This window comes from Caballeronia sp. TF1N1 (genome assembly GCF_022878925.1).
In the GTDB taxonomy this organism is placed as follows: domain Bacteria; phylum Pseudomonadota; class Gammaproteobacteria; order Burkholderiales; family Burkholderiaceae; genus Caballeronia.
Window position 1 is genome coordinate 287016 of record NZ_CP084628.1, and the last position, 57671, is coordinate 344686.

51 protein-coding genes (2 of these 51 cut by a window edge) are annotated in these 57671 nt (G+C 61.3%); 29 read left to right on the forward strand and 22 right to left on the reverse strand.

Annotated elements, in window-relative coordinates; genetic code table 11:
- The 14 genes from flgC to LDZ28_RS22185 form a co-directional block, all read left to right on the forward strand.
- Positions 1 to 283, forward strand: the 3' portion of a protein-coding gene (flgC, locus tag LDZ28_RS22120) for a flagellar basal body rod protein FlgC (protein WP_244830711.1). 167 nt of this gene lie to the left of the window's left edge; the window shows 283 of its 450 coding nt (coding positions 168-450); its start codon lies beyond the left edge, outside the window; its stop codon occupies positions 281 to 283.
- A complete protein-coding gene (locus LDZ28_RS22125) occupies positions 280 to 579 on the forward strand; it encodes a flagellar hook-basal body complex protein FliE (RefSeq protein ID WP_244830712.1) in 300 nt (99 codons plus the stop codon). Before flgC ends, LDZ28_RS22125 begins: the two co-directional genes overlap by 4 nt.
- Position 580: 1 nt before the next feature.
- Positions 581 to 2020 (forward strand): flagellar basal-body MS-ring/collar protein FliF, encoded by a 1440-nt coding sequence (gene fliF, locus LDZ28_RS22130; protein WP_244830713.1) that lies wholly within the window; start codon positions 581 to 583, stop codon positions 2018 to 2020.
- Entirely contained in the window at positions 2013 to 2567 is a 555-nt protein-coding gene (locus LDZ28_RS22135) for a hypothetical protein (RefSeq protein WP_244830715.1), read from the forward strand. The genes fliF and LDZ28_RS22135 overlap by 8 nt, the downstream gene beginning before the upstream one ends.
- Positions 2555 to 3253, forward strand: coding sequence for a hypothetical protein (locus tag LDZ28_RS22140; protein ID WP_244830716.1), 699 nt, complete (start codon positions 2555 to 2557; stop codon positions 3251 to 3253). Before LDZ28_RS22135 ends, LDZ28_RS22140 begins: the two co-directional genes overlap by 13 nt.
- A 41-nt stretch (positions 3254 to 3294) precedes the next feature.
- Positions 3295 to 4578, forward strand: a complete 1284-nt coding sequence (locus tag LDZ28_RS22145; protein ID WP_244830718.1) for a FliI/YscN family ATPase — start codon at positions 3295 to 3297, stop codon at positions 4576 to 4578.
- An 86-nt stretch (positions 4579 to 4664) separates the two neighbouring features.
- Positions 4665 to 5027 (forward strand): hypothetical protein, encoded by a 363-nt coding sequence (locus LDZ28_RS22150; protein ID WP_244830719.1) that lies wholly within the window; start codon positions 4665 to 4667, stop codon positions 5025 to 5027.
- A gap of 825 nt (positions 5028 to 5852) precedes the next feature.
- Positions 5853 to 6230, forward strand: a complete 378-nt coding sequence (gene fliN, locus LDZ28_RS22155) for a flagellar motor switch protein FliN (protein ID WP_244830721.1) — start codon at positions 5853 to 5855, stop codon at positions 6228 to 6230.
- Positions 6208 to 6606 (forward strand): flagellar biosynthetic protein FliO, encoded by a 399-nt coding sequence (locus LDZ28_RS22160; RefSeq protein ID WP_244830723.1) that lies wholly within the window; start codon positions 6208 to 6210, stop codon positions 6604 to 6606. The genes fliN and LDZ28_RS22160 overlap by 23 nt, the downstream gene beginning before the upstream one ends.
- Positions 6603 to 7391: a flagellar type III secretion system pore protein FliP gene (gene fliP / locus LDZ28_RS22165; protein WP_244830725.1), complete on the forward strand. Its 789-nt coding sequence runs from the start codon at positions 6603 to 6605 to the stop codon at positions 7389 to 7391. The genes LDZ28_RS22160 and fliP overlap by 4 nt, the downstream gene beginning before the upstream one ends.
- Positions 7388 to 8155, forward strand: coding sequence for a sigma-70 family RNA polymerase sigma factor (locus LDZ28_RS22170; RefSeq protein WP_244830727.1), 768 nt, complete (start codon positions 7388 to 7390; stop codon positions 8153 to 8155). The genes fliP and LDZ28_RS22170 overlap by 4 nt, the downstream gene beginning before the upstream one ends.
- Before the next feature lie 2 nt (positions 8156 to 8157).
- Positions 8158 to 8721 carry a lipopolysaccharide assembly protein LapB gene (locus LDZ28_RS22175; protein ID WP_244830728.1) on the forward strand — a complete coding sequence of 188 codons (564 nt, stop codon included), beginning with the start codon at positions 8158 to 8160 and terminating at the stop codon, positions 8719 to 8721.
- Positions 8722 to 8727: 6 nt separating this feature from the next.
- Positions 8728 to 9108 (forward strand): hypothetical protein, encoded by a 381-nt coding sequence (locus LDZ28_RS22180; RefSeq protein WP_244830729.1) that lies wholly within the window; start codon positions 8728 to 8730, stop codon positions 9106 to 9108.
- Positions 9109 to 9413: 305 nt separating this feature from the next.
- The gene (locus LDZ28_RS22185) at positions 9414 to 10139 is read left to right on the forward strand and encodes a class II aldolase and adducin N-terminal domain-containing protein (protein ID WP_244830730.1); all 726 of its coding nucleotides are present in this window, start codon (positions 9414 to 9416) and stop codon (positions 10137 to 10139) included.
- A gap of 66 nt (positions 10140 to 10205) precedes the next feature.
- On the opposite strand, the gene LDZ28_RS22190 is transcribed toward LDZ28_RS22185, so the two are convergent.
- Complete coding sequence (locus LDZ28_RS22190) at positions 10206 to 11198, reverse strand: D-2-hydroxyacid dehydrogenase family protein (protein WP_244830997.1); 993 nt, start codon at positions 11196 to 11198, stop codon at positions 10206 to 10208.
- A 46-nt stretch (positions 11199 to 11244) separates the two neighbouring features.
- Positions 11245 to 12606, reverse strand: coding sequence for an MFS transporter (locus LDZ28_RS22195; RefSeq protein ID WP_244830737.1), 1362 nt, complete (start codon positions 12604 to 12606; stop codon positions 11245 to 11247).
- 302 nt (positions 12607 to 12908) lie between these two features.
- Here LDZ28_RS22195 and LDZ28_RS22200 point away from each other — a divergent pair, with 302 nt between their 5' ends.
- Positions 12909 to 13673 (forward strand): alpha/beta fold hydrolase, encoded by a 765-nt coding sequence (locus tag LDZ28_RS22200; protein ID WP_244830738.1) that lies wholly within the window; start codon positions 12909 to 12911, stop codon positions 13671 to 13673.
- A 22-nt stretch (positions 13674 to 13695) separates the two neighbouring features.
- Here LDZ28_RS22200 and LDZ28_RS22205 read toward each other — a convergent pair whose 3' ends face one another.
- The 6 genes from LDZ28_RS22205 to LDZ28_RS22230 are packed head-to-tail and all read right to left on the reverse strand — an operon-like array spanning position 13696 to position 21849.
- The gene (locus tag LDZ28_RS22205; RefSeq protein ID WP_244830740.1) at positions 13696 to 14634 is read right to left on the reverse strand and encodes a hydroxymethylglutaryl-CoA lyase; all 939 of its coding nucleotides are present in this window, start codon (positions 14632 to 14634) and stop codon (positions 13696 to 13698) included.
- Positions 14635 to 14649: 15 nt separating this feature from the next.
- Positions 14650 to 16011: an MFS transporter gene (locus LDZ28_RS22210; protein ID WP_244830742.1), complete on the reverse strand. Its 1362-nt coding sequence runs from the start codon at positions 16009 to 16011 to the stop codon at positions 14650 to 14652.
- A gap of 52 nt (positions 16012 to 16063) precedes the next feature.
- Complete coding sequence (locus LDZ28_RS22215) at positions 16064 to 16876, reverse strand: enoyl-CoA hydratase-related protein (protein WP_244830744.1); 813 nt, start codon at positions 16874 to 16876, stop codon at positions 16064 to 16066.
- Positions 16873 to 18042 carry a CaiB/BaiF CoA-transferase family protein gene (locus tag LDZ28_RS22220; RefSeq protein ID WP_244830746.1) on the reverse strand — a complete coding sequence of 390 codons (1170 nt, stop codon included), beginning with the start codon at positions 18040 to 18042 and terminating at the stop codon, positions 16873 to 16875. Before LDZ28_RS22220 ends, LDZ28_RS22215 begins: the two co-directional genes overlap by 4 nt.
- The gene (locus LDZ28_RS22225; protein WP_244830748.1) at positions 18039 to 19787 is read right to left on the reverse strand and encodes a hydantoinase B/oxoprolinase family protein; all 1749 of its coding nucleotides are present in this window, start codon (positions 19785 to 19787) and stop codon (positions 18039 to 18041) included. Before LDZ28_RS22225 ends, LDZ28_RS22220 begins: the two co-directional genes overlap by 4 nt.
- A gap of 16 nt (positions 19788 to 19803) precedes the next feature.
- A complete protein-coding gene (locus tag LDZ28_RS22230) occupies positions 19804 to 21849 on the reverse strand; it encodes a hydantoinase/oxoprolinase family protein (RefSeq protein ID WP_244830751.1) in 2046 nt (681 codons plus the stop codon).
- 192 nt (positions 21850 to 22041) lie between these two features.
- Between LDZ28_RS22230 and LDZ28_RS22235 the strand changes: the two genes are divergently transcribed.
- The gene (locus LDZ28_RS22235) at positions 22042 to 22980 is read left to right on the forward strand and encodes a LysR family transcriptional regulator (RefSeq protein WP_244830752.1); all 939 of its coding nucleotides are present in this window, start codon (positions 22042 to 22044) and stop codon (positions 22978 to 22980) included.
- Positions 22981 to 23079: 99 nt separating this feature from the next.
- Here the strand turns inward: LDZ28_RS22235 and LDZ28_RS22240 are convergent, their stop codons facing one another.
- Both LDZ28_RS22240 and LDZ28_RS22245 read right to left on the reverse strand, forming a co-directional pair.
- The gene (locus tag LDZ28_RS22240; RefSeq protein ID WP_244830753.1) at positions 23080 to 23781 is read right to left on the reverse strand and encodes a dienelactone hydrolase family protein; all 702 of its coding nucleotides are present in this window, start codon (positions 23779 to 23781) and stop codon (positions 23080 to 23082) included.
- 84 nt (positions 23782 to 23865) lie between these two features.
- Positions 23866 to 25356, reverse strand: a complete 1491-nt coding sequence (locus LDZ28_RS22245) for a mechanosensitive ion channel domain-containing protein (protein WP_244830760.1) — start codon at positions 25354 to 25356, stop codon at positions 23866 to 23868.
- Positions 25357 to 25487: 131 nt separating this feature from the next.
- On the opposite strand from LDZ28_RS22245, the gene LDZ28_RS22250 reads away from it, so the two are divergent.
- Both LDZ28_RS22250 and LDZ28_RS22255 read left to right on the forward strand, forming a co-directional pair.
- Positions 25488 to 26927, forward strand: a complete 1440-nt coding sequence (locus tag LDZ28_RS22250) for a TldD/PmbA family protein (RefSeq protein ID WP_244830761.1) — start codon at positions 25488 to 25490, stop codon at positions 26925 to 26927.
- Positions 26924 to 28246, forward strand: a complete 1323-nt coding sequence (locus LDZ28_RS22255; protein ID WP_244830763.1) for a TldD/PmbA family protein — start codon at positions 26924 to 26926, stop codon at positions 28244 to 28246. The genes LDZ28_RS22250 and LDZ28_RS22255 overlap by 4 nt, the downstream gene beginning before the upstream one ends.
- A gap of 14 nt (positions 28247 to 28260) precedes the next feature.
- Here LDZ28_RS22255 and LDZ28_RS22260 read toward each other — a convergent pair whose 3' ends face one another.
- Positions 28261 to 29388: a YbdK family carboxylate-amine ligase gene (locus LDZ28_RS22260; RefSeq protein ID WP_244830764.1), complete on the reverse strand. Its 1128-nt coding sequence runs from the start codon at positions 29386 to 29388 to the stop codon at positions 28261 to 28263.
- 216 nt (positions 29389 to 29604) lie between these two features.
- Here LDZ28_RS22260 and LDZ28_RS22265 point away from each other — a divergent pair, with 216 nt between their 5' ends.
- Positions 29605 to 29979, forward strand: a complete 375-nt coding sequence (locus LDZ28_RS22265; RefSeq protein WP_244830998.1) for a DUF4148 domain-containing protein — start codon at positions 29605 to 29607, stop codon at positions 29977 to 29979.
- A gap of 271 nt (positions 29980 to 30250) precedes the next feature.
- Here LDZ28_RS22265 and LDZ28_RS22270 read toward each other — a convergent pair whose 3' ends face one another.
- From LDZ28_RS22270 to rtcA, 3 genes are all read right to left on the reverse strand, one after another.
- Entirely contained in the window at positions 30251 to 30901 is a 651-nt protein-coding gene (locus LDZ28_RS22270; RefSeq protein ID WP_244830765.1) for a hypothetical protein, read from the reverse strand.
- Between the two features lie 223 nt (positions 30902 to 31124).
- Positions 31125 to 32894 (reverse strand): bifunctional alpha/beta hydrolase/class I SAM-dependent methyltransferase, encoded by a 1770-nt coding sequence (locus tag LDZ28_RS22275; RefSeq protein WP_244830766.1) that lies wholly within the window; start codon positions 32892 to 32894, stop codon positions 31125 to 31127.
- A gap of 263 nt (positions 32895 to 33157) precedes the next feature.
- On the reverse strand, positions 33158 to 34183 hold the full coding sequence (gene rtcA, locus LDZ28_RS22280) for an RNA 3'-terminal phosphate cyclase (RefSeq protein WP_244830767.1): 1026 nt from the start codon (positions 34181 to 34183) through the stop codon (positions 33158 to 33160).
- A 254-nt stretch (positions 34184 to 34437) separates the two neighbouring features.
- Here rtcA and LDZ28_RS22285 point away from each other — a divergent pair, with 254 nt between their 5' ends.
- Positions 34438 to 36423, forward strand: a complete 1986-nt coding sequence (locus LDZ28_RS22285; RefSeq protein WP_244830768.1) for an MFS transporter — start codon at positions 34438 to 34440, stop codon at positions 36421 to 36423.
- A gap of 3 nt (positions 36424 to 36426) precedes the next feature.
- Here LDZ28_RS22285 and LDZ28_RS22290 read toward each other — a convergent pair whose 3' ends face one another.
- Positions 36427 to 37578 carry a peptidyl-alpha-hydroxyglycine alpha-amidating lyase family protein gene (locus LDZ28_RS22290; RefSeq protein ID WP_244830769.1) on the reverse strand — a complete coding sequence of 384 codons (1152 nt, stop codon included), beginning with the start codon at positions 37576 to 37578 and terminating at the stop codon, positions 36427 to 36429.
- Positions 37579 to 37733: 155 nt separating this feature from the next.
- Here LDZ28_RS22290 and LDZ28_RS22295 point away from each other — a divergent pair, with 155 nt between their 5' ends.
- On the forward strand, positions 37734 to 38153 hold the full coding sequence (locus tag LDZ28_RS22295) for a hypothetical protein (protein WP_244830770.1): 420 nt from the start codon (positions 37734 to 37736) through the stop codon (positions 38151 to 38153).
- Here the strand turns inward: LDZ28_RS22295 and LDZ28_RS22300 are convergent.
- Positions 38148 to 39116, reverse strand: a complete 969-nt coding sequence (locus LDZ28_RS22300; protein WP_244830771.1) for a D-2-hydroxyacid dehydrogenase family protein — start codon at positions 39114 to 39116, stop codon at positions 38148 to 38150. The genes LDZ28_RS22295 and LDZ28_RS22300 overlap by 6 nt on opposite strands.
- Before the next feature lie 157 nt (positions 39117 to 39273).
- On the opposite strand from LDZ28_RS22300, the gene LDZ28_RS22305 reads away from it, so the two are divergent.
- Positions 39274 to 40131: a hypothetical protein gene (locus LDZ28_RS22305; protein WP_244830772.1), complete on the forward strand. Its 858-nt coding sequence runs from the start codon at positions 39274 to 39276 to the stop codon at positions 40129 to 40131.
- Between the two features lie 136 nt (positions 40132 to 40267).
- A complete protein-coding gene (locus LDZ28_RS22310; protein ID WP_244830774.1) occupies positions 40268 to 41623 on the forward strand; it encodes a TAXI family TRAP transporter solute-binding subunit in 1356 nt (451 codons plus the stop codon).
- 58 nt (positions 41624 to 41681) lie between these two features.
- On the opposite strand, the gene LDZ28_RS22315 is transcribed toward LDZ28_RS22310, so the two are convergent.
- Complete coding sequence (locus tag LDZ28_RS22315) at positions 41682 to 42659, reverse strand: aldo/keto reductase (RefSeq protein WP_244830776.1); 978 nt, start codon at positions 42657 to 42659, stop codon at positions 41682 to 41684.
- A 247-nt stretch (positions 42660 to 42906) separates the two neighbouring features.
- Between LDZ28_RS22315 and LDZ28_RS22320 the strand changes: the two genes are divergently transcribed.
- Positions 42907 to 43872: a LysR family transcriptional regulator gene (locus tag LDZ28_RS22320; RefSeq protein WP_244830777.1), complete on the forward strand. Its 966-nt coding sequence runs from the start codon at positions 42907 to 42909 to the stop codon at positions 43870 to 43872.
- 120 nt (positions 43873 to 43992) lie between these two features.
- A complete protein-coding gene (locus LDZ28_RS22325) occupies positions 43993 to 44847 on the forward strand; it encodes an oxidoreductase (protein ID WP_244830779.1) in 855 nt (284 codons plus the stop codon).
- 56 nt (positions 44848 to 44903) lie between these two features.
- Here LDZ28_RS22325 and LDZ28_RS22330 read toward each other — a convergent pair whose 3' ends face one another.
- Genes LDZ28_RS22330 through LDZ28_RS22340 form a run of 3 tightly spaced genes read right to left on the reverse strand, consistent with a single transcriptional unit; the run spans position 44904 to position 51957 of the window.
- Positions 44904 to 45806 (reverse strand): transglutaminase family protein, encoded by a 903-nt coding sequence (locus LDZ28_RS22330; RefSeq protein WP_244830780.1) that lies wholly within the window; start codon positions 45804 to 45806, stop codon positions 44904 to 44906.
- Positions 45803 to 48436 (reverse strand): circularly permuted type 2 ATP-grasp protein, encoded by a 2634-nt coding sequence (locus LDZ28_RS22335; RefSeq protein WP_244830782.1) that lies wholly within the window; start codon positions 48434 to 48436, stop codon positions 45803 to 45805. The genes LDZ28_RS22330 and LDZ28_RS22335 overlap by 4 nt, the downstream gene beginning before the upstream one ends.
- Positions 48437 to 48465: 29 nt before the next feature.
- A complete protein-coding gene (locus tag LDZ28_RS22340) occupies positions 48466 to 51957 on the reverse strand; it encodes a DUF2126 domain-containing protein (protein WP_244830784.1) in 3492 nt (1163 codons plus the stop codon).
- 190 nt (positions 51958 to 52147) lie between these two features.
- Between LDZ28_RS22340 and LDZ28_RS22345 the strand changes: the two genes are divergently transcribed.
- On the forward strand, positions 52148 to 53209 hold the full coding sequence (locus LDZ28_RS22345; RefSeq protein ID WP_244830786.1) for a putative zinc-binding metallopeptidase: 1062 nt from the start codon (positions 52148 to 52150) through the stop codon (positions 53207 to 53209).
- A gap of 8 nt (positions 53210 to 53217) precedes the next feature.
- Here the strand turns inward: LDZ28_RS22345 and LDZ28_RS22350 are convergent, their stop codons facing one another.
- Together LDZ28_RS22350 and LDZ28_RS22355 are read right to left on the reverse strand one after the other, a co-directional pair.
- Complete coding sequence (locus tag LDZ28_RS22350; RefSeq protein WP_244830787.1) at positions 53218 to 54255, reverse strand: alpha-E domain-containing protein; 1038 nt, start codon at positions 54253 to 54255, stop codon at positions 53218 to 53220.
- A gap of 56 nt (positions 54256 to 54311) precedes the next feature.
- Complete coding sequence (locus LDZ28_RS22355; RefSeq protein ID WP_244830788.1) at positions 54312 to 55784, reverse strand: circularly permuted type 2 ATP-grasp protein; 1473 nt, start codon at positions 55782 to 55784, stop codon at positions 54312 to 54314.
- A 421-nt stretch (positions 55785 to 56205) separates the two neighbouring features.
- Between LDZ28_RS22355 and LDZ28_RS22360 the strand changes: the two genes are divergently transcribed.
- From LDZ28_RS22360 to mctP, 3 genes are all read left to right on the forward strand, one after another.
- The gene (locus LDZ28_RS22360) at positions 56206 to 56913 is read left to right on the forward strand and encodes a YceH family protein (RefSeq protein ID WP_244830789.1); all 708 of its coding nucleotides are present in this window, start codon (positions 56206 to 56208) and stop codon (positions 56911 to 56913) included.
- Between the two features lie 282 nt (positions 56914 to 57195).
- Positions 57196 to 57402, forward strand: coding sequence for a DUF3311 domain-containing protein (locus tag LDZ28_RS22365; RefSeq protein ID WP_370652249.1), 207 nt, complete (start codon positions 57196 to 57198; stop codon positions 57400 to 57402).
- Positions 57399 to 57671, forward strand: the 5' portion of a protein-coding gene (gene mctP, locus LDZ28_RS22370) for a monocarboxylate uptake permease MctP (RefSeq protein ID WP_244830790.1). It continues 1209 nt past the right edge of the window; 273 of the gene's 1482 nt are visible here — the first part of the coding sequence; its start codon is at positions 57399 to 57401; the stop codon falls past the right edge of the window. Before LDZ28_RS22365 ends, mctP begins: the two co-directional genes overlap by 4 nt.

Sequence of the window (57671 nt, forward strand, 5' to 3'; positions counted from 1 at the left end):
CTCGCTGGCATTTTCAAGCGAGCTTTCGCATGCTGCGCTAGCGAATCTCAGCGGCGCGCAGACGCTGTCAGTCGAACCGGTCGATGCCGCGCCTCGTCTCGTCCATGACCCCGCGCACCCCCATGCCGATGCGAAGGGCTTCGTCCGCTATCCCGGGATCGATCACGCCGGTGAAATGGCGTTGATGGTGCAAACGCTGCGCGTTTATGAAGCGAACACGGTGATGTTCAACGCAGGGAGATCGATGTACATGCGCGCGCTCGAACTGGGGAATAAGGGATGAACATTGAAAGCATCGGATTTTCGGGCATGCCGGAGTCCCCGGCGGTGCAATGGCCGGCCGGTTCGTCGGCTGCCAATCAGGACTTCGGCACGATGCTGGCGAGCGGCGTGGTCAACGTCGACCGCGCCGTGCAGACAGCGCAAGACGCCGTTACCCGCTTCGCTATCGGAGACGATACTCCGCCTCACCAGGTGATGCTGGCACTCGAAGATGCGCGCTTGCAGTTGCAGTTCGCCCTGCAGGTCCGCTCGAAGCTGGTCGAGGGTTATCAGGAACTAATGCGGATGCAGATCTAGCATGAACTCAACCTCCTCGCGCCTGTTGGAGCGCTTCACCGACGCGTCGTTCATGCGCCGCTGCGCACTTGTCGCCGGTCTGCTGTTGATCATCGCCTTCGTGGCGTTGTCGGCATGGCTGCTCGTGCGGCCATCATACGAGGTGATGTTCAGCGATCTAAAGCGTCAGGACGCGGCCGTCATCGCTACCGAACTCGAAAAGCAAAAAATTCCCTTCCGCTACGACGAGGAACACGCGGCCATTCTCGTGCCGAGTGGCGACACGCGCGCCACGCGCCTCAAACTCATGAGTCGCGATCTGCGTTTGCAAGGCGTCGTGGGCCTTGAGCTTTTCAATAACTCGGATCTCGGTCTCACCGAATTCGCGCAGAAGGTCAATTATCAGCGCGCATTGCAAGGCGAACTCGCGCGCACCATCATGACGCTCGATGAGATCGATCTTGCGCGGGTCCACATCACCTTGCCCGAATCATCGGTCTTTCATCGCGATAATGCCCGGCCCAAGGCGTCCGTTGCCCTTTTCATGCGCGACGGCCAGACGCTCGGCGTCAATGCGATTCGCGGCATCCAGCGTCTCGTCGCGGCGGCGGTCCCCGAACTGACTCCCGCCGATGTTTCGATACTCGACGCGAGCGGCGCACCTGCCAGCGCTACCAGCAGCGAAGTCGACGATCAAGCACTGCTATTGAAGCAAGCCATCGAACAAAATTATGAACGCAAGATCGCGGCGCTGATCGCAGCCGTGACCGGCCCAGGACATGCATCGGTGAGCGTGGAGGCATCGATCAATACCGATCAGGTGCGCTCGACGCACGAATCGACGATAAGCCGGCCGGGTTCATCCGATTCAAGCTCGAATGTACCGCTTCCTTCTTCGCGCGCCATGCCCGACGCCGGCAAGCCGCCGTTGCCCGCGCCGCAGTCACCGGCCTTGCGCGAAGACGCCCGGACGGTGCACGAGACCGAACAGATCGTGCGAACGCCGGGCGCGGTGCGTCGTTTGTCCGTCGGCATCGTGTACGACCGTGCCTTGCCACAGGAACAGATGCAGCGCCTGACAAGCGTCATCTCGACCGCGATAGGACTCGATGCGTCGCGCGGCGACGTCCTCTCCACGTTCGTTCGCGACGCGCAAGTTGGCGCTTCCACGACCGACCAGGATATACGAACCCTGCAAAACGCGAAGCAGGCCGAGAGCATTCAACCGGAGGAAGCAGCGGCTTCGGCTCCCGTGCATGCGGGCCAGCCGGGCTGGCTGAATGCATCGCTCGGACTGCCCGCCGTTGCAATGACCCTCGTCTTGCTTGGAGCGCTATTGATCCACGCTCGCTCGCGGGTCAATGCGTCGAATCGCTCGAAGCGGCTTACCGCTTCGGAACGCGATCGACACGTGGCACGCCTTCGCCAACTGCTCGCCGTCGAGGAGTCCACGCATGAGTAAGCGGCAACGCGACCTGCGCCGGGCCATGGCGGATTTGCTGTCGAATCCGATCGAAGACGTCGAGGCAATCTGGAATGCGCTTTCTCCGGACGAGCGCGAGCGACTCAAACCCATGATGGCATCGGCCTCGGGACTGCATCGGGAAGTAAACATGACCTGGGCCGCAGGCACCGGAGATCATGCTAAGTCCAAGACATCGAATACGAGCGACGATGACATCGCGCGCCTCGTGCATCGAATGCAAACAATGCCGGACATGCTTGCGCGAAGTCTCCTTTGCAGCCTCGATCCAAAATCTGCGAAGGCCGTCGTTGGCTGCTTGCCGGAGAACCGTCGCCGGGATCTCGAGAATCGGGAGGACGCGCGGTTGTTGACCGCACACGCTCGCGCAGCCTGGATCGAAGCTTGCCTGCAAGGCGTGGCGCAGGCCGACATCGATCAGCCCTCTCGCGACGTTGCGAAGCAGCCTGGCGCACCCGCACGGCTGATCAAGCACTTCCTTTGCGTATTGCGCCAACGAACGACAAGGAAAGCATGGGCTCGGTGATCAAGGCTCGTAGTGTGCGCTATTCCTCACTTTATGCGACGGTCGAGTCCGTGCGCGCTGAGGGCTCTTCTGCATCCGATGTGTCGGCGAGCGACGCAATGCCCGATACTCGCGATATCGAGTTGCTCGCCTTGCAGCAGCAGGTTGCCGACCTTCGCGGGGCCTATGCCCAGCTCGAACTCGATGCCGTCGCCACCCGGACGAATGCACGTGAAGAGGGCTACGCCGAAGGGCTCGCGACCGGTAAGGTTCAGGCCTCGCTGCGTCGCGCGGAACGCGAGGCAGCGCTGCGCGATGGCTTGAATACCGCGATGGCAAAGTTCGACGCGACGCTGCGCGCGCTCGAGCCGCTTTCCATCGAGATCGCTTTGACCGCACTCGATAGAATCTTCGGCGATGCGGAAGGCCTGACTCGACTGGTCGAACGGACTGCCCGGCACCATGTGTCACAGCTATCGGCGAAATCGATCGTCATGCTCGAAGTATCGGCGGAGGACTTTGCCTCGGATGCGGAAGTCGCAGACGCAATGTCACCCACCTTGCGTGGTGACTCCGTTCGACTCCGCGTCAATTCGCAGCTTAAGGCAGGACAATGCCTCGTCCGGCTCTCGCTTGGCACGCTCGACATTAGTCTCGACAGTCAGCTCGGCCGCATCCGCGATGCACTGCAGGAAGCGGCCACGTGACTTCGCCCAGCAATCCCTCTTCGCATCGTTTCGTGGAAGCAGTGCGCGCCGCCGACGTCCTGACGCGTAAAGGCGCCATCACACGCGTCATGCCAACCTTCATCGAGGCGGATGGTCCCGGTGTGCCGGTCGGCGCGTTGTGCCGCATCGAAGGGACATTGCCGATTCTCGCCGAGGTGGTGCGCACCGAAATCGGCCGCATCACACTGGCACCGTTCGCTCCATTGAATTCGATACGTATCGGTGACGAAGTCTGCTCCGTGCGGACGGAAAGCGAGGTGCGCGTAGGCGACGGCCTGCTTGGTCGCGTCATCGATCCGCTCGGCCAGCCACTGGACGGCGCAGGCGCCGTGGGTCTTCTCGAAGCCACCTGGCCTCTTGCTGGAATTGCTGCCTCGCCGCTCGAACGGACTTCGCCGTCCGTGCCACTGCAAACTGGAATCCGAGCCATCGATACCCTGCTCACCCTTGGCATTGGCCAGCGCGCTGGCATTTTCGCGGGAAGCGGCGTCGGCAAGTCGACCCTGTTGGGAAGCCTCGCACGGAACATCGAAGCCGATGTCTGCGTGGTGTGTCTGGTCGGCGAACGTGGACGAGAGGCCGAGGAGTTCTGGCGGCGCACTTTATCAGACGAGGCGCGCGCCCGGTCGACCATGGTCGTTGCCACCTCTGATCAGCCCGCCATCCTGCGGGCCCGCTGTGTCCTTCATGCACTCGCGATTGCGGAGTATTTCCGCTCGAAGGGCCTTCATGTCCTGCTGTTGCTGGACTCCGTGACGCGTTATGCGCTTGCGCTGCGCGAGATCGGCCTTTCCGCTGGCGAACCGCCCACCATGCGCGCCTATACCCCTGGCGTGTTCGCCGCCTTGCCGAAAGTCGTCGAACGTTGCGGCGGACTGCTCTCCGGCGGCGCTATCACCGCGCTCATGACGGTGCTTACGGAAACCGACGAGATCGACGACCCAATGGCGGAGACGATGCGCGCGCTCCTCGACGGACACATCGTGCTCACGCGTTCTCTCGCGGAACAAGGACACTATCCGGCAATCGATGTGCCTCGCAGCATCAGTCGTGCGTTTCAGCATGTCACGACCGCTGCTGAACGCCACACTGCCAGCGAAGCTATCGCACAACTCTCCACGTACGAGTCGTCGCGAACGTTGATCGAGTCCGGTCTCTATGTGGCGGGAAGCCAGCCTTTACTTGACAGAGCGCTTGCCACACGCAGTCGAATGATCGAATTCCTGCGTCAGGACTCGGACAAGCAGATATCCCGCGCCGATGCCAACGCCGCGCTCGCCGCACTGCATGGACATGCCACATGAACAAGCACGAACGCCTGCGCACCGCGAAGCAAGTCGCGCACATTCGCACGTTGCAAGTCGAGCGGCTGCGCGCCGAATATGAGCGCATGAAAGTCGAGGCATCGGCCGCGAAAACAGCCTGGCGCAACGCAAAAGACTACGTGGACCTTCAACGTGCCGCCTTGCGCCATGTTCTGGAAGCTCGCGGCGGAATCGATTTGACATTGGTCGTCAATCTGAATCAATTGCTCAGTTCAGCGATGAACGCCGCTGATGCTGCCCGGCTTGAAACTGATCGCAGGAACGAGCAGGTGAACGCACAGCGTCAGGCATGCACGCGAAGCCAGCAGTTAGCCGATCTTGCCGATACTCTCGCATCCCGTGCCGCCTTGTCGCATGCACGCAATCGCGAAGCGAGGCAAGCCGATGCTATCGAGGACAACATGCGCGCCCGGTGGAACCTGCCGTGAAGATCGACACAAACCTCATCCCGGCAAGCGAACTCAAGGTAACTAAGCAGTCAGTTGGTGATGCAGTCGCGTTCTCCAGTACATTGCGCAGCCTCGAGCGTGACATGTGGCGCGGCGCCGCGTCGGGCAGCAAGCCAGGCGCTGCGGCGCTGCGCCTTCATTCATCGATGCGCCTCGAAGAACGCGCTCGCGTACACATGGGCGCTATCGTGCCGCACGAACGAGCGTCCGAGCTCCTTAAGGAACGAACGCGCCCGCCGGCAGACGACGGAGAGCATGAAGGTGTTGCCAACACGCCCTCTTCAGACGATCCGTCGGCTCGAAGCGACGATGTCAAACCTAATCAGTACGGCATTTCATCCGCGGCCTCGCCATCGCCATTAGAGGCACGCGCCAGTCGGACTTCGCCGGCATGTGGGACTGAACCACGAAGACGCGCTGAAACGCTGACCCTCAGACGCGCGCCCGACACCGATGTCCAGTTGAGCCTTCTCACTGGCGAGTCGGACACCACGCTCGCAATTCGTTGCCACGCCGACGCATCTCACGAACAGGATGCACTCGTGCGACACGCACTCGAAGCCTTTAGAAGACACGGCGCGCAGCCTTCGAAAGTCATCGTGAACGGCGTCGCACGTGAGATTGTCCACTTCGATCAACCAATTCATACCTTGACGAACAGAGGAAAGCATGGCCATCAGCCCTATCGGCTCTACCCAGAACGTGAACACGCGCGAAAGACCACCGTTCGCATATGGCCGCCTCGGTCGCACCAGCGACAAACTCTCGATTCAATTAGCCACGCCCACATCCCTGTAGAAAAGCATGACGAATTCCGCCCAGAACGCTCGCGCCGCGATGGCGCAAGACGAGGACATGATCACGGTCGATGCAATCGACCTGCCGATGTTCGACCCTTCTTCGAACCCGAACAGTATTTCGTCGCCCAATACGCGCTCGCTCGATCTCGTCGGCGACGTGAAGATCACGCTCGACATTCACCTTGGTTCCGCAACAACATCGATTGGTGAACTGATGGCGCTCACGCCAGGCTCGGTCGTCGAACTTGAACGGCATCTTGGCGATCCGGTGGACGTTTTACTGAACGATCGCGTCGTTGGCCGCGCAGAAATCGTCGCCGTCGGCGACTGCTTCGGCATCCGCATGGTCGAGATACTCAATGGCGCCCGTGGCAGCGTCTGAACTCGCGGCGAGCGCTCCGTCCGCGGCAGCCTGGCGGGGCCTCCCCCTCAAAGACGCCGCCCAGTCCATGCATGCGCTCGGCGGAGTACTGGGGCATGACGGCGTGAGTCCGCTACGAGTCGTCGCGGCGCTCGCATCGTGTCTCTTGGTGGGCATCGTGATCATCGTATTGATGCGGCGAAGCGGACATTTCGCCATTGCCCGGCGCAGCGCCACCGCGTCGCACGTCCGGATACTGCAAAGCGTGCGCCTCAATTCCCGAACCACGCTCTATGTACTGGCTCATGGCGATGTGGAAATCATCATTGCCAGCGACGCAGGCGGCGTCAAGACCCTTCACACCGCTAGCTCATCGAAGCAGGAGCCAAGGCCTTGAACTTCTATCGCCTGATACATACGCTGGCGTTGTGCCTGATCGTTTGTTTTTCGTTTGCAAGCGCGCCACGAGCCGTAGCCCATGCCCGTCCTGCGCAAGCGCAGCCGCTGACTTTCTCCATCTCCGACTCCGTCAGCAAACAGTATTCGGCCGGCGACGCCACCTCGAACACCGTGCGCATGGCCGCGCTTCTGACCGTGCTCAGCGTGGGTCCCGCGCTTGTGATTTCAATGACGGCGTTCATCCGGATCATCGTCGTGTTGTCGATGATCCGTCATGCGTTCGGCATGCCGGAAACACCGCCCACGCCGGTGCTGATCAGCCTTGCGCTCTTCCTTACCGTTTTCGCGATGTTGCCCACGCTCGAGGCCGTCAATCACGATGCTTTTCAACCCTTCATGAGCGGCCATATCGGTCTCAATGACGCGCTGGCGCGAGGTGCCGCGCCCTTGCGCGACTTCATGCTGAGGCAAGTCCGAGACGACGAATTGAAGCTGACGTATGAGTTGTCGGGTAAAGCGCTGCCTCAGACACCTGCGGAAGTGAGCTTGTTGCAATTGACGCCGGCGTTCATCCTCAACGAACTGCGCGTTGCATTTCAGATTGGTTTCGTCGTCTTGCTGCCGTTCTTGTTGATCGACCTCGTGGTATCGAGCGTACTGCTCTCGCTCGGAATGATGATGGTTCCACCGGCAACGATCTCCTTGCCGCTCAAGGTGCTGATGTTCGTGCTCATCGACGGCTGGGGACTCGTGCTGCGCGGCGTCCTGGGCAGCTTCCGATGACGGATCCCGACAGCGAGGCCGTTACGCCTTCTGCTCGTTCGGGCGATGCGCTATTGTGGGAGCGTTTCACAGCCACGCGCTCCGTGGAGGCGCGCGAAGCCATATTTCTGCGCTACATGCCCTACGCTCGCGCGCTCGCGGCGCAGTTGTACGCCGGACGACATCGCAATGACGTGGACTTCAACGATTTCAGACAACTTGCGTTGGTCGGCTTACTGGAAGCAATCGATCGTTTCGATAGCGTGCGGTCCGTTTCCTTCGAGACCTTCTGCACGCAACGCGTCAAGGGCGCGGTGCTGGATGGCGTGCAGAAGCTGACAGATGCACAGGAGCAGATATCGTTCATGCGGCGCGCGCAGCGTGAGCGTATTGCTTCGCTCGAAGATCGATCCGACCGAGACATCGACGCGAAACGCGACACCTTCGACCACTTGACGCAGCTTACCGCCGGGCTCGCAATAGGTTACATGCTCGACGACACCGGCATGCTTGCCGGAGAAGAAGACAAACCAAGCCCGGCGCCTGCGCCATGGCACGGCGTGGCATGGCGACAAACGCGTGACCGTTTGCTCGACGCCGTTTCCGGCATGGTCGAACGTGATCGAAAGATCATTCAGTATCACTATTTCAACGGCATGCGTTTCGAGCAGATCGCGAACATACTAGGCATTAGCCGCGCGCGAGTCTCGCAACTGCATCACGCCGCGCTGGCACACCTGCGTGAAGAGCTCGGCGGCTCACGTCACCTCTATACGATCGGATAACAATGACTGACAACCTGCCTTCGCGTTTGCACGCGCATATCGACGAAATCAGCCATGCGCTGACACGACCGGGTATCGATGGAACACGACTGCTCCACGATGCACTAGAGCGCTTTCCCCACGACGATCGCCTATGGTTTTTTCTCGGCGCGCACCTGGCCAGCGCCGGAGACCAAGATGGAGCGCGCGACGCGTTCGTGCGCTGCCTTGCCGAAAACCCCGAGTTTCACGCTGGTTCATTCATGCTTGGCTTTTTGGAACTCATGACTGGACACGTGGATCGAGCGAAGCATGTCTGGTACCCGCTCGATCAACTTCCCGCGCAAGATTCTTTGAAGCTTGTCGCGCAAGGCTTGACGCTGCTCACCCACGACGATCTGGACGGAGCCTCGGAACAGCTCTCGCGCGCCCTCCAGGCCAATACCGCTTTTCTGCCTTTGAACGGTTATGTGAGCGCGGTACTCGCGGGAATCGAAGAGAGCAAGGCCGACGCAGAAACCGACGGGAAGGTTTCTGCTAATCATTTGCTGCTGGCGGGCTATCTCGGCAGTGTCGCGAGACATTAAGAAGGTATGGAGATGGATTCCGTGTCTACTTTGAATCAGGTCATGGCGCTGTTACGCCAGCAAGCGCGCGGACATGATCGGACGCCAAGCGGCGCCCGCCCGTTGTCCGGTGAGCCAAGCGATCCTTCGAGTCCGTTTGCACATCCGGGCGCCAAGGACGTCGGCTCCACGTTGAAGGAGAAGCTGGCCACACTGCAGGCAAGCGGAGTCACCGATGCGCACACACTCACGCGCTTCGCCGTGGAAACTGTTCTGGACCAGGCGTTCGGTCAGTCTCTGAGAAACGATCCACGATTTCAGGCGATGGTAGATGTGGTTCATCTCGCGCTCATGGACCACGAAAACGGTCGCGCGTTGTTCGAGCGTTTGTTGGCGGGGTTGGCCTGAGCGCTGCACCCTCTGTCCGCTGCGTCGGGAAACAGTATTTCTTCTTTAATTTGATTTGTTAGATTGATCTCGCAGCGAGCCCATGAGGCAAACGCACTTTTTTCATGCGCTAGACGCATGCATCTGCCCGCTGCTCGTCTGCCGCAGCCGGAAACGGAGCACCCGCCGCGAGGAATTCGATCATGGATATGCATCGCACTCAGCGCCAATTTCATCGCGCACAAGCTGCATCAGCATCGAGCTTGAAAAAGCCCGCTATCCATATGATTGCCCGCTCCCTCACCTCGACACCGGATACCCGACTCATGAACGAACGCCAGCTTCGTATCGATCTCGCTGCCGCATTCCGATGCTTCGCCCGGCTGGGCATGCACGAGGCCGTCGCGAATCATTTCAGCGCGGCCGTATCGCCAGATGGACGCAAGTTTCTAATGAACCCGAAGTGGGTGCATTTCTCGCGCATCCGCGCAAGCGACCTGCTGTTGCTCGATGCCGACGACGCCGACGACCTGGCCGGCCGCAACGATATCGATCCCACCGCGTGGGCCATCCACGGACAGCTTCACAAGCTCGCTCCGCATATCCGCGTCGCAATGCATCTGCATCCGATTCACGCTACCGCGCTCGCATGTCTCGTCGACCCGGAGATCAAGCCGGTCGAACAAAACACGGCGCGTTACTTCAATCGCGTTGCGCTCGATACGTCCTTCGGTGGCATGGCCGATACCGCGGCCGAAGGCGCGCGTCTGGCCGGCCTACTCGGTGACAAGTCGCGCTTGATGATGGGAAATCACGGCGTCATGGTGACATCTTCGACCGTTGGTGAAGCGTATGACGACATGTACACACTCGAACGCGCCTGCCAGATTCTGTGCATGGCGTATGCAACGGGACAACCGCTGAAACTGCTGTCGCCAGAAGTCGCCGAGAAGACGGCGCGCGACTGGGAAGGCATCGCGGATTTCTCCCTCGCGCACTTCGAAGAGATGAAGCGCATTCTGGACAACGAAGACCCGTCCTACGCCGACTGAGATGAAGCCGTTTCGCGACACCGCGGCAACTCGAACGGCCTCGCCCAGCGTCGAGGCAAGTACGCTTCAAACGCCGACCGCAGGCTCGTAACCAATCTCTCGCTTGTCGGCGGTGATCACTCGAATGGGCTTGCCTTCGATCCACGCGCGAATATTCTCGACCGATTCGCCATAGTAGATGGCGTACGAGTCCTCGGTCACGTAACCGATGTGGGACGTCGCGATCACGTTGTTCATCGAGCGAAGGGGATGCCCGGCGGGCAGTGGCTCCATATCGTAGACATCGAGCGCCGCGCCCGCAATCTGTCCGCGCTGCAACGCGTCGATCAACGCTCGTTCGTTGACGATGGGTCCGCGCGCCGTGTTCACCAAAAGCGCATTCGGCTTCATGGTGGCGAGTTCCGCCGCGCCTATCAGGTCTCGCGTGCGCTCCGACAAGCGGACGTGAATGGAAAGAATATCGCTTCGTGCAAGCAGTTCTTCCTTTGTCACATAGGTCGCGCCATGCTTGGCGGCCGCCTCCAGCGTCATGTTCTGGCTCCACGCAATCGTCTTCATGCCGAACGCCTGTGCCACGCGGGCGGTCACGCTGCCGGAATAACCCAGCCCGAGAAGACCGATCGTCTTGCCGTTGAGATCGCGGCCGACCGACACTTGCCAGCCTCCTTCGCGAAACGAAGCCGCCTCGCTGGGAATGTGGCGCGCCGCCGCGAGGATGAGCGCCCAGGTGTGCTCCGCCGCAGCCGTCAACGAAGAAGCCGTCGCGCAGACCGTGATACCGAGTTGGTCGGCGGCTTCGATATCGATAGCCGCATTCCACGGCCCCGTGCTCGCAAGCAGCTTCAGGTTCCCGAGCTTCGACAGGACGTTTCGCGTAAAGCGGGTGCGCTCGCGCATGACGCAGAGAATGTCATACGGCCGAAGACGTTCGATGAGTCCCGCTTCGTCATCGATATGATCGGTGAACACATCGATTTCGGCGTGCTCTCGCAAGCCGTTCCAGTTGCCGAACTTGAGCGATGTATTCTGGAAGTCATCGAGAATGGCGATCTTGTGCATGAGCGTCGTGTCTTCGTGAGAATGTATGGAGAGCGTGTCGGTCATCTCAAACCGGCTTGCTTGTCTGCGGCTTGAACCCTACGAGCATGACGATGATCCCGAGGACGAGTATCGCCGTCATCACGTAGAGGCCGCTCACGAGCGTGCCGGTCATCGTCTTGAGCCAGCCGATCACGAATGGGCTGCAAAAGCCGCTGAGCAAGCCGATGCAATTGACGAACGCAATGCTTGCCGCCGCAGCAGGCGAGCCATGAAGATAATCCGCGGCGAGCGACCAGATCAGCACGTTGGTCGCGAAGATGCCGATCGATGCGAAGGTCAGCAAGGCGACGGTCAAGGCCGGCGAGTTTGTCGGATGCGACACGAGAAGCAACGCCACCGCACCCACGACACCGGCGCAGGCCGCGTGCCAGCGCCGTTCGAGCATGCGGTCGGAACTGCGGCTGATAGCCACCATGCCGATAGCGCCCATGGCGTAGGGAATCGTCGAAAGCCAGCCCAATTGCGAGAGGTTCGAGATGCCTGAATCTTTCATGACGGTAGGAAGCCAGAAAGTCACCGAATACGTTCCGCAGACAAACGCAAAGTCGATGAAGGCAAGCATATAGACCTTCGGGTCCGCAAGCGCATCCGCAAGGCGTCCGTGACCGCGATGTTCATTCTTGCGCTTGCGTTCGGTCTCGACGAGAAAGCCGTCGCGAAGCACTTTCTTTTCTGATTCGCTGAGCCAGCGCGCCTTGTCGATATTGTCGTCCAGCAAGAACAACGTGACGATGCCAAGCGCCACGGCCGGCAACGCCTCGACGATATAAAGCCATTGCCATCCCGCCATGTTGGCGACATGCGCGAGTTGCGTCATCGCCCATCCCGAGACGGGACCGCCAACCAGACCCGCGACCGGAAAGCCGACCATGAAGCAGGCGATGATCACGCCGCGCCGCTTCTCCGGAAACCACGAGCTCAGATAAAAGATGACGCCTGGAAAGAAACCCGCCTCGAAGACGCCGAGCAGCAACCGCACGGCGTAGAACTCGGTGACGTTCGTCACGAACGCCGTGCACATACCGACGATTCCCCAGCAGATCATGATGCGCGCAATCGTCTTCTTGGCGCCCACCCGCCTGAGCAACATGGCGCTCGGCACTTCCAGCAGACAGTACGAGAGAAAGAAGATGCCGGCGCCGAGGCCGTAGACGCTGTCGCTGAAACCGAGCGCGTCCTGCATCTGCAGTTTCGCAAAGCCGACATTGATGCGGTCCAGAAAAGCCACGACGTAGCAAACGAACAGCAATGGCACGATGCGAAGCGTGACGCGCAGATAGAGCGCCCGCTCTTCGGCGCTCGACGTCGAGACGGTTGATGATTCGTCGGATACCGCCGGCTCGGGTTCAACAAAGGTACGATTCACAGCGTGTCTCCTTCGTTCGATAGTGTCTCTCTCTATCCCGACGTCTGCGCGGCTTTCAATCGGCTGCCGCTGCGCGGAACCTTGGACCGGTCCAGTGTAAAGAGGCCGCGCTCAGGCGAGATAATGAAACCTTCCGATCAGGTGAGATGCGCGGGTTATATCGGTGATAACCAGTATCGAACGTAATGACAGGCAGCGCGGATTCACTGGCTATTCGCGCTTTACAACTCACGCGCAGCCGTCGCAGAATGCGGCCTTCAGTGCTGACGTTCACGCATGACCGCTTCCGGAGCCAGACATCGATGCATGATTCATCGGCAGAGCAGGTTCGTCCCACCGCACCGCGATACACCTTCGTCCTCATTCATGGCGCGTGGCATGGCGGCTGGTGCTGGCGCTTCGTCGCCGACAAGCTGATCGCGCGCGGTCATCGCGTCTTCGCGCCGACACTGACGGGCTTGGGCGAACGGCGGCATCTGCTGGAAGCCGCGACGTCGCTTGATGTCTGCATCGAAGATATAAAGAATCTGATCGATGCCGAAGAGCTCTCGGACGTCGTCATGGTAGGTCACAGCTTCGGCGGACTGGTGGCTTCGGGCGTCGCGGACCGCATGCCTCACGCGATACGTTCGCTCGTCATGTTGGACGCGTTGCTCGTCGATAACGGGCAAGCTGCTTTCGATGTGCTACCGCCGGAGGTGGTGCGCGAGCGCATGGAATCCGTTCAGGCGAGCGATCAGCCACTGGCGATGCCCGTCAACGGATTGAAGGGCACCGGAATTCCGGAAGATCATGCACGCGCCGCGTGGGTGCAAAGGCGCCTGACGCCTCACCCGCTCGCAACCTACACCACACCGCTCGACTTACAGCATCCGCTCGGCAATGGGCTGCCGTGTACCTACGTGCATTGCACGAACCCTTCATACGAGACGCTCGAACCCGTGCGCGAACGCATCAAGGGTTTGCCCGCGTGGAATTGGGAGACCATCGACACGGGACACGACGCGATGGTGCTCGCGCCGGATCTGCTCGTCGATCTGCTGGAGAAGCTCGCCTTGAACGCGTGAGGGTGAACACCAGCGGCGAGCCCTAAGCCGCCACTGCTTCCCCTGCTCGCACGAACGTCTTCGGCAAGCCTGCACGCGCAATGGCGCCTGTGAATGGTTCGCCCGGCAACCACGCGGCAATCGTCTCGCGTATCGCCAGCAGCTTGTCTATGTCGATGCCCGTGGTCATGCCCTGCGCTTCGAGCATGAACACCGTGTCTTCGGTGTTGATATTGCCCGTGGCGTTCGGCGCGAAGGGACATCCGCCGAGTCCGCCGAGCGAAGAGTCGAACGCACGCACACCCGCATCGAGTGCGGCCATAACGTTGGCCAAACCGAGTCCGCGTGTATCGTGGAAATGACACGCAACCGGCAAGGGCCCCGCAAGCTCCATGACGCGACGCATGAGCGCATAGACCTGCGCGGGATTCGCATAGCCGACCGTATCGGCGATGGTGATCTCCTGCGCGCCCGCCTCGATCAACGTTTCGACCAGCCCGAGCACGATGCCTTCATCCACCTCACCTGCAATGGTGCAGCCGAACGCCGTCGCCACGCCTGCGCCCAGCACGACGCGCCGGCCGAGTTCATCGCGCGCCGCCGCAATGCGCACGAAGTCTTCGACGGATTCCGCCGTGCTGCGCCGAACGTTCTTCAGGTTGTGCTCGTTGCTCGCGGACAGCACGTAGTGGACCTTGTTCAAACCGACATCGAAGGCACGCTGCGCACCCTTCAAGTTCGGCACGAGCGCTGCCGCGTGCAATCCGTCGATGGCAAGCGCGCCCGTCGCCACCTCGACCGCATCGGCGAATTGCGGCACGATCTTCGGCGGCACGAAGGACGTCACTTCGATATCGGTCACGCCCGCATCCACCATGCGCGCGCACCATTCGAGCTTTTGCGCGGCGCCGAGAATGGTGCGGACCATCTGGAGGCCGTCGCGCAAGCCGACTTCACGTATCTGTACTGCTACGTCTTTCATTTTCACTCCCTTCGTTCAGATGGTTGCATCCGGTACGCGTTCACCGCCTTCTTCGGCGCGTCCTTCGCTCACGGGCGCGCTCGATGTGGACGGCGCAAGCACGACAGCCGCGATGGCGCCGAGCACCATCAGCGTGGCAATCGCGCCAAGGCCGCCTGCCATGCTGTTGGTCATCGTCTTGATGGAGCCGATGATCATCGGGCTCACGAAGCCGCCGAGCAGACCCACGCAATTGATCACCGCCACGCCGCCCGCCGCGCCGCTGCCACGGATGTAATCCGTCGAGATTGCCCAGATGAGCGGGTTGGGCGCGAGTATGCCCGCGGTCGCCACCGAGAGCGCCGCAAGCGACAGCGCGAGATTGCCGGTCGTGAACGCCGCGACGACGAGTCCCGCGGCACCGAAGATCATGGCGATGGCGCAATGCCAGCGGCGCTCCATCGTGCGGTCCGAATGACGGTTCAGCATGATGAGCGCGACCCAACTCACGAAATACGGAATGGCGGAATAGCAGCCGATCTGCAACGCGCTCGACACGCCCGCGCTCTTGATGAGCGTCGGCAGCCAGAAGCCGATGGCGAACACGCCGGCAATCTGCGTGAACCACACGAAGCCCATCACGTAGACGCGAAAGTCCGTGAGCGTGCGTCCGAACGTGTGCTCCTCGTGCTTCGCCGACACGCTCGAACTCTTGCGGATATCCGCGAGCACGACGGCCTTTTCGCTTTCCGTGAGCCACTTCGCCTGCTGCGGGCCGTCATCGAGATAAAAGAACGCCACCACGCCCAGCACGGTCGCGGGCAAGCCTTGCACGATGAACATCCATTGCCAGCCGTGCAGACCGAAGTAGCCGTTGAAGTACGTCATGAGCGCACCGGACAGCGGCCCGCCGAACAAGCCCGCAATGCCCGTTGCACACGTGAAGAGCGCGATGACCTTGGCGCGCCGTTCGACCGGATACCAGCGCGTGAGATAAAAGATCACGCCCGGATAAAGTCCCGCTTCGGCAAGCCCGAGAAAAAAGCGCACGGTGTAGAGATGCGAAGGCAGCGTGACGAATGCCGTGCCCGCCGCGATCAAGCCCCACAGGATCATGATGCGTGAGAACGTCCGCTTCACACCGATGCGCGCCAAGAGCAAGTTGCTCGGCACTTCCATCAGCACGTAGCCGAGGAAGAAGATGCCCGCGCCGATGCTGTATGTGAGATCGCTGAAGCCGACATCGTGCTTCATGTCGAGCTGCGCAATGCCTATGTTGATGCGGTCGAGAAACGCGAACACATAGCACAGGAACAGGAACGGGATGAGCCGGCGCGTGATCTTGCCATACGTCGCTTCGGCTTTCGGCATGTCGAAGCTGCCGATGTTGGGGGTCATGTCTGTCTCCTCCGGTTATCCGGGTATAGGTATGCCGGCTGTTGCGTTCGAACTAAACGCCCTTGAATCGCGGTGCGCGCTTCTCGTTGTACGCGCTGATGCCTTCTAAACGGTCCGCCGTCGGAATCAGCCGGTTATAGGCTTCGATTTCCAGATACAGGCCCGTGCGCAAGTCGCCCTGCATGCCGAGGTCGACCGCCTTCTTGGCTTGCGCCACGGACAGCGGTGCGCTCGTGCAGATGTCGCGGGCGGCGTCGATGGCATCGGCGAGCACGCGGCCCGGCTCGCAAAGACGATTGACGACGCCCCACGCCAATGCTTCCTGCGCCGTGAATTTCGCTCCCCGGAAGATCAGCTCCTTCGCGCGGCGGGCGCCGATGGTGCGCGGCAATTGCTGCGTGCCGCCGCCGCCCGGCATGATGCCGCGCTTCACTTCGGTGAAGCCGAAAACGGCATGTTCCGATGCATACGCGAAATCGCAGGCGAGCAGCAGTTCGAGTCCGCCCGCGACCGCCGCGCCGTTCGCCGCGCAGATGATCGGCACGGGGCAATAGGTGATCGCGCGGTTCATGCGTTCGAACAAATAGTGCTGCACGCCGAAGTGCTCGTCGGTCATGCCTTCGCGTTCCTTGAGATCCGCGCCGCCGCAAAACGCACGCTCTCCCGCGCCCGTCAGAATGACGCAGCGATAGAGCGTGGGATCGGCTTCCAGCGCGCCGAAAACGCGGATGATCTCTTGTCCCATCGTCGTGCTGATCGCGTTCGACACATTCGGGCGGTTCAGGGTGACGACGAGAATTTGCTGATCGATGTCTTCGAGCGACAGCGTGTCGAGCGCGCCGCCAAGTTGCGATGCGAGTTTCAAGATGTCTCCAGTGGCGTCTTCGCCAGCAGATGGTTATGTTCGCCGAGCTTGGGCGTGATGCCCACATGCGCGGGCCGTGCCCCGCCGAACGATATCGGCACGCCGACGACCGTGGCCGCGCCATCGTCGGTCGTGCGCAAGAGGTCGAGCGCTTTCGTCTGCTCGTGCGCGACCACCTGATCGATGGTCTGGATGGGCCCGCACGGAATGCCCGCCCCGTCGAGCGCTTCGAGCCAGTGCGCGGTTCCGTGCTTGCGAAACTCGAGATGCAGCAAGTCGATGAGCGCGACGCGATGGCTCACGCGCGCGCCGTTGGTCACGAAGCGTGCATCGTCGGCGAGTGTCGGGATAGACAATACGGTGCAAAGGCGGCGGAACAATCGGTCGTTACCGGCCGCGACCATGATCGTGCCATCCGCGCATTCGAACGCCTGATGCGGCACGATCGCAGCCGTTCCCGATCCCCAACGGCCCGGCAGCACGCCGGAGGCGAGATAATCCGCGATCTGAATGCCGGCCCAGCTGATCGCGGTTTCGTACAGCGACACGGTGACGACCTCGCCCACGCCAGTCGTCTGGCGTCGGAAGAGCGCGGCCAACACGCCGATTGCCGCCCACAAGCCGGTGCCCATGTCGTTGACCGACACTGGTATGCGCGAGAGCGGCTCGCCCGGCTGACCCAGAAAACTCATGAGACCCGAAAGCGCCTGCACGAGCGGATCGTAGCCGGGCTTGTCGCGCAGCGGTCCCGCCGTGCCGAACGCGCCGAGATTGCAATAGACGAGCGAGGGCTTCATGCGCAGCATCTGCTCGCCGCCTAGGCCGTACTTCTCCGTGCCGCCGGCCTTGAGATTCTGCAGAACGACATCGGCGCGGCGCTCGATCAGCGCACGCAATGCCTCCGCGTCGTCGCGATTCGATAGCGTCATCGCAATGCTCTTCTTGCCGTGGTTCACCGCATGAAACAGCGCGGCGGCGCCATCGACGAAGGGCGGGCCCCAGTCGCGCGCATAGTCGCCGCCTTCCGCGCTTTCGATCTTGATGACCTCCGCGCCCAACGAGCCGAGGATCATGCCCGCATAGGGCGCGGCAAGACTATGGCCGATCTCGACCACGCACACGCCCGCGAGCGGCAAGGTCGGGCTCATGGCTTCGCCCGCGCTCATTCCGCCGCCACCGCGAGCGATGCCACTGCCGGCTCTTCCGCTGCCGGCTGTGCGCTCGGACCGTAGCGTTGCGCGGCGGCTTCGGCGCTGACGTAACCATCGGCGATATCGGCTGCCACGAGCAACGGATCGCGCTCGTGCGGATCGCCATAACCACCGCTGCCTGCCGGCTGCACCGATACGCGATCGCCGCGATACACCACCGTCTGTCCGCCCTTCGCCGCGACCGCGTGCTCGCTGCCGTCCGCCCGCTGCACGATGCATTGAAAGCGCGTGCCCGCCATCCCGCCAAAATGGCCTTCGGGCGCCGAGCGTCCGCGTTCGCCGGAGACGGTGAAGGTCGCCTCGTCGTATTCGACACGATAGACGCGCCGCGACGTCAGGCCGCCGCGTCTGCGTCCCGCGCCGCCGCTGTCGGTCACGAGCGACCATTCCTCGACGACGAGCGGCGATGTCGCCTCGATCATCTCGATGGACTGGCTGCCCGCGTTGCCCACGTACACACGCACACCGCTCACGCCATCCTTCTCGGCGCGCGCGCCCATGCCGCCCGCGTGGACGTCGTGCATCGTGACGAACTCCTGGCCGGTGCGGCCAATGCGCGCCGGGTCCGTGTCGCGTCCGCTGAAGATGCCCGCGCACGACGCGCAGTTGCTTTGCCCCGTGATGCGCTTGGGCACCGCGGGCGCGAGTGCCTTCAGAAGCAGATCGATCACGCGTGGCGACGTTTCCGTATTGCCCGACACGACCGAGGCCGGATAGCGGCAGTTCAGCACGCTGCCTTCGGGCGCGATGATCGTCACCGGCCGATAGCAACCCTGATTGATCGGAATGCCCGGGTCGGTCAGCGCCTTTACCGTGAACCAGGTGCTGTTGCAGGTGACCGACAGCGGACAGTTGATGCCGCCGCGCACTTGCGCGCCGGTGCCGGTGTAATCGAACGTGATGTGATCGCCCGTCTTCGTCACCTTGACCTTGAGAAGCGGACGCTCCTGCTTCCAGCCCGGCGCTTCGATCGGATCGAGATACTCCTCGGCTTCGTAGACGCCATCGGGAATACGCGCTATTTCCGCGCGAATCAGCTTCTCCGAGTGATCGAGGCTCTGGCTCATCACGTCGCGCAAGGCGTCGGCGCCATACTTCGCAACCAGATCGCCGATACGCCGATCGCCGACGAACGTGCCCGCGTATTGCGCCTGAATGTCGAGCCGTAACTCGTGCGCATTGCGGCTATTGCGCGTGAGCAGGTTGAGCATGTCCTGCACAGGCTCGTCATTGCGATACAGAAACACCGGCGGAATGCGGATACCTTCCGCGAACACGTCCCATGTGGTGACCGTATAGCTGCCCGGAGACTGCCCGCCGATATCGGTCCAGTGGCCGCGCGTCATCACGAAGGCGACGATCTTGCCATCGGCGAAAACGGGACGCGTGAACTGCACGTCCGGTTGATGATTGCCGCCGCCGACATACGCGTCGTTGCTGACGATGACATCTCCGGGGCGCAAGTTCTCGCGTCCCATCGCCTCCACCGAGACGCGCGTCGAGATGACGGCGGAGCCGAGCATCGTCGGAATGTCGTTGCCTTGCGCGACGAGCTGCATGTCGGCGTCGAAGATCGCGGCGGACGAGTCGCCGCTCGCATGCATGAGCGGGCTGCCGGCGGTGCGCATCATCGCGATCTTCATTTCACGCGCGACGGCGAAGAGACTGCTGCGGATGATTTCGTAAGTAACAATATCCATGAGGATGTCCGTTTATTCAGGCTGCCAGTTCGATGACGAGATTCAGATCGGGATCGACGCGCGCGACGTGCGACGCCTTGAGCACGGCGCAACTGCTGTGCTCTTCGATGACGGCGGGCCCTTCGATCGTCGCGCCTATGGGAATCTCCATGCGCGCGAACACGGGAAGCGTGCGCACGCCGCCGTCGAAATAGACCTCGCGCGTACGCACCGGCTTCGGCATCGCGCCGCCCTTGCTGCTTGCGACGCCGCCGCGCCAACCCGTCGTCGTGACGAGTTGCAGACGCACGTTGGCGACCACGACCGGCTTGTCCTTGCTGATGAAATTCCATTGCCGCTGATGCGCGGTTTCGAAGGTTTGCGCAAGCGCGGCGCGAATGCCTTGCGCATCGCCCTGCACTTCGACGGTGATGACATCGGGCTGACCGGCATAGCGGCAATCCGCGAGACGCACCACTTTCACGCCGTCTGCATCGACACCATGACGTTGCAGCTCTTGCATGCCTTCGGCGGTGAGTTCGTCGAGCGCATGCTGCAAGGTGGCGTCGTCGATCATCGCGAGATCGCTTTCCAGCGGGCGCTGATAGTCGTATTGCTGGTCCGCGACCGTCATGCCGAATGCGCTGAAAAGCCCCGGCAGCGGCGGAATCACGACTCTTCGAATGCCCATCTCGTGCGCCAGATCGACCGCGTGCACCGGCCCCGCGCCGCCGTAACAGATGTACGAAAATTCGCGCGGATCGTAGCCGCGTTCCACCGTCATGATGCGGATGGCTTGGGCCATCAGTGCATTGGCCACCGAGCGCACGACTTGCGCAGCTTCCGGCACCGAGACGCCGAGCGGCTTGGCGATGACCTCTTCGACCACGCGCCACGCCGCCTGTGCGTCCAGTTTGAATTCGCCACCGAGGAAGCTGTCGGGATCGATATAGCCGAGCACGAGATTGCAGTCGGTCACGGTCGGACGCGTGCCGCCGCGCCCATAGCACGCAGGGCCCGGATCCGCGCCCGCGCTTTCGGGACCGATCCGCACGCCGCCGCCCGCATCGATCCAGACGATAGAGCCGCCGCCCGCGCCCACCGAGTCGATATCGATGCTGGGCGAGCGCACGGTATAGGTATGCAGCAGGCTTTTGTTGCGCAGCTCAGGTCGAAACTCGCGGATCAGCGATACGTCGAACGTGGTGCCGCCCATGTCGCCGAGAATCGCGTTCTTGAGATCGCTTTTCTCGCAGTTGCGGATGGCCGCGGAGACGCCGCCCGCGGGACCGGATTCGAGCAGCACGATCGGCTTGTCGGCGACCATCGCGGGGCTTGCCAGACCGCCGTTCGACTGCATGAAGAGGAACTTGCCCGCGAAGCCGTGTTGCGCGAGCGTGTTGATGAGCCTGCCGATATACCGGCCGCAGACCGGACCGAGCATTGCGTTGATGACGGTCGAGCTCGTGCGCTCGTATTCCATCGCTTCGGGATTGACCTCGTGCGATGCGCAAATGAAGCGGTCGGGCAGCAAGCGGCGCAACGTATCGACGGCTTCGCGCTCGTGCTGCGGATTCACATGCGCATGCAGGAAGCACACGGCGACGGCTTCGATATCCGACTCGCGAATCTGTGCGGCAAGGGCTTCGAGTCCGGCGTGATCGAGCGGCATTTCCATGCTGCCGTCGTAACGCAGACGCTCGCCGACTTCGAGCCGCCAGCGCCGCTCGACGAGCGGACGCGGATTGTCGAACAGCAGATCGTATAGATCCGCGCGGTCGTGACGCGACACGCGCCGCAGTTCGAGGATGTCGCGAAAGCCGCGCGTCGTGACGAGTGCGGTTTTAGCGCCCGTGCCTTCCACGACCATGTTGGTCGCCATCGTCGTGCCGTGGCCGAGAAAGGCGACGTCTTCGCTTTGCGTGCCTGAAAGCTCCAGAATCTTGAGAAAGCCTTCGATCGTTCCGACGACGCGATCCTTCGGCGTCGTCGGCACCTTGGTCGACCAGATTTGCCCCGTTTGGTCATCCACCATCACGACATCGGTGAAGGTGCCGCCGACGTCGATACCGATTCTTTTCAATTTGCTTCTCTCCATAGGGATGCATGATTCATCACGCCGCCCGCTTGTTCGCTTGCTCGTTCGTCGATCAATGCGGCTATGATCGAGCCGCGTGGCCGAGCATGGGCGGCGACGTCTGAGCCAGTGTAGGGAGAGAACGCCCTGGCCAGATAATGAAACCTTCGGATCAGGTGACAGGCTGGAGTTATATCGGTGATAACCAGTATCGATGCGATTTTGCGTAGATTGCGCGGCAATCACATTGCGTTGTTGATCGCGCTGGACGACCACGGCTCGCTGCGCAAGGCGGCGCATCAGGTCTCGCTTTCACAGCCCGCCACGACCAAGTCGCTGCGCGAGATCGAGTCTTTGTTCGGCGCGGAGCTTTTCGCGCGCTCGCCGCGCGGCATCGTGCCGAACGAACTCGGCCGCTGTGTGATTCGCCATGCGCGCGCGGTCCGTTCGGAGATCGGCGCATTACGCGATGAACTCGCGGCCCTCTTGCGCGGCGGCGGCGGCACGCTCGCGGTCGGCGCGGTCATGGGCTCGGTCCCCGTATGGCTCACGCCCGTGCTGCGAGAGTTGCGGGGCATTCAGCCGGATATTTCCGTCGAGGTCTGGGAGGACAACAGTGCGCGGCTCTTGTCGATGCTCGATCAGCGGCTGCTCGATCTCGTGATCGGTCGGCCGAGCATCAGCGTTCATCCCGAGGCTTACGACTTCATTCCGCTCGAAGTGGAGGAAGTGTGTTTCGTCGTCGATGGCGCGGACCCGCTGGCCACGGACGCGAACGTGACGTTCGCGGGCATCGGCGAGAATCCGTGGATCGTCCCTCAGGCCACCCTGCCAATGCGCTCGCTTCTCGAACAGCTATTCGACGATGCGCAAGTGCCCTTCCCGCGCTATGCGATCGAGACGTCATCGACGTTCGCGACCTTGTCGCTCTTGCGCTCCGGCGCGGGGACGGTGGGATTGATGCCGCTCAAGGTGGCGAGATACTTCGAGGAACATGGACTGGTGGCGGTGCTGCCCATACGAATCGACAGGACAGGCGCGCCTTATGGAATTGCCACGCGGCGTGGGGCGACGCTTACGCAGCCGGTGCAGCGGTTCATCGAGTTGTGTGTCGCGAAGCGGGACGCAATGACGTAAGTGGGAAGTCGAAGCCGTGCGGTGGGTGCGTGTGCCTGGCGATGATGGCGAACATTTCCACCGATGCCAAAGACCTCCACCAACACGCAGCCCGACAACTCAAGTCCCCGCCAGCTCGCGCCGAAACAAGTCATAGGTCCGTTCATTCGCAAGCTCTGCCGCGGCCGCATCGTAATGCAAACCTGTGTGCCGCGCGAACGCATGACTGCATCCGGGATACGCGTACACCGTCACATTCGTCCTGTCTTTCATCACCGCCTTGATTGCGGCCTGTGCATCCGTCGATATGAATTCGTCTTCGGTACCGAGATGCATGATCATCGGCGCTCGTATGCTGTCTGCTTCGCCCAAGTACTGATCAGTCTGACCGCCGTAATAAGCCGCGGCGGCATCGACACCCTCGCGTGCGGTCGTCAGGAAAGTCATCAGACCGCCGAGGCAAAAGCCCATCAACCCGCACTTACCGTTCGACTCGGGCAAGGCACGTCCCATGGCAACCGTGGCGCCGACATCTCGAACACCCAGATCGATGTCGAATGCCTGATAGAGCGCAAAGCCCTTTTTCCATTCCTCCTCGGACCAGCTATTCAATTCGACGCCCGGTTCTAGCCGCCAGAAGAGATCGGGACACAGCGCGATGAATCCTTGCCTCGCCAACTCCTGACATGTTTCCCGCATGTCCGCGTTGATGCCGAAAATTTCAGGCAGCACCACGACGGCGGGCGCCGGCGTGTTGGCGGGAAGTTCGACATAAACGGCGAAGGTGCCATCGTCGGTATGCAGTTGCCTATATTCGCCCATGAGATACCTCTCCAAGAGATTTCAAAAGATGCCGAAGGATGGCCTCGTTCAACGCGACTACGTGTCTTCGCTCAAACGCCTCTTCTAAGCGGACTTGTCGGTCTGCTTGACCTGAGAAGCTTCTTGCAACGCGTGCCGAAACCAGACCTTGTCCAACAACCACTGAAACAGCGATGTGCCTTTTTCTTCTTCCACCGGCATGGGATTCGTCAACTGGCCGAGCTTGTCCTGACGATAAGCGAGGAGCTGACACAACTGCTTCGCGACGTCCCGATGATCTTTCAGGAACGACGTCATATCGTCCTTACCGAGTTGATATAGCACTACGGGTGTGAGCGTCGAGATGGATACGTGCATCGGCAAACCGGCAAGCAGCCCGGCCTCCCCGAAGGCCTCTCCAGGACCGACGCGGGCAACTTCGCGATCTCCTGTCGCTTCGTGATAAGTGACCGACAGCACACCCGAATGAACGATAGAGAGACTGTCGGGCACCGTGTCAGGCGCGAGTATCTGCTGCCTTGCCTGATACTCGTGCCGCAAGAGCCGCTTGGCAAGCCGCTCTATTTCATCGCTCGTCAGACTGTCGAACAGGCTCACGCGTCTGAGCAAGGCTTCTCGTACATCGTGCGCGGTCACGGCGGGCGCGGGAATGCCGAGCGCGCGCAGCGCCACGGACGAAGCCGCGAGATGCCGGTAACAAAGATCGAACAACTCGTTGGATACGGATGACTTCTTGTTCATGTCATCGACGAACGCCACGACTTCGTATTGCACCGAATTGAGCGTGGCGCGCTTCATCCGCGCATAAGGTGCGGGGCTGTCGAGAATGACATTGCAGCCGGTCAGGGCACGGCCCAAGGCATCGAGCACGGTCTTTGGCCGGGCTTCGGGATCGATCTCGAGAATGAGAGAGATTCCGTGGATGTTCGCCGGCCTGCTGTTATTCGAAATCTTGGCTTTCGATGCAACCGCGTTAGGCACGATAAGCGTATTGCCCTGGCCCGTGAGCAAATGCGTGGCGCGCCAGTTCATTTCGATCACTTTGCCTTCGACGTCATCGATCAAGACCCAGTCGCCAACCGAATAAGGCTCCGTGGTGTTGAGCACGATGCCCGCGAACACGTCGCTCAACGTGCTTTGAATGGCGAGACCGAGCACGATGGCGAGCGCGCCCGACGTCGCAACCAGCCCGCGTACCGGCAATTCGAGCACGAAGCCGAGCGCTGCCACGGCCGCTGCGAGAAAGACCACCGCACCGAACACATCTGAAAATAGCCGCTGCTTGCGCCAGGCGCGCGGCAACAGCAAGGTGTCGAGCGAAAGCGTGAGCAACCGCGCGCCCGTCAGCCACCAGATGATTTCGAGCACTTGTCCAAGCCAGTGCAATTCGACGACGGCAGCGTAAGGCGCCTGAGTGAACGGATTCAGGTCAGAGGAAAAGAGGTCCCAGCTCAACGCGACGAAAAGCGCGAGCCGTATGAACAGCCGCGCGAGGTCTTGCGTGGGCAGACGCGCGCGCCACACGACGACATCCAGCGCGACGATAGCGAAGCCCAGTATGAGTGGGTATTTCACAGGGGCATCCTCGAATGACGACATCGAGAGGATACACATCCGCAAACGCGCGTGCGTTGGTCCGTGCCATGGCATATTAACGCTGCCTGCGCACGCATTTGCGCACCCGACGGTAAAAACACGGAAGCGATATGAACGGTCCATCACTCGACGAGCACGTTCGCGCCCTTTCCAGCGAAGCGGACTTCCACTCGGTGCGCTTCGTCGATGAACGCACGGACGATCACAAGGTCCGCAACGACGTGATCCAGCCACTTCGCACCGCGCGCGATCGCGGCGCAATGCTCACTGCATGGCACGGCGCCGGCGCGGGCTATGCGGCGACCGCCGACTTGTCCCCGGCTGGCTTGCAGGCGGCGCTCGACCTCGCCACGCGCCGCGCCAAGGCAAGCGCACGCGTCTCGCTCGTCGATCACAGGCTCGCCGCGCGTCCATCGCAAAGCGGCGAATACGCGTCGCCCGGCATCGAGGCCACGCTGCCGGCGCGGCGCGAATGGCTTGAACGGCTCGCGGAAGAATGCGCCGCGGCGAGCATCGACCCGCGTATCGTCGAGCGCACCGCGTCCATGCAGGTCATCGAAAGCGAACAAACCTTGATCACAAGCGACGGCGTTCGCATCGAGCAGCGTTTCCGGTTCGCCATGCCGCAATTCGCGGTCGCGGCGCACGCCCACGGCGATACCCAAGTCCGCACGCTGGGCGGCGATTACGGAACCATCGCGCAAGGCGGCGTCGAAATCCTCGATCGCTTCGCTTTCGATGGCGCCGGCGAGCGGCTGGCCAACGAAGCGCTCGCGCTTCTCGCCGCGCCGAACTGCCCGAGCGGCGTGCGCGACCTGCTTCTCATGCCCGATCAGATGATGCTGCAAATCCATGAGTCGATCGGTCATCCGCTCGAACTCGACCGCATTCTCGGCGACGAACGCAACTTCGCCGGATCGAGCTTCGTGAAGCCCGAGTTCTTCGGCACCTACCAATATGGCTCGCCGCTCTTGAACGTGACGTTCGATCCCGACGTGGCCGCTGAGGTCGCCACCTACGCATTCGACGACGACGGCGCCGCTGCGAGCAAACACCATCTGATCCGCAACGGCGTGCTCGAACGCGCGCTCGGCGGCACGCTCTCGCAACAACGCGCGGGCATCGGCGGGGTCGCGAATTCGCGGGCATCGAGCTGGAACCGCCCGCCTATCGACCGAATGGCGAACCTCAATATCGAAGCTGGCGAGAGTACGCTCGACGAGATGATCGCGAACATCGAACAGGGCATTCTGATGCGCACGAACACCTCGTGGTCCATCGACGACTATCGCAACAAGTTTCAATTCGGCTGCGAGTTCGGGCAACTGATCGAGAATGGCCGGCTTAAGCAAGTGGTTCGCCAACCGGGCTATCGCGGCATTTCGGCGAATTTCTGGCGCAGCCTGGTCGCGGTCGGCAACGAAGCAACGCGCGGCATCTACGGCACGGCAATGTGCGGCAAGGGTGAGCCAATGCAGATCGTGCGCGTGGGCCATGCATCGCCTGCATGCGTGTTCAGCAACGTGGATGTGTTCGGAGGCACGCGATGACGGCCGCCGCGGCAAACTGGGAACATCGCTTCATGCGGCTCGCGGATGTCGTCGAGCGTCGGCTCGTCACAGGCGAAGTGGCATTGACCACACTTGCCGCCGAGGAATCGGACTTCGTGCGCTTCAATGCAAGCAAGGTCCGTCAGATCGGGCACGTCTCGCAGGGCGCGTTGACGCTGCGGCTCATCAGGAACGAGCGCCAGGCTTATTCGACGCTCACGATAAGCGGCGACGCGCATACCGACGACGAAGCCATCGCCGGGACGCTCGCCGCGCTGCGGGCCGCGCTCGAAGACGCCAGCGCCGATCCGCATTTGCTCGTCGATACGGCGACATGGACCCAGGCCACTCGACGACGCGGCACGCTGCCGGAGATCGAATCGCTCTTGAGCGTGGTCGAACGATGCGCGGCACGGCTCGACTTCGTCGGCTTCTATGCCGGTGGATCGATGGCGCGCGGCTTTGCATCGTCGAATGGGAACCGTGGCTGGCATGAACTCGACAACTTCAACTTCAGCTGGTCGCTTTACGATGCAAGCGGACGCGCAATCAAGACGACCTACGCGGGCGAGCAATGGAGCGACGAAGTCTTCGCAAGAAAAGTCGAAGAGGCCGCGGCGCGCATGCCGGTGTTGGCCCGGCCCGCGCGCACGCTTGCGCCGGGGAATTATCGTGCATGGCTCGCGCCGGCCGCGCTTGCCGAACTCATCGGCACGGCGTCCTTTACGGCGTTTTCGGCACGCAAGCAGGCAACATCGCGTAGCGAGTTTCATCGCCTGAATAGCGGCGAGGCTTCGCTGGACGAACGCGTCACGCTCACCGAGGACATCGGTCTCGGCATTACACCGGGCTTTAGTGAAGACGGCTACGAGCGCGAGACCGTCCCGCTTATTCGAGCCGGCCGCGGCGCGCAGCAACTCACCAGCGCGCGCACGGCCCGCGAATACGGCTTGCGTCCCAACGGCGCGCCCGCGAATGAGATGCCCATATCGCTTTCGATGCAAGGCGGCGATCTCGCCGACAGCGACGTGCTCGCCGCGCTCGACACCGGTCTTTATGTCGGTAACCTGTGGTACGTGAACTTCTCCGACCGGATGGATTGCCGCATGACCGGCATGACGCGCTTTGCCACGTTCTGGGTGGAGCATGGCGAGATCGTCGCGCCCATCGAAGCCATGCGCTTCGACGACAGCCTTTATCGGCTGCTAGGAAGCGAACTCGACCGGATAGGCGCCACGCCCGAACTCCTGTTGAACGACTCGACAGGGGGCCTGCAATTGCCAGGAGTGCTGGTGCGCGGTTTCAGGCTAACGCTTTAGTCATTGCCTTGAGTTCATTCGAGCGTCTGCGCGCCACGCCATATCTGACATTGCTGCCGCACGACTTCATGCAAGGAGTCATGCGCGCCATAGACGCGGCGCAACCACGTGGCATCGCTCGTGCCGGTCGTCACCGCACGCCTGATCGATTCGAGGCCTGCTTGGCCGCCGAGAGCCTGAGCGTGGTCGCTGATCGCATCGAGCGTGGCGAGGATGTCGTCTCTGATTGGTTTGCTTTGCCCCGTCTCCGGATTCACGCATGTTGCATCGAGACCAAAGCGGCAAGCCATGAACCGGTTCGTCCGATAAACCTCGTAGTCGCGTTCACTCAGCGTCAAGGGTTTATCGATCAGCAGATAGCGCGAAAGCGCCTGAATGTAAGCTGCGATGGCGGCGGCTCGTTCCACGCGTAACGGCGTATCCATGACGCGTACTTCGATCGTTCCGAATCCAGGACTCGGACGAATGTCCCAGTAAAAGTCCTTCAGACTCTTGACGAGACCCGTGTTGGTCATGCGCTCGAAGTACTGTTCGAACTCGCTCCACTTCGTCACGAAGGGCGCCTGGCCCGACAAGGGGAACGGCGCGACCGAATTGAGTCTTGCGCACTGGAACTGCGTGTCGCTGCCTTGCACGAACGGCGAGGAAGCGGCGAGCGCGATGAAGTGCGGGACGTAGCGCGAGAGCGAGTGCAGTAGGACGAGCGCCGAGTCGGCGTCCGGGCAACCGACATGCACGTGCTGACCGAAGATGGTGAACTGCTGATAAAGCGCCCCGTATAGGCCCATGAGATATTCGGAGCGTTCGCGTCCATCGGAACGTTGGTCGTACCAATTCTGGAAGAAGTTGGTGCCGCCACCGCATACGCCGACGTTGAGAAAGTCGGCGGCGCGAACGAGCGTATCGCGAAGCACCTGCAACTCGTTACTGACCTGGTCGAAGTTCCGGCACACGCCAGTGGAGAGTTCGATCATCCCTTCGGTCGTCTCGGGGTCGATGGCCCCCGCGAAGGTTTCCTCTCGAACGCGGTTCAACAACTCCGTGGTCGCCTTCGTCAGGTTGTAGTCATGCGTATTGACGACCTGGACTTCCAGTTCGACGCCAATCGTGAACGGTTCTGATGATGCAAACGGCTGCAACATAGGGTGTCCTGTCATTCGAACGAAAGAACGGCGGCAAGGCGATTTTACGCGAGCGCGTCCGATGCAACGGCGTCATCGGCTATTGAGGGTTAACGCGTATTTAACAATAATTACTTGTTCAGTCCGCACTTAATTCCCAAGCACGTGCCGCCTAGACTTCAAGCACTGAAACGCAAACGGGTGTTTGCGCAAAAACGAAGCCTGGAGGTAAGCATCATGAAACTCGTTCAATCGCTCATCGTTGCCGCTGCTCTTGCAATCCCTGCCGTGTCGTCGTTCGCTCAAACGAACCAGCCGGTGACTCGCGCTGAAGTGAAGGCGCAACTGGTTCAACTCGAAAAAGCCGGCTACAACCCCACCGGCGATCAAACGCAATATCCGGCCAATATTCAAGCCGCGGAAGCTCGTGTGAACGCCCAAGGCAATAACGCAACGGATGTCGGCGGCGCCGCGGATGGCACATCGGCTTCGGGCGCACACCATACGCTGCGCAATTTCGACCATGCAGTGGCTCGCGTGGGACACAAGATCAGCGCTTCCGTCCGTCCGGATGCCAACGACGGCATGAAGCCTGTATTCTTTGGCTCCTGATCTGTTCAGTTGTTTTCGTTCAAGGTCTGGCGCGCAATCGTCTTGTGCGCCTCGTCTCCAAGATCCTCCTCCGGTGGCCTTCAATCACTGGATTGCCCAGCGCTTAGTGGCTGGGCTTTTTTGTGCGCTAAGCGAAATAGCTTGATTTCGTTTGTCTGGCGCGTGGGCTTTATTGCCAAGCGCGTGCCTTCTTAGCGTGTCACGGCAAGACGCGCTCGTACAGGTCGCAAGATATTCCCTAAAGTAATTCGATCAAGCGCCAAGCCGTGTCCTAGCCTTGAAGATTGCCCTCGCAGTCTGCCCAGTACCGTAAAGGATCGCGATGGAATGGATAATTCGAGTTAAGCCACGTCGACAGCCGTGTCCAATCGGGATGGTTAGTGCCACTTTGCGCGGACCAGGTCGACGATCTTTCGAGAATTTGACCGTTCGATCGATCGCGGACGAGCAAACTGCCCAGCCCATTTGAACCGTTGGTCTGCGATTCAACGGAATATCGCGGCAAGATTCGCAACTCGGCATCCTTGGCCCAACCAAACACGGCGCGCACCACGCCCGCCGGATCTCGCACTTCGATAGGACCGCTCTCCGGGCGAAGCGCCGACCATCCTTCAGGAAATTCCGTCACGATTTCGTGACCGCTTCCCCTCACCCATCTCAGGCGCCATGCTCGTGCCATCGCATCGCGCATGCGTGCGACCGATTCATAGCCAGCGGGCAACTTGACCGCCATCGGCAGCGTGATCAGGTTGTCTTTCCAGAGCTTGGCTTCTTCGTCGATGCGCTCGACAGGCTCGAACGCACCAGCTTCGAATGGATTCTCGGGCCGGCCGGATTTACGCTCGCTCGTGCTGGATTTCGGCAGACCTTCGAAGAGACGCTCGGCGTCGTCGCGGGTGAGCTTGGGTTTTCCTTTCTTCATTTGTCTCTCTGCGGCAAGGGGTCTTGTCTAGCGACGGTGCTTCATTCGCGCGCGGTTAAAAGCGCTCATGGCGTCATTGTGCACTGTTCGCTTGCACTAGCCCGTGAGGGAAGCTTAGGCGACGAGTTTACACAGCGCTCAAAGTCCGCTAAACGCCACCGCGATGCCAACAGTCACTCCACGCCAGCACGGAGCAGCGCAGCGATAGCGGCCGCCGCATCGCTCATTGCCTCGCTTCCCGCTGCGCAAGACTCACCGTGAAAATACCCATTTCATCGATACGCTGTTCCAGCTTGCGGAAACCTGCGCGCCTGACGAGTTCATCCATCTCGGCCTGCGAGCGACGCCGCATGACCCGGCTTGCCTCACCGCGATGAGTATTCGACGAACGCGCGATAAATTCGCGTCGCGGATGCCACGGCTGTGCCGTATAGACGAGATAACTGCCCGGCAGCACTGCTTGCGCAAGCGCATGCAGCGAGCGTTCGATCATCGCGTTGTCGCCGTAAAGCTCGTATAAACCCGCCGCGATGGCAAGCGTCGGACGGGGTTCGAGCGTGGTGAACGACCCTTCATCGAAGGCATCGGCTTGCTCGAAGTCGGCGATCGACTCGAGTCCCCGCCGTGCGATCGAAGCACGTCCCGCTTCGACATTGATCGCACTCACATCGCGCAGCACGATGCGATCGACGGTCACGTTGGCGTCGTCGGTTGAATTCGCGATCGCGTCGAGCACGTGGCGTCCATGCCCGGCCGCGACATCGACGAGACGCACGGGTGAGCCCTCACGAACCAGCCGCGCGATAGCCAGACCCAGGAGCGCTTCGATATGCGTCTTGCGCTGCCGCATACCCTTGCACCCTGGCGCATTCAAGTAAAAGCGATCGATGAGACGTCCCATGCCACCGCATCCACGCGCCTCGTTGCGGTAGACATAGTCGAGCGTCGCGTCCGAATCGAACCCAAGCGAAAGACCAAGCGCGATGCCTTCCGAAAGCGCACCGCCCGCCCTCAGCGCGAGCCGGTTCATCCACCAATAAAAACGTTCGAACGGCTTTGTTGGAGGCTTCAGCAGCGCCTCGTACTCGTCGCGGAATGGTCCGCGCTTGTTCGCGTGAACGAGTGATACACGCGGGCTGCGCGCATTGAATTCACGCAAGATAAATGCGCGCAATGGTTCCAGCGCCTTGGCGCGATCCCGCTCGCCTAGCGTATCGTGACGAAAACGCGGCAGCACGACGCGCTCTTTGCGAGCCGAACGCAGCCGCTCATAAAAAAGGTCCTGCGGCGCACGCTGCACGACCCGGTCCGCACCTGAAATCAACACTTGCGTAGGCGCGGTGATGGCAGCGGCATCGTCGACGATACGCTTCGACGTATCGTGCAGGTCCAGCAACATGTTGACGGCGATCGACCGCGTAATGAGCGGATCGGCCGCATAGCTCGCGATGCGTTCTATATCTTGCGTGAGCAGCTCGGGCCTCACTAGACTTTTCACATGGAACGAGCCGCGCAGCTTGTGCGCGAGCCGTAACCCAGCCCGCGCAAACGGTATATACCGTTTCATGCGAAATGCGGGCGATGCCAGCGCGAGACAGCGCACAGGCGGCGCGTAATCATGCACCCACGTCGCTGCAAGCACCGCACCGACGCTTTGCCCGACAACAGCGATGTCTTCCACGGCAATGCCGTGCGCATCACGGATATGATCGATGAAGCACTGCAGGTCACGCACCGACGCAGCCACGCTCGGGCTATATCCACGTGGCCCCGGCGACTTGCCATGTCCGCGCGCGTCCCATGCGAAGAAGGAGAAGTCACGCAACTTCAGCTCATCGACGAGATGCGCGACGCGTGCCGAATGTTCGTGTCCGCAATGCAGCAAGACGATTGCGCCACGACGACGCGATTTCGCCGCCGGCCAATGACGGTAGAAAAGCTTCTCACTGTCGTGCGTGATGAATTCGGACTCGTTGATTGTACGTTTGGTCATAGTGCTCTTTGACTTCGTGTTTGATTTGCTCGCAGATGCAAGTTCAATGCACCTGCTTCACTCCGGCGCTACCGCGCATGAAGACGTTTGTACGCGCCTGAAGTCTTCTTTCGCCGATGCTGCCCGTAAGGAGTCTGTCGATAGCGACGAGTGCCATGCGAATGAATAGTCACGGCGGTATCGACATAAAGAATGCCGCTCTTGCGCGAACAAGTGCGCCGCATTGTTGCTCGGGCATGTGAAGCGTTCACATGCCCCGGTGATCAGCGACGCATGACTTCGACGACCGATGCGGTCGCATCGTCGGCTTCATGGAACTCGAAGCGCACCGGCAGAAAGCGCTCGATGACTTCCGCATTCGTCCTTGCGTGCATCGATATTTTCTCGACCGTGAAGCGGCCGCCGCCCGCGAGCGCGAGTGGCAACAGGAGCTGATCGCCGAGATGCTCGCCAATGGCCGCAGCGGATGCCAAATAGCGATCCGCCATTCGAACCACGGTCTGCGCAACCTTATCCGCCGATACCGCGCGTTCGCCAAACGCCGTAAATACCTCGGTGACGCGCGCATGTTCGAGCGTGACGAGCAACGCGTTGCCCGGCCCCGGTTCGGCTTCCAGACCACGCACGAGCAACTGCGAGTCGTCCCATCCCATGCCGGGACGAACCACGTCGAGTTCATGTTGCGCAACGCCGGCGGGCGCCGCCGCGATAAAGCTCTCCGCATACGCGGTATCGAGCGCGCCACGCGACATCCACTCGCACGGACGCAAGCCCTTGCACGGCTGCACCGTGGCGACAATCTCTCCACCGCCGCCCGGATAGAAGCCGAAGCGCTTGAGCTCGATGTCGATGACCGCTCCCATGTCGCCCATCGCGCGACGCCATGCACGTTGCAGAAAATGCGCGGGCGGCGCCATCGGATTGTGTGTGCCGCCGCGTATACGCACGGTAGATGCTTTATCGGCGAATAAAAGCGCCGGCAGAATCGTTTGCAAGACGAGCGTGCAGCTTTCCGCCGTACCGATATCAAAGCTGTACTCGCCGCTCTTGATCGGCCCCGGCGCGAACATCAGCATCCGCGATCCGACTTCTGCTCCGGAACATTGCGCACCGGATATTGCTTGCGCTGCCGCCACCGCTAAGAGATGTCGATGCAACAGCCCTGGCTCACTTCGCCTTGCGCGGATATTCCCGATCCCGAAAGGCTGCCCCGTGAAAAGCGAAAGCGTGAGCGCCGTCCGTAAAACCTGGCCGCCACCTTCGCCGGCCGATCCATCCAGTTCAATCATTTGCTTGTTACTTGGTATTTAGAATTCGTTCCGAAACCCCGGCGGCACGCATTCTCCGCTGTCGGAGCGTGATTCTGCAACCCTCCGTGCGCGCGACAACCTTTGGTCTTGCGTGCAACATACAGCACGCCGGTACACAAAATGCAAAACACTAAGCCATGCGCACAAAAATAGACTAATCTCCATCTGGCGCAACGGCCCGTACCGCATCGTCCAGCCAGCAAGCGCCCGCGCCCCGACGCCAGGAGACGCCCATGAACGACGCCTCACGCCCCGCCGCCTCCGACTCGGGCAACCTCGAGCAAGCCACCAACCTCCCCATGGAGCCGCGCGTTCAGAAGATCGTCGTGGCGATACACGGCATCGGCAATCAACTGCACAGCGATACCGTGCGTTCGGTCGCGAGCCAGTTCGGCGCACGCTACGATCCGCCATTGCCCGTCATGCCGTTGGGATACTTCGATATTGCAGGTGTCGGCGAAGTGGATGTCCGCCAGCTCGATCTGCCGCAAGGCGGTCCTTATACCGCCGAGCAGCGCGAGTTCTATTCCGCGCTTGGCTTCGCGGAAGTGTATTGGGCCGACATCCCGCGCGAAGTGGTCAAACAGGACGACACGCTCGAAGAGAGCAAGGCCTGGGGGTTGTCCATCGTGAGCCGCGCGCAGGCGGCATACATGCTGACCGTCGCGGATCGCAAGCTGGAGCCAGCCGATTTCTCGCTCGCCGCGGGTGTGGTGGAGGAAGTGGTCGAAACCGTCGCCATCATGCAGAGCCTGCTTGCCGTGACCGAGAAGGCCGGCATCTTCAAGTTCGATCTAGCGCCCGTGCTGCGCGACTATGTGGGCGACGTGCAGCTTGTCGCGGATTTCAAGCAGCATCGCGACACCATCGTGTTCCGGTTTCATCGCGTTATGGAGCGTCTCGTCGCGCTCGTCACCGAGCGCTGTCAGTGTCCGCCCGAGGTGTATATCGTCGCGCACAGCGAAGGTACGGTGATCAGTTTTCTGGGCATTCTGCAGGCGCTTTCCGCTCCGACGGCAGCGGACCCCAAAGACCACAAGCAAGTCATCGATACGAGCTGGGTGCAGAGTCTGCGCGGCTTCATGACGATCGGTTCACCCATCGACAAACACATCCTCTTGTGGCCAAGACTCTGGGACGGCATGCAACTTCGAAGCGAAGTGCAAGGAGAGTGCATCACGCAAGTCGATCGTCCGGGTGGGCCATTGACACTACCCTCGCGTATCCGCTGGCGCAACTACTATGACTTCGGCGATCCGGTCGGCTTCGCGCTCGATACCGCCCGCGACTTTCTGCAACAGCGCGGCTGCGAGGCTTTCGAGTTCGATGCAGACAAGCACGACATCGGCTTCTCGCGCTATTGGCTGCCGGGCAAGGCGCATACGGATTACTGGACGGACTCGAATGTCTTCGGCCATTTCATCGAAGACGTGGTGCTGCGCAAGAACACCGCGAAGGCGCCGGGCAATCTGCCGTTACGCGGCATGGTCGGCACGGCGATTCCTTATCTGCTTAGCTTCGCGCTTCATCTCATGGCCGTGTTCTTCATCTACAAGGCAGTCACGGCCACCTCAGGTGCGGGCGGCGCGAGCACGGCGCCAGCGTTTATATACCTGACGCGCTCGGTGTTCGCGCTCGCGTGTCTTCTGATGGGCACGACGGTGGCCGCGCGCATACCGCGGCTCGTCAAGGCGAGCGGCGCCACGCATCCGGTTGCACGGCTACGTTGGCGTCTCGTCGCGCTTGCTGCGTTCGTCGCGGGCGTCGCCATTTTCTGGCTCGTGATCCTGAATGGCGTTGCCGAGTTCCTCGCGAGTCCAGTCACGCATGATGGCGATGCGCCCAGCGCGCTCACTGGGAAAATCATGTTCACCCTGGCCGCGCTGATCGTCGCACTGACGGGATGGTTCGCGCCGCGCAAACCGCGATGGGGACGCCGCGTGCTCGTCGCAGCGGGCACGTTGATGACAATCCTCATCGTCGGCGTGCGACTCTGGGGCGACCTCGCAAACAAGCCGTTATGGCCCGTCGTGATCGGTGCGCTGCTGTTTCTCTACGCGTGGTGGCTGGCCATTCTGATATTCGATCTCGCCTTCGTATGGCATCGCTATGTACGCAACTCAGTCGCGCTCGATACGCTGCGCGCATGGCGTGAAACCGGCAAGGACCCGCTGCCCAAACCGATCATGTCGATGCGGGGCAAGCAAAACCGAGCGTAGCGTCTATGCATGAAGCACGAGCTTCTGCACGCGCCAGTTGAGCAGTTCCGCGACGAAGAGCGTGTTCTCCGATGGACACGCCATCTCGTGAATCCAGCCGAACTGCTTCAACTGCTTGCCGGCACGGCCAAGCACGCCGAGCAGCTTGCCGTCGAGCGAGAGCTTGTAGATGCGGCCTGGAAAGGCATCGGCGCTATAGAGCACCTGGTTCGGTCCCGGTGAGATGCAGATGGCCCAGGGCGATCCGGGCGCGAAAGTGCCCGCCGCAATCGCGGCTTCATCCGGCATGTTGCCAATTGCAGGACGCGCATCCGGCGGTACGGGTACGTCGATCGTGAATTGACGCTGAAAGTTGCCTTCCGTGTCGAAGACCTGAATGCGACGGTTGCTGCGATCGGCAACGTACACCATGTTGTTTGCGTCGACGGCAATGCTGTGCGGCGTATGAAACTGCCCCGGCGCCTTGCCGCGCTCGCCCCACGACTTGATCCAGTTGCCGTCGTTATCGACCTTCGCCACGCGCGAGTTGATATAACCATCGCTTATATAAGTGTTGCCTGCCGTGTCCCACGCGACGTCGGTCACTTGCCTGAAGCGTCCCGGCTCCGAAGCCAGCGGCGGGTTCGGATGCTTGAGCGGCGCGGTTTCTTCGTCCGCTGCTTCCTGCTTGCGGCCGAACACCATCGCCACGCGTCCTTCAGGCGTGAACTTGATGATCATGTCCGAGCCTTTATCCGTCACCCAGATGTTGTCGTGCCGGTCGATCTTGACCGTATGCGCGAACGACCACGCATAGAGGTTGTGGCCGATCTCGCGCACGAAGCGGCCATTGCGATCAAACTCCAGGAGTTGCGCGGCCGCCGCGCCATACGCGGGACCTGTGCTGTTACCGCGCGAAAGAACGAAGATGTGCCCCGCCGAATTGACCGCAACGCCCGAGCATTCGCCGAGGTACATGTCGGTCGGCAAGCGCACGGGATCAGGTATGGAGTCGAATGACAGAGATGGCACACTGTCGTCTGCATAAGCAAGATGCGGGAACAGTGCGAGCGCCGCTGCGCTCTGCGTGGCCATCGCGAGAAAGCGACGGCGGCTTGCGACGCCCGGCTGCATGACTTCGCAGCATGGGCAGAACATCGAGTGCTGAAGGCTCATCGTTACCCTCCTCTTGTTCGTCGCCTGCATGGACGGGCATCGTCGCTTCAAGCTTCCGACGATGCGAGAGGAAGTGTAGTGTATTTGAAGCGAGACGCGCACGCAGTTCGCGCAACGGCTTTCGAATCTGAAAGGACTAAACGGAGAAGCGCATCATGAGCGATGCATGGCAATATCAGGTAAGAATCAGGCTCGCGCCGGACTATGCGACGAAGGCTCGCCAAAACATGGATGACGTTGCGCTCGCGCCGCTCGCTTCGCTATTGCGAACGCATGACGCTGAGTTGCAATGTCAGTTCGATGCCTTCGCGGGCTACGTCGCCGAAGCGGAACGCGAGGGAACGGAACACTATCCGCTCTATCAATGGACGCGCGACACCATTGAAGATCCGGTGAAGAAGGCCAAGTACATCGAGTGGTTCACCTTCCATGTGCAAGGGCAAGAGGTCTATGACAAGCCGCTCGCCGATGCACTCGAAGCCGACCTGACCGCGCTGAACAGCGAAGCGATCAGCGAGATCAGAAAGATCGATACGAACCCTGCACGCAATCCGCAGCCGCCGAAGCAATCATGACTGCGCCTTGGTTGCATCCATCCATTCGACGATATTGCGCACCGTGTCTTTGTAGAACGTGCGATACAACTCTTCCGTGACATAGCCGATATGCGGCGTTGCAAGCACGTTTTGCAGCGAGCGCAGTGGATCGTCCGCGGCGAGCGGTTCTTCGTCATACACGTCGAGCCCCGCGCCGGCGATTCGCTTCGACGTGAGTGCATCGAGCAAGGCGGCATGATCGACGATAGGCCCGCGCGACGTATTCACGAGCCGCGCCGTCGGCTTCATCAGCGCGAATTCAGGCGCGCTCACGAGATGCCGCGTGCGCTCCGATAGCCGCAAGTGAATGGACACCAGGTCCGACGTGCGAAAGAGCGCTTCCTTATCGACGCGTTGCATACCCTTCTCCTGCGCGCGTTCCTCGGTAAGGTTCTGGCTCCACGCGATCACGTTCATGCCAAACGCGCGGCCGATCACGCCGACTGCCGAACCAATACGCCCGAGACCCAGAAGCCCGAGCGTCTTGCCCGCGAGTTCGGTGCCGAGGCCAACCTGCCATCCGCCGCTTTGCAACGAACGATTCTCGGCGGGAATGTTGCGCATCGTTGCGAGGATGAGCGCCCAGGTGAACTCGATAGTGGCCGTCGACGAGTAACCCGTGTGCCTGACCTCGACGCCACGGTCGCCAGCTGCGTCGAGATCGATGGATGCATTCGCCGCACCCGTCGATGCGATCAGCTTGAGCCTTGGCAAATGCTCGATGATGTCGCGCGTGAGCGGCGTGCGCTCGCGCATGGCGCAGATGACATCGAAGGGTTCGAGGCGCTTGAGCAAGGCATCGCGCTCGGCGATGTGATCGTTGAAGACGGTGATCTCGGCGCGGCCTTCGAGCGGCGACCAGTCTGCGAGCTTGAGTGCGACATTTTGGTAGTCGTCGAGTATGGCGATGCGGATCGAAGAAGAAGTAGACGCGATAGACATGATGAATGGCTCTGCTGCTAACGAAGAGGCCCTAGTGTGACGCAAAGCGCGATTTCGCGTCGGCGCGACATCTCGTGAAATAAGTTCGGAAGAGACCGCGCGAGACGTTTTCCCTATAGTGATCTGCATCGCCACCCACGAATCGAAGGGACATCCCGTGAAAAGCAGATCAGACATCACCGTATCGAACCCATCCGGCACGCATGCGACTGCTCGCGCGCTGCGTCATGTACTCGTGATTGTCACCACCGCGGCGCTCGCATTTGCAAGCAGCTCGGCCTTCGCGGGCTGGACACGCTCAGGCTCCGCCTACACCGGCCGTGGCGAATATAACGGCGCGCACGCGGGTTCATGCGGTGGCGGCAGTTGCTCGCATGCCGGCGGCTATATGAATCCGTGGGGCGGCGTGGCGACCAACACCGGCACGGTCACGCGAACCGGCACGGGGCAGTTCGCGAACTCGGGCACCGCCGTGGGTCCGGAAGGACGATCCGTGCAGCACTCCGGCGATACGAACTGCGCGGGCGGCAGCTGCAATCACACCGGCAACATGACTACGCCGAACGGCAAGACCACCACCACCGACAGCACCGTCACGCGCAACGGCGTCGGCCAGTACTCATCGACGGGGTCGATGACCGGACCCAATGGCAACACCTCGACGCATAACGCATCCACGAATTGCGCGGGCTACACCTGCAATCGCTCGGGCACGGTGAACACCGCGAGCGGCGGCAGCGTAACGCACTCAGGAAGCGCTACGAGCGTCGCGCCGGGCGTCGTGGTGACATCGGGTACGTCGGGTGCTTATGTGGCCAGCAGCGGCTCGCATGGCGCCACCGTGGTCACGGGTAGCACCGTGACGGCCAGCACGACGACGGTGATCGCAGCGCCCGTCGTCGCGACTCCGCCGCCGCCCGCAGCGACGGTTTATGTCGCACCGGCGCCGCGCCCTGCCGTGTGGGTTCCCGCGCACTGGGTCGGCAGATTCTGGGTGCCCGCGCATTGGGCGTGATGCGGCGAGCATGACGGGCATGACGGGCATGCCTTACCGCCTGTAAGCGGTACACTGCAGGTCAACGCCGCTCATCAACGAGACTCGCCATGGTCAATCATGCCTGTGCTTGCCGGACCTTCAGGGTCGCTCACTCATGAAGCGGCAAGACGCGAAGCGCCCGTATCTGCCACACGAACATACGCATAGCGTGCTGCACGATCTCACCTGGACTGCCGGGCCTGTCGTGCTTGCGCTTGCCATCGCCGGGGCGCTGGTCTTCTGGCTCCTCGATCCCGCGCCGCCTCGCACCATCACCATAAGCGCGGGACAAACCGACAGCTCGTTCTACTATTACGCCGAAGAGTACGCGAAGATCCTCGCGAGAAACGGCGTCACGCTCAAGGTAATGCCATCGGATGGCTCGGTGCAGAACCTGCATCGTCTGCTCGATCCGAAGGAGAGAATCGATCTCGCGCTCGTGCAGGGTGGCGTGGCGAGCAAGGAGCATGCGTCATCGTTGATATCGCTCGGCAGCGTGTCGTATGTCCCGCTCGTCGTGTTCTATCGCGGCAAGGGGCTGACGCAGCTTTCTCAACTCGAAGGCAAGCGCATTGCAATCGGCCGTGAAGGCAGCGGCACGCGCATGCTGTCGCTCAAGCTGCTCGAAGCGAATGGCATCAGACCAGGTGGAAGCACGGAGCTATTTGCAACAGACGGCCTGGACGCGGCCACGCAACTCGTCAGCAATCAGGTCGATGCCGTCTTTCTAAGCGGCGATTCCGCCACACGCGCACTCATGCTGCGCATTTTGAAAGTACCGGGCGTCTCGGTAATGGACTTTCAGGAAGCGCGGGCTTATACGCGTGTTTTTCCCTATCTCGATGAGATCGACCTGCCGCCAGGCGTGCTCGATCTGGGCCGTCGCGTGCCGTCCGAGACCGTGCATCTGGTTGCGCCAACCGTCGAACTCGTCGCGCGTCCAACGCTGCATCCTGCCCTATCCGATCTATTGATCGAAGCCGCGCAGGAAGTGCATGGCAAGCCCGGGCTCTTGCAACGCGGCGGACAGTTTCCGAATTTTGTCGCGCATGAGTTTCCGATCAGCGAGGACGCCAACCGTTATTACCATTCCGGCAAGGGCTTCTTTTACCGCGTGCTGCCGTTCTGGCTTGCGAATATCGCGGATCGCGCGCTCGTGTTGTTGCTGCCCGTGGCGGTGCTGATTTTTCCGGCGCTGCGGATCGTGCCAGGCTTGTATCGATGGCGCGTGAGGTCGCGAATCTATCGTTACTACGGCGCGCTGCTGGCCGTTGAACGCGGCGCCATGCGAATGTCGAACGATGAAGAGCGCAAGGGCCTGCTGGTCGAACTCGATTACATCGAGGAGTCGTTGAACACGCTCAAAGTGCCGCTTGCGTATGCGGATGCGCTTTACGTTTTGCGCGAACATATCGGCTTCGTCAGGTCGCGGCTTTCGGCCGTCACGCGAAAAGCCGCGAGCGAGGTTTAGCAGCCTCGACGATGGCTGCGTCATCTCATGGACAACGCAGCCATTGACGCCGAAACGCTTACTTGAACCCGGCCACCGCGTGCGGTACGTAAGGCTTTTCGAGTTGCGCGATTTCCTCGTCGGTCAGGTTCAATTCGAGCGCAGCAACCGCATCGTCGATATGTCCCACCTTGGACGCACCGATGATCGGCGCACTCACAGGCGTCTTCTGTGCAACCCAAGCCAATGCAACCTGCGCACGCGGTACTCCACGCGCTTGAGCGACGGCGGCAACGGCTTCGACCACTGCACGGTCCGCATCGTCCGTTCGATACAGCGTGCTGCCGAATGCATCCGACTCTTGTCTTGCGCTCGTCGCATCCCAGTCCCGCGTCAGGCGTCCTCGTGCAAGCGGACTCCACGGCAATACGCCGATGCCCTGATCCACGCAAAGCGGCAGCATCTCCCGCTCTTCTTCGCGATACAGCAGGTTCAAGTGGTTCTGCATCGTCTTGAACTCGGTCCATCCTTTGGCACGCGAAAGATAGAGCGACTTGCTGAACTGCCACGCATACATTGAAGACGCACCGATATAACGCGCCTTGCCCGCCTTGACGACATCATGCAGCGCTTCGAGGGTTTCCTCAATCGGGGTCGTGTAATCCCATCGATGAATCTGGTAGAGATCGACGTAATCCGTTCCGAGTCTGCGCAAGCTGTTATCGATCTCGTTGAAGATAGCCTTGCGCGACAAGCCGCCACCGTTCGCACCGGGACGCATGCGATTGAAGACCTTCGTTGCAATGACGATATCGTCGCGTCGCGTGAAATCGCGCAATGCGCGGCCGACAATCTCTTCCGATGTGCCATCCGAATAAGTATTGGCGGTATCGAAGAAGTTGATGCCCGCGTCCAGCGCGTGCTGAATGATCGGGCGGCTCTTTTCTTCGTCGAGCGTCCATGGATGCGTGCCGCGCTCCGGCACACCGAACGTCATGCAGCCGAGACACAGGCGCGAGACCTCGAGTCCGGTCGAGCCCAGTTTCACGTATTCCATCGTGTGATTCTCCATTCAAGGCGAACAAGCGTGTAGGCAACCAAGCCCTCTACCTTAGCGCATGCAGCCCCGGCGCGCTTTCAGCCAGCCTTAAAAGCCTGCATGGCAATTCGCGCTTGACGCATCCCTTCACTCCTGCCGGTAGCGTCCGCTGCTGCTAACATGCCCTGCTTCGAAGCGCCTTTATCAGATGTTCAAGCTCGCGTGCTTGCAAGGAAGCGCCGATATTCGTTCGAGGAATGCGTGCATGCATCAGGATCAGCTGGACGGCATCATGACGTTCGTCGCGGTAGCCGAGGAAAAGGGCTTTTCCGCCGCTGCCGTGCGGCTTGGCGTGTCGCCTTCCGCCGTAAGTCAGGCTATTCGCACACTTGAGAAGCGCGTGGGCCTCGCGTTGTTCTCGCGCAATACGCGCGGCGTGAGCCTTACCGAAGCCGGAGAAAAATTCTTCGAACGCGTCTTGCCCGCAATGCGCGAACTCGCGCTCGCTTCGGAAGAACTCGGCGCGGCGGCCGAACGACCGTCCGGAACCTTGCGCATAACGGTGGCGCGCTCGGGTCATATGATCGTGCTGCAGCCCGTGTTACGCCGCTTTCTCGATCGTTATCCGGAGATTCGCGTCGACCTGTGCATCGACAATTCGCTCGTCGATATCGTGGCGCGCGGCTTCGACGCGGGCATTCGTTTTGGCGATCGTGTCGAGCGCGATATGGTGGCCGTACGGATCGGGCCGCCCATCGAAGCGCATATCGTCGCGTCGCCTGACTATCTTGCACGGCGCGGCGTTCCGAAGCATCCGCATGATCTGGCGGCGCACGACTGTATAAGCTTTCGTCTGATCAGCACCGGACAGATCGAGCGCTGGAGCTTCAGGAAGAATGGCGAATCGCTCGATCTCGTCGTGACAGGTCGGCTCATTCTCAATGACTCGGCTGCGCTCGTGCAATCGGCGCTGGATGGCATCGGCATCGCTTATATGATCAATGGTTATATCGAGCGATTCATCGAGGAAGGTCGGCTCGTGCGCCTCCTCGCCGACTGGAGCCCGCCACTGCCCGGCTATACGCTGTACTACCCGGACCGCCGTCATGTCGCGCCGAAGCTGCGCGCCTTCATCGACTTTCTTCGCGATGAGCGTGACGGGCTCGCGACTTCGCAGCAAGACATCGAACATAGGCCAAGCGTCGATATGCTGATTCGTCCGGCGCTTTGAAGTCTTTGTCTGTCAGCGGCGCTTATAAGGGCTTGAATCTCCAGACGCTGTCGCACAAGCGGGGAATGGATCATGCTCGCGAATTGCTCATGAATAACGTTTTTTAACGGAGAATCGCACATGGCAACGACCGCTGACAAACCCGTCTGGTTCATTACCGGATGTTCGACCGGCTTCGGCCGTGAACTCGCCGCCAAGACCTTGGGCCTCGGCTACCCGACCGTGATCACCGCGCGCAACGTCGCGGCCGTCGAAGATCTTGCAAAGGAGTACGGCGATCTGGCGCTTGCGCTCACGCTCGATGTCACCGACCCTGCTCAGGTCAAAGCCGCAGTGCGCGATGCGACGGCCAAGTTCGGCCGCATCGACGTGCTCGTGAATAACGCGGGCATCGGCTACTTCGGCTCGCTGGAAGAAAGCGAAAGCGAAGAAGTGCGCAAGATGTTTGAAATCAACGTCTGGGGCTTGGTCGATATGACCCAAGCCGTGCTACCGGGCATGCGCGCGAAAAAGAGCGGGACCATCGTGAATATTTCGTCGGTCGGCGGGATCATCGCGTTCCCGGGTATCAGCTTCTATCATGCGACGAAGTTCGCGGTCGAAGGCTTGTCGGAATCACTGTCGCAAGAAGTAAAGCCGCTCGGCATCAAGGTGCTCATCGTCGAGCCGGGACCGTTTCGCACCGACTGGGCGGGCCGCTCGGCGAATCAGGCGCCGCATACCATCGACGATTACGCCGAGACCGCGAAGGCGCGCGTCGATATGGTGCGCAACTACAGCGGCAAGCAGCCGGGCGATCCGGTGCGTGCCGCCGAAGCGATCATCAAGGCGGTCGAAAGCGACAATCCGCCGTTGCGGCTCTTGCTCGGCAAGGCCGCGCTCACCAACGCGCGCCTGAAAGTCGAAGCCCTGCGCAAGGACTTCGATGGCTGGGAAGCGGTGACGCTGGGCGCGGACTTCCCGGAAGGCGAATGAGTGCGCTGATGAATAGGGCATTCTGCATGCGGTCTGTTGAATGCAAAATGCCAGACTTACAACGCCAGCACGTTCACCGCCACGTCTATGTGGTGCGACCCGCCGCCGAGGATCATCCCGCGCAATAACGACACGTCCGTGTAGTCACGCCCCGTGGAGAGCGTGATGTGATCGAGATCCGCCAGCACGTCGTTGGTCGGATCGAGATCGACCCAGCCGCTCTGCGGGCAATGCACTGAAACCCATGCATGCGAGGCATCCGCGCCGATCAGCCGGGTCTGGCCCGGCGGCGGGTCGTTGCGCAAGTAACCGCTCACGTAGCGCGCCGGCAAGCCGAGCGAGCGCAGGCAACCGATCATCACCTGCGCGAAGTCCTGGCATACGCCGTGACCCAAGTCGAAGGCGCGCGTGGCGGGTGTATCGAACGCAGTCGACGACGGGCGGTATTCAAAATCCGCATGAATGCGATGCATTAGATCGATTGCACCCACGACGAGCGGTGTGTCGGCCTCGAAGCTCTGTGCGCCGTACTCGCGCAACGCCTGATCGAGCGCGATGTTCGGCGACGCATAGCAAAACTCGCTCTCCGCGTAGAACCGCGCGCCCGCGTGGTATTGCAGGCGTTGCACGACCTTTTCCCACGGCGGCGTTTCGGCGGGATCGAACGCATTCCAGCGCGGCACGAGCCGCACCGTGGTCTCGCTCGTCATCGAAAGACGCTCGTGCGGCGCATCGAGCGAAAAGTACAGCACGTCGTTGCCGAACGCATCGACGCGGCTGTGCACATAGGACGGCACCGGCTCGATCCGCTCCGTGTGCGCGATCACCTGCTGCCACGGGCAATGCAATGGGCGAATTACCGCGAGATGCTGCGCGATCTCGACAGGCGTCGAATAACGATACGTGGTGCGATGCGTGACCGCGAGCGTCGTGGCTTCGGGGTTGCTGGATACGGTCATGAAGATACCTGCGAGGCCAGCGTGTTCGCATGGCTGAAGTAACGCGCGCTTACCTCGTTCGAAGCCACGCCCACGGCGCTCACGAGCCGGTCGCACAGTTCGATCAGATTGGCGAAGCGGCCGTCTTCGTCCGTCTCGCACAGCGACTCGAGACTCGGAAATGATTCTGCATGCGGCATGATGAATGCAAAATGCGTTCGACGCGCGCCGCCCGCCGCCGCCGCGATTTCATCGAGCTTTTTGCGCAAGCGGACATACACGCCGACGAGGCCGCGCGGATTGGTTTCATCCAGCACGATCATGTCGATGAGCGCCGGCACTTCCAGCCGTCCCGGATAGCGCGATCGATACGTCAACGTGCTGTCGAAAAGCTGCAGCAACAAGTCGAAGCCTGCCGGTGTGGTCAACGTGCCGTGCTCAGCAGCCACGCGCACGAAGCTCGCCATGTTCGCGACGCGTTCGATATGCCGGCCAATGAAGAGCAGCCGCCACGCTTCGTCGCGCGTCATGCGGTCGCCTTGCGCACCGCTGATGGCGGATAGCTGCGTAGCCAGATGTTCGAGCGCATTCGCGAGCATTACGCGGTCGTAGTGCCTGCTGACCGGTGGCGCGGACTCGCCGCTTCCGCTCGCATTCGGACTTCCGCTCGCCGAAGGCAGCGCAAGCCGCGCGAGGGCATCGCGGAAATCGTTGCGCGACGCGAGAATGTTGCGCCAGTGATCGTTGGAAAGACGGTCGCGAATTTCGCCCGAGGCGCGCGCCTGATCCGCGAGATTGCCGCCAATGCTCGTCGACCGGTTTGCAAGACCCATCACCAATGCGCGCTCGAAGGCTTGCGGCGAACTGCGCGCGGGCGTATCGATCGATGGAATCAGGCCGCATTGCGCCGCGAAGTCGGCAAGCGTCGGGAACAGATCGCCGTTGTCGTTGACTTCGAGCGTGCCCAAAAGCAGGCGGCACAGGCGCACGTTGTTCTCCGAGCGCTCGCTGTAGCGGCCCGCCCAAAAAAGATTTTCCGCCGCGCGGCTCGACACCGTGCGGCGCGCGCGCACGTCCCCCGGTTTCATTGGCGAAGGCAACAGCGATGCGGCCGGCACCGGTTGACTCGACAGCACCCACGTATCCACGCTGCTGCCGCCGAACTGCATGGACACCGTGGCACGCCGGTCGGCGGCAAGCCGCGTGAAGCCGCCCGGCACGACGCTGAAGCCGCCGTCGATGTTCGCAATGGCATACACGCGCAGCACGCAGGGACGCGAACCCAATGCGCCATCATTGAAACGCGGTGCGTTCGAAAACTGCAGGTTCTCCTGCACGGTGAAAACATCCGGCGAGCGTTCAATCCGTTCGCGCCATTCCGCCAGGTCCTGCACGCCCGCGTCGATGCCCGGCGGATGGTCGGTTTGCGCGCCCGGCCACGTCGGCGCGAGCAACGCTCGGTCCAGTTGCTCGAATGCTTCCTCGCGCGCGGCGGGCTCGCCGCACCACCACGTCGGCACGGTCGGCAAGTCGAGCGACTCATCGAGCAAGGCATCGGCGATACCCGGCAGGAATGCATTGAGCGCGGGAGATTCGGTGAAGCCGGCGCCCGGCACGTTGGACACCATCACGTTGCCCGCGCGCATAACCTGCAGCAGTCCCGGCACGCCAATGGTCGAGTCTCCGCGCAACTCGACTGGATCACAGAATGCATCGTCGAGCCGCCGTAATATTGCATGCACTCTCGACAAACCCGCGAGGGTCTTGAGATAGAGCTTGTCGTGCCGCACCGTCAGATCCTTGCCTTCCACGAGCGTCACGCCCAGATAGCGCGCAAGGAACACGTGCTCGAAGTAAGTCTCGCTGAATGGTCCTGGACTCAAAAGCGCGATATGCGGTGCATCGGGAGAAGTCTCTTCGTGTTCGCCATCGTCGTCGCGCATGGTGGCGCGTGCGGCGCGTGCGAGCGTCGCGATGAGTTGCGCATAAGCGGGCGCGAGACGGCTCACACGCATGGCGCGAAACGGATCGGCAAATAGACTCGCGACGATGAGCCGGTTTTCGAGCGCATAACCGAGGCCGGAAGGCGCCTCGGTCCGATGCGCCATGACCGTCCATGTGCCCTTTGGCGTGCGCGCGAGATCGACCGCGACGATCTGCAGAAAGCGCCCGCCAGGCGGTACGTAGCCCTTCACGGGACGCAGATAGCCAGGATGTCCGAACACGAGCGCGGTGGGCAAGAGACCACGATGCAGCAGCGTCTGCGGGCCGTAGATATCGGCCATGATCGCTTCCATGAGACGCGCGCGCTGAGCGACGCCGCGCTCGATCACGGCCCACTCTTCTTCGTCGATCAGAAGCGGCAGCAGGTCGAGCGACCACGCGCGCGGCTCGCCGTTATCGGCATAGACGTTGTACGTGATGTCGTTGTCGCGAATCTGCTGCGCAACGGCGGCCACGCCTTCATCCAGATGCTCGATACCGTCTTCACCGAGCAATTCGAAAAACTGGCGCCAGGGCTCGCGCAACTGGCCGGAAGAATCGCGCAATTCGTCCCAGTGCCCTTCGCGCGCCGGCAAGGTGCGCATCAGCGCGAGTGCGTCGACACGCGCACCGGACGTGTCGAAGGGCAAGGTCGATTGAAACGGCAAGATCGTCTGGTTCCGTGAATGAGCGCTTCTTAACGATAGCGCAGGTCGAGCGTGAAGGGGAATTCGAGGCTGCGTTGCTGCGGCTCGATCTGTGTTGCGCCCGGCGTATGTCCCGTCGCGAAGAAACGCGCGCGCCGGCGGCTCTCCGCTTCGTATGCATTCACCGGGAACGTCTGATAATTGCGCCCGCCCGGATGCGCGACATGATACTGACATCCGCCGATGGCGCGGCCCGTCCAGGTATCGACGATATCGAAAGTCAGCGGCGCATGCACGTCGATGGTCGGATGCAGCGACGCCGATTGCGACCATGCTCTGAAGCGCACGCCGGCCACATATTCACTGACGCGTCCCGTGGGCTGCATCGGCAAGGGGCGGCCGTTCACGGTAATGACATGCCGGGCGCCGTTGAGCCCGAGCGCCCGCACTTCGAGCCGCTCGACGGAAGAATCGACGAAGCGCACCGTGCCGCCTATCGCACCTTCCTCGCCCATCACGTGCCACGGTTCGAGTGCATTGCGCAGCGTCAGTTCGATGCCATTGGTGTCGTAGGCGCCGACGAGCGGGAAACGGAATTCAAAATGCGGATCGAACCAGCTCTTCTCGAATGCGAAGCCGGCTTCGCGCAAGTCGGCCAGCACGTCCTCGAAATCCATTTCCACGAAACTGCCGAGCATGAAGCGGTCGTGCAGCTCCGTGCCCCAGCGCGTAAGGCGCGCGGTGTAGGGCTTTTCCCAGAAGCGGGCGACCAGCGCGCGCAGCAGAAGCTGCTGCACGAGGCTCATGCGCGCGTGCGGCGGCATTTCGAAGCCGCGCAGTTCGAGCAGGCCGAGGCGGCCGGTCGGACCATCGGGCGAATACAGTTTGTCGATGCAGAATTCCGCGCGGTGCGTGTTGCCGGTCACATCGATCAGGATATTGCGCAGAATGCGGTCGATGAGCCAAGGCGGCACGGTGGCGCTGTCGCGACCGCCCAGCAGATCGAGCTGGCGTTGCAGTTCCTTGAATGCAATTTCAAGCTCGTAGACCTGATCGTTGCGCGCCTCGTCGACACGCGGCGCCTGGCTCGTCGGACCGATAAAGAGACCCGAGAACAGTGTGGATAGCGACGGATGGTTGAGCCAATAGGCAATCAGGCTCGCGAGCAGATCGGGCCGTCGCAGGAACGGGCTGTCGGGCGGAGTCGCACCGCCAAGGACGAAGTGGTTGCCGCCGCCCGTGCCGGTATGACGGCCGTCGAGCATGAATTTCTCCGGGCTCAGATACGTCTCGTGCGCCGCGTTATAGAGAAATTCGGTGTGCTCGACGAGCTGTTTCCAGTTAGATGCCGGATGAATGTTCACCTCGATCACACCAGGATCGGGCGTGACTTGCAGCACCTTCAGACGCGTGTCGCGCGGCGGCGGATAGCCTTCGACGATCACCGGGATACGCAGGTCGGCGGCCGTGGCTTCGACGGCGGCGAGCAAGTCGAGATACGCGTCGAGCGAGGTCAGCGGCGGCATGAACACATGCATGAGCTTATTGCCGTTGCCGTGTTTCTTGAGCGCATCGGCTTCGGCTTTCGGACCTGCGGCGCGCGCCGGATTGCGTGCTTCGACGCACACGGCGGTACGCGCGATCCACTTCGCGGATTCGCCTCGTTCGGGCATGCGAGTGCTTGCCGAATACGCCGATGCATCGCCCAAGGCTGACGATCCGGTCAATGCTTTCCCCGGACCTGCCGCATCGCTGCCGAGAACATCTGCGCCCGGCTCGGCATTTTGCACACCGGATTCAAAATCCCGGTCGGCGGCATATTGCATGCGAAATTCAGCCGCCCGGCGCAAGGGCATGGACGGCGCAAACGGGTCGTGCTCGTGCTGATACGGATAGTCGCTCTTGGCCACCCACGGCAGCGAATCGAGCGGCATGCGGTAGCCCATCGGCGAATCGCCCGGAATCAGATACATGCGCTCGTCGCGGAAGAACCACGGGCCGCTCGCCCAGTGCGCCGGACGCGTGCCGTCGGCGGCTTCGCGGGCAATGGGCAGCGCGTAGCCGGTCACCGAGGGCAAGCCGGAATCGAACACGCGGAAGAGCCGTGCGCGCTCCAGTTCGTCGTCGAGACGCGAGTCGAACGGGTCCACGTTGACCGGCAGGCGACGCTCGCGCCACAGGTAGTACCAACTGTCTTCGTAGCCCGCCTGAACGTATTTTGCATCCAAGGAAAGCTTGCCCGCGAGATGGCGAATGAAGCGCTCGGCATCTTCGGCGGTGTAGTTGGCGGGCTCGCGTTCGTCCGCGAAGAGCGTGGGATCGCTCCAGCACGGCTCGCCGTCCGCACGCCAGAATAGCGACAGCGCCCAGCGCGGCAACTGCTCGCCGGGATACCACTTGCCCTGGCCGATATGAAGGAAGCCGTTCACGCCGTACTCCGCGCGCAGCTTGTCCATTAGCGTGACCGCGTAGGCGCGTTTGGTCGGACCAAGGGCGTCGGTGTTCCATTCGGGCGCATCGCGGTCGCGCACGGCGACATAGGTCGGCTCGCCGCCCATCGTCAGGCGCACGTCGGAAGCATTCAATTGCGCATCGACCTGATCGCCCATGCGCAGCACGTCACTCCAGTCTTCCTCGCTGTACGGCTTCGTCACACGCGGCGTTTCCAGCACGCGCGTGATGGTCATGGTGTGAGTGAATTCGACTTCGCTCTCATCGACTGCACCTGAAACGGGCGCCGCGCTGTCCGGCTCCGGCGTGCACGCCACCGGAATGTGGCCTTCTCCCGCGAGCAGGCCCGAGGTCGGATCGAAACCGATCCAGCCCGCGCCCGGCAGAAACACTTCGCACCATGCATGCAGATCCGTGAAGTCGACTTCCGTGCCGCTCGGACCGTCGAGCGATTTCGTATCCGGCGCGAGCTGCAGCAGATAGCCCGAGACGAAGCGCGCTGCAAGTCCCAGATGGCGCAGCGTTTCGACGAGCAGCCAGCCTGAATCGCGGCACGAACCGGCAGCGCTGACGAGCGTTTCCTCCGGCGTCTGCACGCCCGGTTCCATGCGGATCAGGTAGCGAATCTCATCGGCGAGACGTTGATTCAATCCGACCATGAAGTCGATGGTCGGCGTCTCCGTACGGTCGATGCTCGCGATGAACTCCGCAAAGCGCGGCGTCAATTCGCGCTTGATCATGTAGGGTGCGAGGTCGTGGCGCAAATCCGGCGCGTAAGCGAACGGAAATTTTTCTGCGGACGGTTCGAGAAAGAAATCGAACGGGTTATAGACCGCCATCTCGGCGACGAGATCGACCGTCACCTTGAACTCGCGCGTTTTCTCCGGGAAAACAAGGCGCGCCTGGTAATTGGCGAACGCGTCCTGCTGCCAGTTGATGAAGTGTTCCTCGGGCTCGACGTTCAACGAGTACGACAGAATCGGCGTGCGGCAATGCGGCGCCGGGCGCAAGCGCACCACTTGCGGCGACAGCCCGACGAGCCGGTCATAACGGTAATGCGTGACATGGTTCAACGCGACGCGAATGGACACACCGGACTCCTTTTATTCAAATGACGCCGCACACGGACAGTGCATCGTGCGCGTCTTATCTGTTGCTTAAGCGTTGCTGTAACGCCAGGCGGGAAGAGCGCTTAACGCGGCACGATGATTGCGTGAACTGCGCGCATCCACGAACACCGCGTCGGTTCCGACGCGAACTCCACCCCTTCCGGCTATCACGATGAAGACTTTTCACTGCAACCGCTGCGATCAGCTCGTGTTCTTCGAGAACACACACTGCGAAAATTGCGGCGCGCGGCTTGGCTACGTGCCCGAACTCAATCAGATCAGCGCATTCGAGGAAACCGGCGACGGCCAATGGAAAAGCCTGCATCCCCTCGCGAAAGACATGTTGTACCGCCCGTGTCATAACTACGAGGTCGAGAACGTCTGCAACTGGGTGGTTCCCGCCGATTCGCCGGAAACGCTCTGCTGCTCCTGCAAGCTCACGAGCGTCATTCCCAACCTCGACAATCCCGACAACCGCACCTACTGGTATCGGATCGAGGCGGCCAAGCGGCGCTTGCTCTATACGCTTTCCGAGCTCGGCCTGCCGGTGATCTCGCGGCAGGAAGACCCGGAACGCGGCCTCGAATTCCGCTTTCTCGAAGGCGATTCGCAAGGCCACGGCGTGATGACGGGTCACGACAACGGCATCATCACGCTCAACATCGCGGAAGCCGATGATGCGCATCGCGAGAAAACGCGCGCCGATCTGCATGAGCCGTATCGCACCTTGCTCGGTCATTTCCGCCATGAAACAGGGCACTATTTCTTCGATCGCCTGATTGGCGACACCGCGCGAATCGCGCCATATCGCACTGCATTCGGCGACGAGCAGCAGGACTACAACGCCGCGCTCCAGCGCCATTACAACGAGGGACCGCCTCCCAATTGGGAAGAGAACTTCGTGAGCAGCTATGCCACGATGCATCCGTGGGAGGACTGGGCCGAGACCTGGGCGCATTACCTGCATATCGTCGATACGCTCGATACCGCCGTGTCCTGCGGCCTCGCGCTCGTCCCCGACAGTCCGCATGAACCGACGCTTACCGACCAGACGCCTGTCGAGGAAACCACCTTCGATAACCTGATGAAACGCTGGTTTCCGTTGACCTATGTGCTCAACAGCCTGAACCGCAGCCTGGGCATGCCCGATGGTTATCCGTTCACGCTCGCCCCGGCGGTGATCGACAAGCTGCGCTTCGTGCATCGCGTCGTCGCGGCGGCGTCGAAACGCTAGGGACGCGTTCAAGCGGAGCCTTGCGACTGGCTCTGCGACTGACCCGTCCCCTGCGTTTGCGTCTGCGTTTTCGAGGGCTCCTGAGTCGCTTCCGGCGTCTCGGGAGCGATAGGCAAGAGAAACTCGCGGCTGATACGGCCTGCAAGATCGTTCACGCGCGCGAGGAAGCTCACGAGATACGCGTGCAGCCCCGCTTGCAGAATCTCGCTGATGCGTCCCGTTCTAAGCTCGGCGCTCAACTGCGCCGCCAGGCGCGACGCCTCGGTTTCGCGACCCTTGGTGACATGACGGATGAGCAGCTCCGCTTCGGCAATGCTCGCCGCAAGCGAGCGCGGCCATTCGCCATAGAGAATCAAGAGGCCCGCAACGCGCTCGGGGGTAATGACATCGCGATACACCCGGCGATACACCTCGAAGCCCGATACCGAGCCCAGCACGGCGGTCCAGTGGTGATAATCGAACGGCTGCGCGGAGGTATCGGCGCGCTGCTCCATCATCTCGAACTTCACATCGAGAATGCGAGCCGTATTATCCGCACGTTCGATGAAGGTTCCGAGACGCATGAAGTAAAACGCATCGTCCTTGACGAGCGTGCCGAGCTGAACCCCGCGCGAGAGATGCGAACGAAACTTCACCCACTCGAAGAAGGTATAGGGCTCGCGCTCGAGAATGCCATCGGCCAGCATGCGCTGACAGTCGAGCCACGTCGTATTGAGCGATTCCCACAACTCGCTGTTCGTGGAACTGCGTACAGCGCGCGCATTCTCGCGAGCAGCCCGCAGACAACTCACGATGGACGAGGGATTCGACATGTCCCGCGCCATGAAGTCGACGACCTCGTGGCTCTTCATGCCGTGGTGCGCGGCGGAATAGATGCCGCTTAGTTCGGAGATGGAGAGCATCGCGCGCCAGCCCAGTTCCGCATATTCATCGGACTGCGGCAAGAGCGAAAGCTGATAGTTCGCGTCGAGCATGCGCGCGGTGTTTTCGGCGCGTTCGGTATAGCGCGCCATCCAGAAGAGATGATCCGCGGTACGGCTCAGCATGGGTTTTCCCGGTTGTTGATATGGAGGTTCGCGTCTCGATTCTCGAGCCGGGGCTCTTAGCGTTCAAGCACCCACGTGTCCTTGGTTCCGCCTCCTTGCGACGAATTCACAACAAGAGAACCTTCACGTAGCGCGACCCGAGTAAGGCCGCCCGGCACCATACGCACCTCGTTGCCCGACAGCACGAACGGACGCAGATCGATATGGCGAGGCGCGATGCCTGCCTCCACATACGTCGGGCATGTCGATAGCGCGAGCGTAGGCTGCGCGATGTATTTGTCCGGATGCGCTTCGAGCACCTTGCGAAACTCGGCGATCTGCGCGGTCGTCGATGCCGGGCCGACCAGCATGCCGTAGCCGCCCGCGCCATGCGTTTCCTTCACGACGAGTTCGGGCAAGTGATCGAGCACATACTTGAAGTCGTCTGGCTTGCGGCACATCCATGTCGGCACGTTGTTGAGTATCGGCTCTTCGCCGAGATAGAAGCGCACCATGTCCGGCACATACGGGTAGATCGATTTGTCGTCGGCAATGCCTGTTCCTACCGCATTGCAGAGTGACACGTTGCCCGCGCGATATGCCGAGATGAGGCCCGGAACGCCGAGCGACGAATCTTCGCGGAACACGAGCGGATCGAGGAAGTCGTCATCCACGCGGCGATAGATCACATCGACGCGCTGCGGCCCTTGCGTCGTGCGCATATACACGAAGTCGTGGTCGACGAAGAGATCCTGTCCTTCGACCAACTCGACGCCCATTTGCTGCGCTAGGAACGTGTGCTCGAAATACGCCGAGTTATACATGCCGGGCGTCATCACGACGATCGTCGGATTTTCAACGCCTGCGGGCGCCGCCGCGCGCAATGTATCGAGCAGCAAATCGGGGTAATGCGCAACCGGCGCCACGCGGTTACGCGCGAACAGATCGGGAAAGAGCCGCATCATCATCTTACGGTTTTCAAGCATGTAGGACACGCCCGATGGCACACGCAGATTGTCTTCGAGTACGTAGAACTCGCCTTGGCCGGCACGAACGATGTCGATACCCGCGATATGCGCATAGATGTCGCGCGTCACCTTAACGCCGCGCATCTCCGGACGATACTGCGAGTTGTTGAGAATCTGCGCCTCGGGAATGATGCCCGCGCGAATGATGTTCTGCTCGTGATAGATGTCGTGAATGAACCGATTAAGCGCATTGACGCGTTGCCGCAAACCGCGCTCCAGCGCTTTCCATTCGTCTGCAGGAAAGATGCGCGGAATGACATCGAAGGGAATGGTGCGCTCGGGAATGCTGCCGGATGTATCGCTCGTTCCATAGACTGCGAACGTAATGCCGACGCGGCGAAAGTTGAGATCGGCTTCGGCGCGCTTGAGGCTGATTTGCTGTTCGCTCTGGGCGATGAGCCAGGTCATGAAATCGCGGTAATGCTTGCGCGGATCGCCCACGTCATTGAAGGCTGCCGCTGGCACACCGCGCGCCTCCAGCACGCTTTGCTCGAACATCTCGTTGAAGAATGCTTGCGTCATAACCGGTCTTCCATATGAAGTGCATGCTGGGGCGGCGCCCCTTCGCTCGTAATTCTGGTTGCACTCGCAAACGCTCGAAAGCCTGAACGACGCGGCCGACCGGACTCAACCGGTATGTCGTGTTGTTTCTTAGGCGACCTCTAAGCGCGATGTCTACGATAACCACGATTTTCGTCTGCATCGATTGCGCGGGCAGCCCAGTGCCGTTCAATCAAAAAGCAACTTCAATGCCAATGGTACAAGCCGGAATTAAACACCTTTATATTGCGCCGATGCCAACATCCATGCACCATAAAAGCGCATCGGTCCGAACGAGTGCACAGTCTGAGGAAGCCAGACGGCCGCACGGCGGTGCGCGTACGCATGAATCGTTGCGCTCCACCGGTATCATAAGCGTCTCACAGCCAGTCTCCGACAGTTCATGAATACGCCCTCTTCTCCCGCTTCGCGCCCTGCCTTGCGCGAACTCACGCCACTCGAAGCACGCGTCCTCGGCGTGCTCGTCGAAAAGCAGCATACCGTGCCGGACACTTATCCTTTATCGCTCAACTCCCTCACCTCGGGATGCAACCAGAAGACCGCCCGGGCTCCAGTCATGAACGTGAGCGAGGACGAAGTCCTCACGACCATCGACGGATTGAAGCGCCTCTCGCTCGTGATGGAAGGCAGCAGCAGCCGCGTGCCGCGTTTCGAACATAACGTCAATCGTGTGCTTGGTGTGCCGAGCCAATCGGTTGCCTTGCTCGCTACGTTGTTCTTGCGCGGCCCGCAAACCGCTGCCGAATTGCGTTCGAACAGCGCGCGTCTGCATGGCTTCGCGGACATCTCCTCCGTGGAGAGCTTTCTCGATGAGCTCGCTTCCAACGACCCGCCGCGCGTGATGAAATTGCCGCGCGTGCCGGGCGAGCGCGAAAGCCGCTGGGTGCATTTGCTATGCGGCGAAGTGAGCATGAGCGATTTCCCCGTGCGCGATGTCGCTGAACGCGAGTCTTGGTCGCCATCGGAAGTCGAATCGCTCAAGGCCGAGCAAAAGCGCCTGACACTCGAAGTCAACCAGCTGCGAGCGATGGTTCAGCGCATGGCGGCTGAATTGGGTATCGACCTCGAAGGATCGTCGGACGAAGCATGAGTGTGTCGATCGATCCCGCGGGCTTTAGCGTCGAGCGTGCAATGCTGGTCGTCTTCAAAGCGGTTCAGCTTTAGCGCATCGTGCCAAGACCAACCAAAGGCGATGGTTTAGCTAATGCTTGACGTAACCGGAAAGGAACACGTAAGCATTAAACGAAGATAGCGTGACGTGCGCGCATCAATTACAAATATCTTGGATAATTCGCTCGCAGCGCCAGGCGCAGACAAAAGACGATACTGCGCCGCGCCTCGAACCCGCAACGACGGATGAGGAGAACCAGCGTTGGAACCCGACACGAGCGACCAAAACAAGAACCGTCCATGGCTCTGGGCGACTCTTTTGATTCCCTATATTGCCCTGCTCTGGCTGCCGTTTTATAACGACACGCATCCATCGTTCGCAGGCTTTCCCTTCTTCTACTGGTATCAGTTTCTTTGGGTGCCGCTCACGTCGCTTTTGCTTTATGTCGTGTATCGGGGCATCAAATGAACGATCTCAATCCAGTCAATCCGGTTGCGATGACCATCTTCATCGCGTTCTTTCTATTGGTCACCGTCGTCGGCTTCTTTGCGGCGCGCTGGAAGCGTGGCGATCTTACGCAACTCCATGAATGGGGCTTGGGCGGCCGGCAGTTCGGCGTATTGATTTCGTGGTTCCTGGTCGGTGGCGATTTCTATACCGCCTATACGGTGATCGCGGTTCCCGCACTGGTCTATTCGGTCGGCGCGTACGGCTTCTTCGCGCTGCCTTATACGATC

Coding starts and splice junctions, on each gene's coding strand:
- LDZ28_RS22310 (WP_244830774.1), top strand. CDS start 40,268: ATGAAGCGGCAAGACGCGAAGCGCCCGTATCTGCCACACGAACATACG.
- LDZ28_RS22360 (WP_244830789.1), top strand. CDS start 56,206: ATGAATACGCCCTCTTCTCCCGCTTCGCGCCCTGCCTTGCGCGAACTC.
- LDZ28_RS22210 (WP_244830742.1), bottom strand. CDS start 16,011: ATGACCCCCAACATCGGCAGCTTCGACATGCCGAAAGCCGAAGCGACG.
- LDZ28_RS22260 (WP_244830764.1), bottom strand. CDS start 29,388: ATGTTGCAGCCGTTTGCATCATCAGAACCGTTCACGATTGGCGTCGAA.
- LDZ28_RS22290 (WP_244830769.1), bottom strand. CDS start 37,578: ATGAGCCTTCAGCACTCGATGTTCTGCCCATGCTGCGAAGTCATGCAG.
- LDZ28_RS22175 (WP_244830728.1), top strand. CDS start 8,158: ATGACTGACAACCTGCCTTCGCGTTTGCACGCGCATATCGACGAAATC.
- LDZ28_RS22240 (WP_244830753.1), bottom strand. CDS start 23,781: ATGGGCGAATATAGGCAACTGCATACCGACGATGGCACCTTCGCCGTT.
- LDZ28_RS22275 (WP_244830766.1), bottom strand. CDS start 32,894: ATGACCAAACGTACAATCAACGAGTCCGAATTCATCACGCACGACAGT.
- LDZ28_RS22125 (WP_244830712.1), top strand. CDS start 280: ATGAACATTGAAAGCATCGGATTTTCGGGCATGCCGGAGTCCCCGGCG.
- LDZ28_RS22295 (WP_244830770.1), top strand. CDS start 37,734: ATGAGCGATGCATGGCAATATCAGGTAAGAATCAGGCTCGCGCCGGAC.
- LDZ28_RS22285 (WP_244830768.1), top strand. CDS start 34,438: ATGAACGACGCCTCACGCCCCGCCGCCTCCGACTCGGGCAACCTCGAG.
- LDZ28_RS22345 (WP_244830786.1), top strand. CDS start 52,148: ATGAAGACTTTTCACTGCAACCGCTGCGATCAGCTCGTGTTCTTCGAG.
- LDZ28_RS22355 (WP_244830788.1), bottom strand. CDS start 55,784: ATGACGCAAGCATTCTTCAACGAGATGTTCGAGCAAAGCGTGCTGGAG.
- LDZ28_RS22135 (WP_244830715.1), top strand. CDS start 2,013: ATGAGTAAGCGGCAACGCGACCTGCGCCGGGCCATGGCGGATTTGCTG.
- LDZ28_RS22350 (WP_244830787.1), bottom strand. CDS start 54,255: ATGCTGAGCCGTACCGCGGATCATCTCTTCTGGATGGCGCGCTATACC.
- LDZ28_RS22320 (WP_244830777.1), top strand. CDS start 42,907: ATGCATCAGGATCAGCTGGACGGCATCATGACGTTCGTCGCGGTAGCC.
- LDZ28_RS22160 (WP_244830723.1), top strand. CDS start 6,208: ATGGCGCCCGTGGCAGCGTCTGAACTCGCGGCGAGCGCTCCGTCCGCG.
- LDZ28_RS22180 (WP_244830729.1), top strand. CDS start 8,728: ATGGAGATGGATTCCGTGTCTACTTTGAATCAGGTCATGGCGCTGTTA.
- LDZ28_RS22270 (WP_244830765.1), bottom strand. CDS start 30,901: ATGAAGAAAGGAAAACCCAAGCTCACCCGCGACGACGCCGAGCGTCTC.
- LDZ28_RS22205 (WP_244830740.1), bottom strand. CDS start 14,634: ATGAAAGACGTAGCAGTACAGATACGTGAAGTCGGCTTGCGCGACGGC.
- LDZ28_RS22170 (WP_244830727.1), top strand. CDS start 7,388: ATGACGGATCCCGACAGCGAGGCCGTTACGCCTTCTGCTCGTTCGGGC.
- LDZ28_RS22330 (WP_244830780.1), bottom strand. CDS start 45,806: ATGACCGTATCCAGCAACCCCGAAGCCACGACGCTCGCGGTCACGCAT.
- LDZ28_RS22265 (WP_244830998.1), top strand. CDS start 29,605: ATGAAACTCGTTCAATCGCTCATCGTTGCCGCTGCTCTTGCAATCCCT.
- LDZ28_RS22220 (WP_244830746.1), bottom strand. CDS start 18,042: ATGAGCGCGGGCGAAGCCATGAGCCCGACCTTGCCGCTCGCGGGCGTG.
- LDZ28_RS22140 (WP_244830716.1), top strand. CDS start 2,555: ATGGGCTCGGTGATCAAGGCTCGTAGTGTGCGCTATTCCTCACTTTAT.
- LDZ28_RS22325 (WP_244830779.1), top strand. CDS start 43,993: ATGGCAACGACCGCTGACAAACCCGTCTGGTTCATTACCGGATGTTCG.
- LDZ28_RS22185 (WP_244830730.1), top strand. CDS start 9,414: ATGAACGAACGCCAGCTTCGTATCGATCTCGCTGCCGCATTCCGATGC.
- fliF (WP_244830713.1), top strand. CDS start 581: ATGAACTCAACCTCCTCGCGCCTGTTGGAGCGCTTCACCGACGCGTCG.
- LDZ28_RS22255 (WP_244830763.1), top strand. CDS start 26,924: ATGACGGCCGCCGCGGCAAACTGGGAACATCGCTTCATGCGGCTCGCG.
- LDZ28_RS22250 (WP_244830761.1), top strand. CDS start 25,488: ATGAACGGTCCATCACTCGACGAGCACGTTCGCGCCCTTTCCAGCGAA.
- rtcA (WP_244830767.1), bottom strand. CDS start 34,183: ATGATTGAACTGGATGGATCGGCCGGCGAAGGTGGCGGCCAGGTTTTA.
- LDZ28_RS22315 (WP_244830776.1), bottom strand. CDS start 42,659: ATGGAATACGTGAAACTGGGCTCGACCGGACTCGAGGTCTCGCGCCTG.
- LDZ28_RS22150 (WP_244830719.1), top strand. CDS start 4,665: ATGAAAGTCGAGGCATCGGCCGCGAAAACAGCCTGGCGCAACGCAAAA.
- LDZ28_RS22190 (WP_244830997.1), bottom strand. CDS start 11,198: ATGCACAAGATCGCCATTCTCGATGACTTCCAGAATACATCGCTCAAG.
- fliN (WP_244830721.1), top strand. CDS start 5,853: ATGACGAATTCCGCCCAGAACGCTCGCGCCGCGATGGCGCAAGACGAG.
- LDZ28_RS22200 (WP_244830738.1), top strand. CDS start 12,909: ATGCATGATTCATCGGCAGAGCAGGTTCGTCCCACCGCACCGCGATAC.
- LDZ28_RS22300 (WP_244830771.1), bottom strand. CDS start 39,116: ATGTCTATCGCGTCTACTTCTTCTTCGATCCGCATCGCCATACTCGAC.
- LDZ28_RS22225 (WP_244830748.1), bottom strand. CDS start 19,787: ATGGATATTGTTACTTACGAAATCATCCGCAGCAGTCTCTTCGCCGTC.